The organism is Asticcacaulis sp. (assembly GCF_047605585.1).
In the GTDB taxonomy this organism is placed as follows: domain Bacteria; phylum Pseudomonadota; class Alphaproteobacteria; order Caulobacterales; family Caulobacteraceae; genus Asticcacaulis.
Map to the genome: position 1 here is coordinate 456,863 of NZ_JASGFK010000002.1, position 57,671 is coordinate 514,533.

Here is a 57,671-nt window from a genome sequence, read left to right on the forward strand (position 1 = left end):
AGTTTGGCGATCTCGATACGGCCATTTTTGACCGTGTGGAGGCCATCCGGGGCGCGACCGGCATGATGACCGGCACTGGCAATCCGTCGGCGACCATCAACTATATCCGCAAGCGTCCGACGCCCATATTCCAGAGTGAATTGACCGCCTCTTACGGTACCTGGGATGACAAGCGCCTGACCGCCGATGTCTCCGGTCCTCTGAACCAGAGCGGGACAGTCGAGGGACGGCTAGTCTATGGCTATGAGGACAAGGATTCCTGGCTCGACTTCAATCATGTCAACCGCAACGTCTACTATGGGATTGTGTCCTGGGATATTACGCCAAAGCTGAAGCTGACGGGAGGCTATTCGCAGCAGGATAATCAGGCCGATGGCGTGACCTGGGGCGGGTTGCCACTGACCTATTCAGATGGGACACCGATTACCAGCTATGAGGTTTCGGACACGTCTTCGGCGCCATGGACCTATTGGAACAACCAAGACAAAACGGCTTTTGGCGAGCTCAGCTATGCCTTCGACAACGGCTGGACTGCCAAGGTGACCGCCACACACCGTGAGCTCGACTATTCAGCCAAGCTGCTTTACGCGTGGGGCAATCCGGACGCCACGACCGGCGAGGACGTGCTGGCCTATGCGGGCAAATACGATGCCTATGCAAAGGAGAGTATGGTGGATGCGCAGGCGAGTGGGCCATTCAGCCTCTTCGGGCGCGAGCATCAGTTGGTGTTTGGTATCAATACCGCCCAAATGGAGACCGTGGAATGGGAATCTCTGGCGAATAGTTATGACTATTACGCTCCTCTATCTGAATGGCGCAACACCTATCCAGCCGACCCCGGTTATGAAGATCCATATCTGGCCGAGGATACCTTCACTAATACCACCCGGGTTTACGGCGCGGCGCATCTCAACCTCGCCGACCGCCTGAAAGGCATTGTCGGCTTCAATGCCTTTCAGTTGAAGGGGACCGGCGATTCCTATGAGGTGAGCACCGATCGGTCCGATGCAGCCATCAGCCCCTATTTTGGCGCGGTTTACGACGTGACTAAACAGATCTCCGCCTATGCCAGCTATTCCGATCTTCACAACCCGCAATACGAAACCGACGAAGATCACAAGACCCTGCCGGCCGCGGTTGGCAAGGCCTATGAAGCCGGGTTGAAATCGGAATGGTTCGACAAACGTCTCTATGCCACGGTGGCGGTTTTCAAATCGGACCAGCACGACCTGGCGGAGGCCATCGGTACCGATCCCGAAACGCTTCAAACCTATTATGCGGCCACCGAAGCCTATTCGAAGGGTTATGAACTTGAGGTTGCCGGGCGGATCACGACGCAATGGAGCCTGAACGGCGGCTGGACCGACCTGTCGATCAAGGACGGGGAGGGCAATGACTCGCGCCTCTATACACCGCGGCGAACGCTGAAGGTCTCGAGCACGTACCGGATACCTCAGTGGCGTGACCTCAAGTTAGGTACGGCGGTACGCTGGCAAAGCAAAACCTCGGTCGTGGATAGCAATACCGAAGGAACCGTAGTCCAGAAGGCTTATGCTGTGACCGATCTAATGGCGAGCTTCCGGGTGACGAGCCAGATCTACGCCTCGCTGAACGTCAACAATGTGTTCGATAAGCAGTACTGGGCGAGCCTGTCCCAAGGTCAGGCCTATTACGCCGCGCCTCGTAGTGCAAGTGTCAGCCTGAGTTATCATTATTGACGAGTCCGGAGGCGCATTGTCGTTGCGCCAGCCCTGGATTGGTTCCGGGGCTGGCGCTTTTGCGCCTGGGAAAGTCGGAACTTGACCAAGATCAACAGCCTTCGGCTGAAAGGCTAAAACGCCTGAGGCAGCTCAGGCGTTTTCGAAAAGACTAATGATAGCAGATATTCATGTGTTCTTCCGCTTTAATCCAATCGCTTGGCGTCGTGGCTGCCGCCGACCAGATGAGTGCGCAGAAACCGCGCGCCATCCTCAATGGCTTCGATGGCCAGGGCGGAAATCGACATGGCTTCGATAAAGCTGTGCGTGGCGCCACGAAACACCTTCTGCGTTACCTCCACGCCCTGCCTGACGAGTTCGCGACCGAACAACAGACTGCTCTCCGCGACAACGTCAATCTCGGCAATAATCAGGAAAACTGGTGGCAAGCCATGCAGGTCGGCATGCAGGGGGCAGGCATAGGGATCTTTGGCGTCACCCGGTCCATTCAAGTAGTTGGCCCAATAGGTAAGGGCTTCCGCGCGATTTATAATCGCATCGGGACCGCCGTACATCGCTTCGAATTCATCCGAAATATGGCTGGAAAATCCGCCATAGTTGGAAAGAACGCAGGTCACTATGTCGAGGCGCCCGATGTCTCTCAGGCGCAGGCATGTGGCGATGGAAAGATTACCGCCCGCCGAATCTCCCGCCAGAGCAATCCGCTCCCTGTCGATGCCAATTTCACGGCCATTATCTGCCAGCCACAGGGTGAAGGCGGTGATCAAATCGAGCGCAACGGGAAACTTTGCTTCTGGCGAGAGCGGATAGTCCAGGCCGATGACGATCAGACCTGCGCGCGCGGCGTATTCGCGCATCAACCGGTCATGGGTATCGAGGCTGAACAGGGTAAAACCGCCACCATGGAGGTAAACCAGGGCTGGAGCCTCGAGGCCGATGCCATGCGGCCGGTGAATACGGATACGAATAGGGCCGGCGGCCGTGCGGATATCCCGTTCGATTGTCTCGGCCATGTCCGGTCCGCCCTTAGACCAGCGGGCACGCACCTGTTCGACGGCGCTGCGAGCTTCGTTGAGCGGCAGGCTATCGAAATCGGGAAAGGCCTGCCAGTCCTGCTTCATGATAGCCAGAAAGCGGCGAATATCGGGATCCAAACGGGCCAGGTCGCCAGTCATGATCAGTCTCCATCTAATATAGTGATCCTTTCCTTGGCAGATGCAGGCAAGCAAGTGATAATGCGACCGGGCGAAATATATCGCGGGTCGGGCCATCGGGCGAAATTCCCCACGTATGGATTTGTAATCATGGAACAATTGACATGAAGCGTACAGCCGACCTGCCGCGGAAATCTCCACCTGTCGTCGGTTTCGAAGACCGTTACACGGCGGGCTTTGTCGATGAAGCGCATGCGCACGACCGAACCCAGCTGTCGATCGTCTTGTCCGGTTCTCTGACGGTCAATACGGACGAGGCGAGCTTCGTGCTGAATCCCGGCCAGGGCATGTGGATACCTGCGGGACTGGTCCATAGGGCGATCTGTCGAGCTGAAAGCGCGTTTCAGGTGCTTTACTTCGATCCCGAGTTTTCAGAAGTCGATATTCCCTGCCGCATGTTCGAGGTGTCGGCCTTGCTACGGGGCCTCATCGACGAGATCGTGGCGATGCGCTATGAATTCGTCATGGATGAGCGCATGCTCACGATCGCCAAGCTGCTGGTTGGCGAAATTGAGCGCGCACCGCGCGTGGCAAACCGGACTCCCTTTCCCTCGGACTATCGGTTGAGGCGCGTCTGCGAGGCGATTATCACAAGCCCGGGCGACAGCCGCGATATCGATCATTGGGCGCGGGAAGCGGGCATGTCACGGCGCACATTTACCCGCGTTTTCCAGACCGAGTTAGGGATGGGATTTGCCGCATGGCGCCGGCGCGTGCGGGTGATCGAAGGGACGGCACGCATCAATGCTGGCCAATCTATCGCCGAAGTCGCCTTCGATCTGGGATACGATAATCCTGGAAGTTTCAGCACCATGTTCCGCCGGGTTTTTGGCGTGCCACCTCATGCCCTGAGGTCCGGTCGGGCCGGCCCGTTATCACTCGATCCCTGACATATCCGTTTCGCGATCGCTCTGCCGCAGATGTGAATGGCGCACGCCGTAAAAAGCATAGATGGCGAACCCGCACAGCAGATAGAGGCCGAGGACAGCCGCCGGGATCCACTGACCCGCCTGTGCCTTTGTGACGATGTCGATCAAGACGGGGGTCGCCATCAGCAAACAGGAGAGAAGGGCCAGTATAGGGACGGTCCCAATCCAGACGCCTCGCACGCGCCATCCACCCAATGGCACCCGAAAGGGGCGTTCCAGTTCGGGCGCGCTGGTGCGCAAGGACATTACGGAAATGGCTACGACGGAGAAAATACAGATTGTGCCCAGGCTGACAAGGTCCGCCAGCACGCTGATCGGCAGCAGAGCCGCACCGAGTGCCGAGGCCAAGGCCACGGTGCAGGTGGCGAGGACGGGGGTTTTGAAACGTGCATGGAGGCGGACAAATACCTGTGGCAGCAGGCCGTCGCGGGCAATGGCGTGGAAGACGCGCGATTGGGCGTATGTGTTGACCAGCAGGACCGAGCCCAGCCCGGCCAGGGCGCCGATTTTTATCAGAACCGAGAAAAGCGGCATGCCGATTGCCGAGACAGCGACAGCAATGGGGTCCGGTACGCCCAACTGACGGAAAGGAACCAGGCCGGTCATGACCAGGGCGACGGCGGCATAGAGGATCGTGCTGGCTCCGAGAGAGCCTAGTATTCCGATCGGTACGTCCCTTTGGGGAGACTTCGCTTCGCTGGCGGCCGTCGCGACTGCCTCAAAACCTAGATAGGCAAAAAATAGAATTGAGGCGGCGCGCAGGATTCCAGGTGCACCGAAGTGGAAGCCCCCCTCGTTCGCCGGCACGAATGGAGTCCAGTTATGTGTATCGATATGGCCCGCGCCTGCGAGAATGAAGGCGACGAGGACCCCGGCCTTGATCAAAACAAGGAGCGCATTGATCGCAGCAGATTGCTTTATGCCGCGCACCAGCACGGCCACGGCGACCAGCAGCGCCGCGACCGCGACAAGATCATAATGCCCCGTCGTGATCAGATTTAGTCCGCTGCCGTTTTCGCTCTGGACGGCGACGAGGTGCGACCGTGAGATCGCCTCCGGAACAAAAACTCCAAAATCGCGCAATAGGCTGACGAGATAGCCGCTGAACCCGGAGGCGAGGGCCGAGCCGGCCAGGGTAAACTCAAACATGAGCATCCAGCCGGCGAGCCACGCTGCGCCTTCGCCCAGAACGGCATAGGCGTAGGTGTAGGAAGCACCTGAGGCGGGCAGCACCGAGGCGAGCTCGGCATAGCACAGGCAGACCATAGCGCAGGCGAAAGCCGCCACAAAAAATGAAAGGATGACGGCCGGCCCGGCATAATTAGCTGCCGCCGTTCCGACCATGACGTAGATACCCGCGCCAACGATGCAGCCGATACCGATAAGCGTCAGTTGGAACGCATTCAGTGTGCGATGGAGCCCGCTTGTCTGATGGTGTCGGCGAACCGCATCTATCGATTTTTTCATAAGGTAGGGCGGTGGAGTATCGCGCATATCGAGCCTGTCCTGAAGTGTGCGCCACCGCGGCAAATGGATGTAATTCAGTCGAATACAGGTGGCCGATGCTGAGATGATAGCAAACTTGCATGGGCGGGATGGGGCGCGCGGGCAAAAAAAGCTCAAAACCGGGCCAAACAGACAGGAAGGCCGACTGATCGGCCGGATTGAGTGAGGTCGCATGTCCATGTTGGGGCGCAAGGAAGATGCGCATGGCCCTGCGCTCAATGTACCGGTCAGCTCTTCTTCGAAATCCGATGCAGAAGATAGACGAGCACCACAGCCAGCCCGATCACCCAGTGGATCAATGAGGCCTTCTCGCGTATGCTCTCGTCTCCGGCATAATAGAGCAAATAACCACTGACAATCAGTGCTGCGAACACCAGCAAAAGAATCGTACCGGTCCAGCGTCTACGTTTCTGGCTCCAGGCCTTAAGCATGTGTGTACCCCACATCATGCCGCCAAACCACAAGGCAAGGAAGGCAAAGGCGCCATGTGCCTTGATGCTGAGCGCCTCGTACGGGCTGTGCTCAGGTCCGAATTCGCCTTGCACCAGCACAAAATAATGCAGGACTAGCCAGGTGATGCCAGAGGCTATGAGGCCCAGCCAGACCAGGTGGAGCGACCATTTTCGCCCCTCCCCAAGGCGTACGGAATTGGAATTGTACAGGCTTGGCTTATCCATTCTGTTCCCCATAAATCTGCCATCCGCCCACTGTGTCATAGCAGACAGCCTGAGCGCTGTATTTTGTCAAAAGACCGAGGTTTACAGGTACGCCTGCCAGGGCCATTTTCGTCAAAGCGTCAGCCGCCAGGCAGCTTGGCGCCAGGACGGATGCAAATCGATCGGGACTGATAGGTGCTCGATTACGCCCGTCAAAGTGCCGGGTTTTGACGCGGCCCGGTGCCCCGCCGGACGAAGCGATCGCCCCGTTTTCAAGTTCGATCGTCGGCGATACCGGTGCTCCGTCCGCACGCAGCAGGACAGTCTCTGGCGTCGTGCCGAAGACGGCGAGGTCACCGCCAATATTAACCGCGCCCTGGTCCGCGCCGCTGATTTTCAGTGCGGATACGGCCTGATCAACGGCAAATCCTTTGGCAATGCCTGCCAGATCCAGCCATAAGGGCCGGTTCAAACACAGGCCGTCGTCACGCAGGTCAATGTCGCGCCAGGTCGCGCCCTGTACGCTTTCCAGCGCGTAGCAGGGATAAAGCGGCTGCGGCGCGCTGCCATGAGCAAAGGCCTCGCCCCCCAAGGCAATATCGAATAAGCCGTCGCTTTCTGCCGCCAATTTCAGGCCAAAAGAGATCACCTGACGTGTCAGCGGCCGAATGGCCACGGAGGTACCGCACGGGGCGGCGTGCACGCGTGTCAGATCGCTGTCCACTTCGAAAGCGCTCATGGCATCCCCCACCGCACCAATAGCGACGAACGCAGCCTCAATGACGCGGGAGGGGGCATCTGCCCGCACACGCGCAATAGTGCCAAGCAGAGGGCGTGCGCGTTCGATCACTTGCCCGCCAAGGCGATGGCATAGGTCGAAAGCAGGCGTCGCACGCCATCGGTCACGTGCTTGGATGATAAGGTGGCGCCTGAAATATTGCGGATGTCCTTGCCCAGCTTTAGGCTATCACCATGGCGCTTGCCATTGAACTGCGAACGCCAGCCGGCTTCGCGCACCTGACCGCCAAAGGTCTCGCGATAATCCAGGATCTCGATGTCCTTGACCGCACCGGCATGATCGAGCGCTACCGCGTAAGTTATAAACTCATGCTTGCCTACGACCTGATCGAGGATGAACCACGAACCATCCGTCGCCTTCCACGCCTTAAGGTCGCGGCTCAGCGGCTTTTCCCCGCTATCCTTGACGATGGCGCCGATTTGCGCGTCCGTGAGGGTGATCGTTATGGGGGTCAGGTGCTGGCCGGGCAGCATCTGTCCTTGCGCCTGCTCCAGGGTCAGATAGACGGTGGCGTGAGCGACAGCCGGAGCTGTCGCCAGTAAAGCCAGAGTCGCGAAACGGATGGAACTTTTCATCGTCGTACTCTGCTTAGAAGTAGAAACCGGCTTTCAGGCGAAGGCGGTAGTTTTCAAAGTCATCAGCATTACTGATACCCTTGATCACTGCCGACTCTTCTGGGGTTTCAGCGGCATAATCCTTCGCGCCCTTGAGTTGTTTGAGGAAGGTAGCGGTCACGAAGAACTTCTCGCCGCCGTAGTGGATGGTCGGTCCGAAATAATAGGCGACATTGGTGCGCTGGCTGTTGTCGAATGGATCGAAACCGGCCCATTCTCGTTCATTGAGCCATTCGCCCCCGGCATACCAGTTGGCGGCAAAACGGTAGGTGGCTGCTAAGCCGAAATTGACATCGGTTTCCTTGTCCCAATGCGCCACGTAGTCTTCGCTGTCGGGATCAGCGGTGGTGTCACCGTGGAGGTAACGCTTTTCCTGACCAATGGTGATGTTGCCGGCAATGACCAGCTTGTCGTCTATGAAGTTCTTCTGGCCAATGATGCGCGTTTCCAGCTCATAGGTGCGCGGACCGATCGACGGTTCAATGTAAGCCGCGAGGCCGAAACCATCGGTATAAGGGCTGAGGAAGCGGTAAATACCTTCAACGGAAATACTCTCCAGACGCGTCGCCTTGAAACGGGCGTCCGGATCGGCATTATAGTCGGCGAACACTTCGGCCGGCAGAGTCGTGCCATCCGGAGCATTATGATAGACGTTTGTATCTGCGAGATTGAGATAGGTCGAAACCTGAAAACGATCGGTCACGCCGTAAGAGAACTCGGTCCGGGTCTGCAGGACATGGAAGTCACCGTTCGCCCGGCCTTCGCGGAAGGTTGCCCATTGCTCCAGTTCCTTCTTGCCTTTGGGCAAGAGATCGGTCGTGTAAACGTAGCCGAACAGAGGCTCGTCGGCGTGTGCGTTAAATGCACATAGTGACAAAAGGCCGGCAGAGGCGGCCAACAGGGTGCGGAGAGAGGGCATGATCAAACACCGTTATGATTGAAATTCATTCGCAGGTAGTCCGACCGCTCTCTTTCGTCAATGAGAATAGATTGCAAGGGGGTGCATCTTTGCTTTGTGTTGCAAAGTTGCATCAGGTTGTTGAATGTAAAAGGATTTTCAGGCGCAAAAAATCGAGCGTACGCACCGAAAGTGGCCGCCTTGATCGAATCCGAGAAAAATCGGGTCGCTATACATGACAGATGAAACTGAAGCCAAACTGAAGGGGAGGTGCAAAAGCGGCATCAAAGCGCTAGAAAGGAAATGCCCACTCAAAAAGACTACCGGCAAGGTCTCAGGCTTTTAACAGTCAGGGTTATGGTCTCGGTTGCGTTCCATCGTCTTTGAGACGTGGCTGCGGTGAGGTTCGGGCAGAGGGATGACCGTCCATTCGCTTGTGATGATGTTCTGGTCCATATCCGGACGACCAAACAATGCGGCCATGCATCATGGTCCATTCAGGCCGCAAATTTGCGATTTCGGCGGGCGTCAAGTCGCGTAAGTCATGCCTTAATAAGATGAGGTCTGCTTCCTTGCCCACCGCGATCGACCCAATCTGATCTTCCCGGCGCAAAGCGTGTGCGGCGTTCAAGGTATAGGCCTGAAGCATGGCTTCGAGGGGCATCCGCTGGTCGGAGCCCAGAACGCCATAGGGCCCTTCGCGCGTCATGGCCTGTGCGATCGCCGCCCACGGGCTGCCGGTGCTGACCGGCCAGTCGCTGCCTCCTGCCACTGTGCCACCGGCCTTGAAGACTGAGTAAGCGGCGTACTGTTCGTTCCAGACATCGGGAGAGAGATAAGGCTTGATGCCTTCGAATTCACTTTTGTCGACGGCGGCCCAGAAGAGTTGGAACGAGGCTATGGCGCCGAGTGACTGGAAGCGCGGCACGTCTTTCGGGGCGATCAGGTGGAGATGGGCAAGCGTATGAGGGATATGGCTGTTCGGGTCGGCGCTCCGCGCCGCGGCGATGCCGTCCAGCGCTTCTTCGACGGCGCGGTCACCGATCGCATGCACGTGGACCAGCATATCATGCTTATCGGCATCGACAAAAATACGGTCCATCTCGTCCGGTGCGATTTTCAGATCGCCGCGCAATCCGGAATTCAGGTACGGCTTCAGCGTGGCCGCCGTCTGCGCGGGGTAGTCGACTATGCCATCGGCGAACAGCTTGACGCCAACAATACGGAAGTCGGGAGTGTTCGAATACTTGGCACGCAGGCGATAGATTTCAGGAAGTTCCGCCGTCGAACGCGCTTCAAGCAAGGCTGATACGTGCAGGGTCAATTGCTTCGTTTTCGCCAGCCCGGAATAGAGTTTCAGAAGAGCTTCGCCATCTTCCGGAACATAACCCGCATTGGCATCGAGCACGGCGGTGACGCCAAAAGAGTTGTAATATCTGACGGCGATCCTGCCCCATTGAGGCAAATAGGCGCCATCGCGGCCGGGAAGCGCACGGAAGAGGCGTGACGCGCCCGTTTCGACCGCGAAACCGGTCGGATTACCGTCTGCATCGGTGCGATAGTAGTTTCGCTCCGTTTCCGGCATCGCGGTGAGCGCGGCCTTGTCGATCCCCAGGCGTCTGAGAAGCGTCTGACTGGCCCAGCCCGTGTGTGCGTCAGCGCCGGCGAACAAAATGGCCTTGCCGGCATAGGGCGGCGCATTGAAGACTGACAGGTCTTCCGACCAGATCATGGGGGGGACGCCGACAATAACGAACCTGTCGCCCTGCAAGGCCTTGCGGCTGAAAATGGCATGATCGACAAACGCTCTGAAATCGCGAAAGCTTATGGGCGCGCCGTCGAGATTGACCAGGGACATCTGACGCCCGCCGGCAATCGGATGCGCATGGCTGTCGATCAGGCCGGGCATAAGCATCGCCCCATGCAGATCCGTCAGCCGCGTGCCCGGACCAATCTGACCCGCTACAGCCTCACGCGCCCCAACGGCCGAGATGCGGCCATCGGTAATCGCGAGCGCGCTGGCCCAGGGTCTGGCGGTGTCAGCGGTGTATATCCGGGCGTTAACGAAGACCTGATCAGCCGGCGCCGCATCGGCCATGGTCGTGCAGAAGAAGGCGGCTAATAGGGGAACGGCAAGAAGACGGCGCATAGGTTTATGTCTCGAATAGGGGCGCCCGGCCATGGAGGAGCGGACCACCATGACCGGGCGTCACACTGTGCCTGCGAGGCTAGAAAGCCTTGCTCAGTGTGAGCTGGAATGTGCGCGGGTGACCCGGCAACACATAAAGGGTATTATAGGAACCTGTATAGTAGGTCTCATCCGTCAGGTTGCGTACGTTGAACTGGATCTTGTAGGAGCCGAATTTGTAGGCGACATTGGCGTTGATGAGGGTATAGGCGGGCAGGCTGAAGGTATCCGGAATGTCGCCCGCCTGATCGGAATAGTGACTGCCGCCGAGGCTGAGGGCCAGTCCGTTCAGGGCGCCGTCCGTGAAGCGGTAACGTATCCAGGTGCTCAGGCTGTCGGCGGGTACATTTTGCAGGCGGCTGCCTTTTGTCATCACATCGCCATCGACGATCTGATCCTTCGCATTTTCCGCTTTCACATGTGAATAGGCGAGGATGAGTTCCAGATTGTCGGTGACTTCAAGCTGACTGTCCAGTTCCAGGCCACGGGCGCGCTGGCTACCGGCATTGATGTAGGAACCGGAGGAATCCGGATCGTCGATGGCGACGTTTGATCGCTTGAGATCGTAGATCGAGACCGTGCTGTTTAAGCGGCCGTGCATCAGGGTGGACTTCAGGCCCAGCTCGGCCATCTTGCCGCGTTCCGGGGAGAGTTGTTCTCCGGTGGCCCCGTCATAGCCAACCTGAGGTGTGAAGGATTCCGAGTAGCTCGTATAGGCGTAAAGATTGGGGCGGAATTCCCACGTCAGGCCGAAACGCGGTGTGAAGGCGTTGTCCTTGCTGCTGACACCGTTCGATCGGCTGGAGCTGCTGTCCTGACGGCCGCCGACCGTGATCGTGAAGGTATCGTAGAGCTTGATCGCGTCCTGGAAATAGAGGCCGGCCGTGGTCACGCCCGAAGTCCGCGACCGTACGCGGGCATATTGAGGTGTAAAGTCGCTATATTGCGGATCGAAGAGATCGAGGTAGTAATAGCTTGAGGAGTCCGAATAGTTGATCTGCTGGCTTTGGGACTGGGAACCGTTCCAGCGATAATCCACACCGACCGTGATTGCCTGCTTGACCGGGCCGTTCTCGAAGTGGGCGTCGACCGCGGTATCGACAGCGATGTTGGATTCGCGGCTGCGCAAGGAATAGGGGTACATTTTCAGTGTGCGGTCATCGCTTTCAAGCGCGCTGGGATACAGAAGATCCTTCCACTTCTGCTGACCTTGAGTGGCACGGAAATTCTGCCGGATTTTGAAGGTTTCATTGAAGCGGTGGGTGAATTCATAACCCGCGTGCGCGCGCCACTGATCGATGGTGCCAGGGTCATTGGCGTTACCGGCATAGGTGGATTGGTCGATTTCACCGTTCGCGTTGTCGAGTACCGTTCCGGCGGCAGGTAGCGGCATGGCCAGTTCGGAGTGATCGTTCTGATACTTGAACAGCAAGGTCAGAGTCGTGTCCTTGTCGATCTTCCAGGTCGCGGACGGCGCGATATAGACACGGCGGTTGCCGTCGGCATAATCGACGTAAGATCCGGTATGGCGGTAGATGGTGTCGATGCGGCCGAGCCACTTGCCATCGGCGGTCAGGGGGTGATTGATGTCGAGTTCAGCGTCGTAGAAATCGTGGGTGCCGCCGGTGATTTCGAGATTGCCGAAGGGCTGGCTGGTCGGGCGCTTGCTGACCAGATTGACGATGCCGCCGAGCGATGCCTGGCCATAGAGCGAGGAGGGCGGCCCCTTGGCGACTTCGACGCGATCCAGGCCTGAAATCTCGGTGCTCTGGCTGATGCCGTTGAAGAACAGCAGGCCATCGAGATAGGTGGAGGTGGAGGAGTCAAAGCCGCGTATCCGGTAATAGTCGTAACCGTTGTAGTAGCCACCGGGCATGACGCCGGCGACATTGCGCAGGGCATCATCGAGAATGACCGCGCCCTGATCTTTGAGCAGCGCGCCAGAGAGTACCTGGATGTTCTGGGGAACTTCCTCGATGGGCACACCGGTCTTGCCCGAAATAATGTGGCGGCGCGCCGTCACGACAATGGTGTCATGCTCCGCATCGCTGCCTGACTGCGCCTTGTCGTCAGCCGGTGACGCAAATGACGCGCCGGCGACACTCATGAGCGCGATTGTGGAAATCGCCAGTTTTAAACCGAATTTGTATCCAGACATGTATATCCCCTTGATAGAATGAAAAGCCCCAGTCCAACCCATTCTTCCGCCTTGTCCTAATGCTGCGGACCTATGCGACACGTCTTGTGTTGAATGGCAGCGAAATCCGCCTGAGGCAGGTGACGATGTCGGCTTTCCCTCCCCGGAAACCCTGAAGCGGTGGCGGAAGATGGTGGTCCGTCCGCTGTTAAAATAACGGACGCTGCATGCGCTTTGCCTTCGGACTGTCTCTTTTCGGCAATGCAACAGTAATGTGACGGTGCCTCACGATTTTGACGAACACAATGCAATCCAACCTAAATGACGGATTAAGTTAGGCCTTACTTCCGGTATGCTGTTGAGGGCGGCATCCTATGTCCTGGCCGGTGGTCGTCGTACACTCGCCAAATCTAAAAATTATGATATTATTTAGGAAAAACAATGATTAAATCGGTTTTGACGTCGAATGCGCCGCCACCGGCCGGGCACTATACGCAAGCTCTGATCGGGGGAGGGCATATCTACATATCCGGTCAGCTGCCTGTCAGGATTGACGGCGTGCATCAGCCGAATGTGGCATTTGAAACACAGGCACGTCAGGCGCTGGGCAACCTGCTGGCCATACTCGAAGCCGCAGGCGGCACACCGGACGACCTTCTAAAGGTCACGGTATATATAGCCGGGATTGAGCACTGGCCGGAGTTCAATCGTATATACGCACAGATGCTCGGCGGCGCCAAACCGGCACGGTCGGTGGTGCCCGTGCCTGAGCTGCACTACGGCTATCTTGTCGAAATTGATGCGGTCGCGCTCAAGCGCTAATAAGAAACAGGCGGCACACCATGAGGGTGCGCCGCCTGCTTTTCAGGGCCGCAGAGGAGTGTCCGCGCCCTACCAGCCGGAAAAGCGTGGCCAGACTTCGGAAACAGCGGTGCCGCCCGTCCGTATGACAGCGTATTCTGCGTGCTGGCTGCCGGTTGCGCATGCGTGATTGGGTAATATGCGAACGCGGTCGCCAATCTTCAGAGGTGGCAGGGCCGCGTTTGCGTTTGTCCTGAGTTCCAGGACGCCATGCTCCTGGTTGGTCGCCTGAACAATGAGGTCGGGATAAGGTACCCCCTGAAGATCGCAGACAAGGCCATAGCCCTGATCGACCTTTTGGTCAGCCGTGCCTCGGTCGCGCGAAAGCGCGGTCCACCCGGAATCGACCGTAATCCGCCCCTTGCTGTCCTGCCGGCTGATCACAGTGGCCAGTACGCTGAGCGCGATATCGTCGACAGTACACACATTTATGCCGGCCATGACCAGATCGAAGAACATGAACACGCCAGCGCGGACTTCTGTTACGCCATCATAATTCTGTCCGAAAAGCGCGGTGGGCGTGGAACCGACGCTGACTACCGGGCAAGGCAAACCTGCCGCCCGAAGGGCTTCTGCGCCGTCTACAGCCCCTTTACGTTCGATTTCGGCGATGGCCTCGATTTCGGCCAAGCTGCCGCCGTTATAGGAGGAGCCGGCGTGAGTCATAACGCCTCTAAGCCGTGCGCCATCCTCAAGCACCCGACCGATGGCCACGAGTTCATCAAAGGCGCCGGCGGCGACACCGGCCCGATGACCGTCGCAATCGATCTCGATCAGGACGGGAATGGCGTCGCCACTCGCCCTGGAGGCCGAAGCGATCGCCTTGGCGGCTTCGAGGCCGTCGATAATGACTGTAAGATCAACGCCGGAGCGGCGCAAGGCCGTGACGCGTTCGATCTTTGCGGGCGTCAGGCCGACAGCGTAGAGAATGTCCCTCACGCCCCATTTGGCGAAGGCTTCGGCTTCAGCCAGGGTTGAGACGGTGGCGGGGCCTTGCGCTGAAGACATGACGCGGCGTGCGACATCTATGGATTTAACCGTCTTGAGATGTGGCCTGAGCACGACATTGAATGGCGCGAGATGGGCTTTCATGCGGGCGATATTTGCGTCAAGCTTGTCCCGGTCCAGGAGCAGGCAGGGCGTATTCAGATCGATTAATGAGGTGCCCGGAAGTGTTTGTACCAAGTGAAGACTCCGGCGACCGGGCATTGCGGCTTCGGTTCGCCTTTAAATGAAATGCTGCGAAGACGGCCCCCGCCGCGTGAGCCGAAACTTGACACGCTTGAGTAGCTGATGGCAATTAGGTGTTGCTTAGTTCAGCTTTAAGGTCAGGCTAAATGCTATCCGGGGAAGACCTGCGCTTTTTTGATACTCTGGCGAAGTCGGCATCGCTGGCGGCGGCGTCTCGTACATTGGATGTCACGGCATCGGCTGTCACCCAGCGCCTGCGCCAGATCGAAGCGCGCCTGGGTATCCGGCTGATAGATCGCTCAGGGCGCGGCCTGAAATTGACAGATGAAGGGGCCTTGCTGAGCCAGCGCAGTCGCGAAATTCTCGACGACATCAATGCGCTCGAAACCGAACTGACCACGCGAAGAGATATCGTTTCCGGTCAGTTGAGGGTTGTGGCACCACTCGGATTCGGGCGGAGTTATGTGGCGGATATCGCCGCCCGGTTCAGGATGGCCTTTCCCTCTGTAGCGCTGAACCTAACCCTGTCGGATAGACCAGGTCGGGATGAAAGCCAGCCATGGGATATTCTGATTAATATTGGGGAACTGCGTGATTCCTCTCTGGTGGCACAACGCCTGGCGCCGAACGACCGGATCGTCTGCGCGTCACCGGACTATATTGCCCGCAAAGGGATGGTTGAGGCACCGGATGATCTGCGTCATCACGATTGCATCGCCCTGCGGGAAAACGAGGAAGATGTCACTCTGTGGCGTTTCCAGCATGTGCGCGATGGCCGCAAGGTCAGCCAACGCATCGATGCGACCATCGCCAGCAATGACGGGGATGTGGTCAAGGCCTGGGGGCTGGCGGGACTGGGCATCATCAGCCGTTCCGAATGGCATGTGGCCGATGACATCAAGGCGGGCCGCCTCGTGCCGATCATGCCGGAATGGCAGGCGCCGCCCGCACCGGTCATGGCGCTGGTACGTGACCGGCATGGTCGTTCGGCACGGACGGCGCGCTTTATCGAGCATCTGCGGGAGGGCTTCAGGCCGGTGCCTTGGCGGTCATAAGCCTGCGTGCGCTCGCGCATTAAGTTCTGTCTTAATGACCCATTTATCGTGGGTTTATTGTGCGGCGCGATTTCTTGATGCAGTCTCGGTTCCCGGGATCTTCCGCCACCGGACATTTTTGCGGCGTGGCCGATCCAGAAGGGGATAGCATGAAAGCGCTTGTAAGGGCGGCCTTTGTCTTGCCATGGATCTTGTTCGCGGACTCCGCGGCGGCGGGTGTAACGGCCATTAAGGCAGGTCATCTGATCGATCCGGAAACCGGAATCGTGACGACGAATAAGATTATTCTGATCGATGGCAAAAAGATCGTTGATGTCGTCGATGCCTTGCCATCGACTCCTCCAGAGACGGTAATCGACCTGTCCGACCAATGGGTATTACCCGGTTTGATGGATCTGCATACGCATCTGACTTTCGACTACGAAGTTGGGCTTGCTGAAGCCTATGCGAAGGATGGGACCGGATATCGCGCCCTGGTTGGCGTCCATAATGGCGAAGACATGCTGCAAGCCGGATTTACCCTGGTGCGGGACGTCGGGAATGCCGGCAATTACGCCGACACCGATATGCGCAGGGCTTTTGAGGCCGGCCTTTTCAACGGGCCAACCGTTTATAACTCGGGCAAGATCATCGCCGCCTTTGGTGGCCAGGCCGATCAGGTCACGCCGGAAGCCGGTGAAATCTGGCACTTTGAATATATCGATGCCGATGGCCCTGAGGAGATGCGCAAGGCTGTTCGCGAAAACCTGTTTTATGGCGCGAAGCTGATCAAGATCGTCAATGACGTCCGCTTCGGCAATCACGCCATCTATACACAGGAAGAAATCCAGGTCGCGGCGGATGAAGCCCACAGGGCGGGCGTCACATTGGCCGTTCACGCAAAGGACGACGCCACCGCCATACCGGCGATTCTCGCAGGTGCCGACAGCATCGAGCACGGTTACGAGCTGAGTGACACGGCTCTCAAACTGATGAAGCAGAAGGGCACGTATCTGGTGGGGACAGACATGCCGCTCCTGGGGGCCGGGCCTTTTAGCGACAAGCAAAAGAAACGCGTCGATATGAAGCTGGACCGGCTAAAGCGTGCATGGAAAATCGGCGTGCCCATGGCGTTTGGAACCGATACTACCGCGAACCTGCCGGGCGAAACGCGGGGCCAGTCCGAATTTGACTATCTGGAAATGTGGACGCGGGCCGGTATTCCCAATGCCTACATCATCAAGGCCATGACCTTCAATGGCGCCAAATTGCTGCATATTGCCGACCAGCGCGGCCTTATCGCCAAGGATCATTTCGCCGATATTGTGGCGGTGCCCGCCGACCCGCTGGCAGACATCCAGGCGCTTCGCAAAATCGATTTCGTTATGAAAGAGGGGAAAGTCATTCCCTTGAAACCCTGATTGCCGGAATAGTCCATGTTCAAGAAAAATCTGCTGATGGCGGTTGCCGTCCTGGCGATCGCTGGATCACCGCTGTTCACGTCCTCCGTCGTTGCGGGCCCCCAAAAAACGGAGGCATCGGATATAAAGGCCTTCCTGTACGGATTGCGTCCGTCCGTCCAGTATGCCGGTGAAAAGCCGGTACGGTGGACACTCGAAGAGCGTATGAAATATTATGGTGTGCCGGGGGTGAGCATTGCGGTCATTCGCGATGGTAAGATCGCCTGGGCCCGCGGGTTCGGTGTCCGGGCCGCCGGGACCACCGACAAGGTGGATGCTGATACCGTATTTTCGGTGGGCTCGCTCAGCAAGGTGCCGAGCGCGGCTATCTCGCTCAGGCTCGTCAATGCGGGACGGCTTGATCTCGATACGGACATCTCCCCCTACCTGAAGCGCTGGAAGCTTCCGCAAAACCCTTATACCGGGATCGCGCCGGTGACACTGCGTGGCCTGCTGTCGCATTCGGCCGGTATGAACCTGAACAACTTTCCGGATTTCCTGCCCGGAGAACCGACGCCTACCATTGTCGATACGCTGAATGGCACGGGGCCCGTCAAGACGGGACCGCTGACGATCTCCTATGCCCCCGGACACACCTGGCGGTATTCGGGGGGCGGGGTCGAGGTCGAGCAATTGCTGATCGAAGACGTCACCGGCCTGAGCTTTCCACAGGCGGCCCAAACCTATGTGCTGGGACCACTGGGCATGACGCGCTCGACATTTGTAAACCCTCTGCCTGAAAACTACGGCGATATCGCCTATGCGCACGATGCATCTGGAAAGCGCGTAGCTCTGCCGCGCGGATACGAAACTTTCCCCGAAATGGCGGCGTCCGGCCTATGGACGACACCGACTGACTATGCGCGTTTTGTCATCGCTCTGATGGACGCCTATCACGCTAAGCCCGGCGCTTTCCTTAATCCGGAACTGGGCCGGGAGACCATGACCGAGACTGGCGTATCACCTGCCGGGCTTGGGCCATTTCTCAGCGGGGCAGGGATGGACCGGCGCTTTTTCCATACCGGCGCCAATGATCATTACCGGGCCTGGATGGAGGGCAATCTGGCGACCGGCAACGGCATGATGATTTTCACCAATGGGGCCAACGGGTCAAAACTCTATGCCGAAATCCGGCGAGCAATCGAAGATGCCGAAGGCTGGACCAAGACCGAGGAAATAACACTGCCCAGGATTCAGTTGGGGGAAGATGAACTCAAGGCGCTGGCCGGGGTATATGCCATCAAGCCCATGCCGGACGTCATCAACCAGCGCACAAACATGGCGACCGCGCCGGTGACATTCAACATCGCAGTCGCTGACGGAGGCCTGACTCTGACAGAGGATGATGAGGGCGAGCCCTCGATACTGATACCCGAGGATCACGTGCATTTCGTCTATGACGGTAACATCAGTTACGGCGTCGAATTCGTTTATGGCTATGACGGCAAACCTTCTGGGCTGATCTTCCGCCGCGGGCCCTATTCCTATGAAGCCACCCGCGTAAAATAATCCGGAGACTTGCGATGAAATGGTTCCTTTCTGCAGCGATGCTGCTCATGATCACGCCGGCTCTGGCCTATGGACAGACGACCGCGCCTGCAGCACCGATGGCTAAGAAAACAGTCGAGATTTACCGCATTGCGCCGGCCAAGCACGAGGCCTTCCTCGAATTCATCGCCAAGTGCGATAAGGTCAATGCCGCGGTCGGTCTGCCGCCACGCGAGCTATATGTGCATAGCGATGGCGCGGACTGGGATTTCCTGATCATTCAGGGAGAAGAAACGGATTTGCCGGCTGACAAGGCAGCGGCCTTCGATGCGGCGTGGGACCGCGAAGGCCTGCCCTCAGGCGCCAATTTCTTCTTTGCCATTCGGGAATATGTCGCGGAACATACGGATAGTTTCGTCAAAGGGCCGACGACGGCCGCCGATTATCTGGCGTCGCGGCCGCAATAGGTGGCGTTGCGATGAAGATTGCCCATTTTCCGTCTTGAATCTCGTTCGAGGTTGCCCCCTGGTATGAAGTCACCACTGGCCTTTTTCGTTCTCCTGGCCATGTGCCTTGGAATCACAGCCGGTTGGCTATGTCATGATTACCTGCCACCTACGCTGGCGGGGCAGGCCGTGGCAGGTTTCGATCTGCTGACGGCCATCTTCCTCCATCTGATTAAGATGATCGTGGCGCCGCTCGTTCTGACCACCCTGATCGTGGGCGTGGGACACATGGAGAGCGCGGCTGCGGTCGGCCGGGTCGGGGGCAAGACTCTGCTCTGGTTTCTGACTGCCTCTGTCGTCTCGCTCGGCCTTGGCCTCTTAATGGTGCAGTGGCTGCAGCCGGGCGCGCATTTTGCTGACATGTCGCCTGATGCCGCAGCGGGGGTAGCCCTGTCATCGAGAAACTTTACGCTTGAGGGCTTTATAGATCATCTCCTGCCGACCTCAATCGTTGCGGCGCTGGCCGAAAACAATATCCTTCAGATCGTCGTGTTTTCCGTATTCGTCGGCACGGCCGTGACCATGGTCGCGGACCGAGCGCCGCAGGTCATGCGCCTGATGGAACAGACAAGCGACATTATGCTCAAGGTCACCGGACTGGTCATGGCCTTTGCGCCTGTCGCCATTTTCGGTGCCCTGGCTTCGGCAGTCGCGAAGGAGGGCCTCGGCGTTCTCCTGACCTATATGCGTTTTGTCGGTGGATTTTATCTGTCCCTGGGCCTGTTGTGGGGGCTGTTGATCGCCGTGGCGGCTCTGATTCTCCGCGGCAGGCTGGCTGTCTGGTTCGCAGCGATCTGGGAAGCCATTCTTCTGACCTTTTCCACGGCCTCCAGCGAGGCCTCCTATCCCAAACTGCTCGACGCCCTGCCGCGTGCGGGAGTGCCGCGGCGCATCGCGGCCTTCGTGCTGCCGCTTGGCTATTCGTTCAATCTTGACGGCTCGATGATGTATTGCGTCTTCGCTATTCTGTTCATCGCGCAGGCGCACCATATCGCCTTCACCACACCCCAACTCGTCCTGGTTCTGTTCATGCTGCTCGTCACCTCCAAGGGCATCGCCGGCGTGCCGCGCGCTTCACTGGTTGTGGTGATGGCTACACTGACCTATCTGGGCCTGCCAGAGGCGTGGATTGGGCTTGTCCTCGCGGTCGATCACGTGCTGGATATGGGGCGCTCGGCGACCAATGTCATTGGCAATTCCGTGGCGGCCGCGATCATTGCCCGATGGGAAGGCGTATTGGCAAAGCCGGGTAAATGAGCCTGTGATACTCACCGAAGCGGGGGCGTAAAAACGAAAGGTCGCGGCGTAGGCGCCGCGACCCGTGCTTTCGGTTGCGACCGGTCAGGGGACGTTAGGCCGGTCACGATCCCTTATACTCCTCATCGCTGACGCAAGCCTGACAGATGGCGTGCCGGCGCTTTTTTTACAGGCGTGGCTGTGGGCGCCGGAAACGCCAGATCAGGGCCGGCAGCACGAACAGGCTCATCAGGGTGGAGGTAATCAGGCCGCCCAGGATGACGATGGCCATGGGGCCCTGAATCTCCCGGCCGGACTGACCTGTCGCCATGGCGAGCGGCAGGAGGCCGAGGGCGGTGACCAGCGCGGTCATCAGGATGGGCGTCACGCGCTCCTGGGTGGCGCGGGTGACCGTGGCGATCGACCATTCATGCCCTTCTTCGGCCAGTTGCTCTGTGTGTGCCAGGAGCAGGATCGCGTTGCGGGCGGCGACGCCGAGCAGGGTGACGAAGCCCACCAGCGAGCCAAGCGACAGGCTGGCGCCGGTCACGGCCACGGCGACAACGCCGCCAACCAGGGCGAACGGCGCCGATGCCACGATGAGCCCGACGGCGCGGGCATCGCCGAAAGCCAGCACCAGCAGGGCGACGATCCCCACAAGCGCCATGCCGGTATTGAGCAGCAGCTCATTACGGGCCTTGGCGGCTTCATCCGCCAGGCTGACATATTGCACATAGACGCCCTTTGGCAGCTTGACCTTTTGCGCGATCGCCATCTGAGCGGCCTTGGTGACCGTATTCACCCTTGCCGGCGCTGGGTTCGCAGTGACCGTTTCGACCAGGCGCCCGCCGATATGGGACACGATCGTGCGGCTGTCGGAAGGCTGGACGTGGGCAATATCGCCGAGCCGGGCCATCGATCCATCCGGAGCGCGTATCAACAACTCGCTCACGGCTTCGGGACTTTGGCGCAGCGCATTGGGCAGGGTCACTGCAACTTCATAGGACCTGTCATTACGATAGATTTGTGCGGCCGTAGCGCCTTGATAGGCGCTCTGAACGGCGCTCAGGATATCTGCCGGAGCGATACCGCGCTGGGCCGCAGCGGATCGATCGATGTCGACGCGCACGCTTGGGGTTTTGGGGGGCGTCTGGACCTGCACGTCACCCGCATCAGGTATGCCTTCAAGAACGGTTTTGACCTCCTGTGCGGAAGCTTCGAGCGTATCGGCATCCGCGCCGTAGAGGTTCACGGCAATGGCCGCTGTCTCACCGGTCAGGGACTCGCCAATGCGGTCGCCCAGAAAGGTCAGGACCTCGGTCTGCAGACCGGGATAGCTGTCCAGGACCTTGTGGATCTGTTCTTCGATATCATCCTGCCGGGCACCCGAGAGGTGCGGTTTCAGTTCGACGTGAAATTCACTTTGCTCGGTGCCGAACGCATCCTCGCCGCCTTCGGAACGGCCGATTTGCTGTTCAACGGTGGCAATACCCTCGATTTTGAGCAAATCCTGAGAAATGGATTGTCCGTAACGGCGCATGACAGCGATAGATGTGCCGGGTTGAGCCGAGACGCCGAGAACGAAGTGGCCTTCCTTGAAGGCGGGCAACAGTTCCGCGTTGAAGAAGAGCAGGGCGGCCACAGCCAGAAGGCTGATGGCGCTGGCGCCAATGAATATCGGTGCCGGACGGTTTGATACGGCTTCGAGAACGCGTTGGTGCCATTGCTTCAGGCCACGCAGAAAACCGGGTTCGGCGGTCGGCCGGCTATTGCGCAGCATCAGGAGGCTGAGGGCCGGGGTGACGATAATTGCCACGGCCAGCGAGATCAGGGTCGACAGGATGAAGGCGAGTGCCAGGGGCGCAAAGAAGGCGCCCTGCAGGCCGTTCATCATGAGAACCGGCACCAGGACCAAGGCGATGACCAGAGTGGCGTAGATAACTGGAGAGCGGACCTCCAGCGAGGCCTTCAGGATCACGTCGGCTGCGGAGACGCCCTCGGGACGCTCCCGCAGACGATGGACGATATTTTCGACGTCGATGACCGCGTCGTCGACCACCACACCCAGCGCAACGGCGAGGCCACCCAGTGTCATGGTGTTGATGCTCATGCCAAAGCGATCCATGACCATGATCGCCGCGAGCAGGGAGAGCGGAATGCTGACAAAAGAAATCAGCACCGTGCGGATGTCGCGCATGAACAGGAACAGGATGACGGCAATCAGAACGGCGCCAATCAGCAGGTCGTCGAAAATACCATGCAGGGCTGTTTCGATGAAGTTGGCCGGGCGGTGCAGGTTGGGCACGAAGTTGATACCCTGCGCCTGCATGGCGGGTTTCATTTCTTCAAGGGCGGCCTCGACATCCCGGGTGACTTTCAGGGTGTTCGCGCCGTACTGACTCGACAGGCTGATCAGAACGCCGGGTTGCCCCATGATGACGGCATCGCCGACTTCTGGGGTCTGTGCGTCGACCACCTCGGCGACGTCGCCTATATGGACGATGGCGCCAGAAGGTCCGGTGCCGCCGACAGAAGGAATGGGGGTGGCTGCGATATCACCTACGGTCGCAGCCTGTGCATTCGGCTCGACCAGAATACGTTGCTCCGCGGTATCGATGAAGCCGCCACCGCTCATGGCTGTCGAGGTTTGCGTCGCCTTCAGCACGTCGTCGAGGCTGAGGCCACGTGCCGCCAGAGCTTCGGGATTGACGCGCACCTCTATCCGGTGAATTTGTCCGCCATAGACTGTAGCGCGGGCCACGCCCGGCACCGACATCACGCGGGGACGGACGGTCCACTGGACGAAGTCGCGCAAGGCCTGGGGGGACAGCTTCTGACTGACGAAGCCCACCTTTAGCAGGTCCATCGTCGAGGAGGTGAGGGGGGCGACCTTGGGAGCCCCCACACCGGGTGGCAGGGCGCTGGCCGCCTCTGACAAGGCTTCGGCGACGATCTGACGTGCGCGATAAGGCTCGGATCCCTGCTTGAAGGTGACTGAAACCGTACTGAGGCCTTGCGTGGATTCTGAACGCACTTGTTCAACACCGGCGGCGCCGTTAACAGCCTGTTCCACAGGGCGTGTGACAAGCTGTTCGACCTGATCAGCCGCAAGCCCCGGGGCTTCCGTTTGCACCTCGGCCTGCGCCGGGACGAAATCCGGAAAAACATCGTAATTTGCACGCATGGCCGTCACGCCGCCGGCGATCAGCAACAAGGTGGCTGCAAGTGCGATCAGACGGGGGTGCTTGAGGCTGAGCTGTACGAGGGAGGCGAGCATGCTATTCCTCCGCCGCAACCGGGGTTTCGGCCGCCAGCAGGGCGGAAGCGCCTTGGATCACCACCTGCTCACCCGCCCGGAAATTCTGATTGACGATCAACCCATCTGCAGTGACCCGCCCATAGGTCACAGAGCGCTTATCGAAGGTCTGGACATTGGTCCTGACATAGGCATAGACGCGGCCCCCCTGCCGCAACAGGGCGCTGTTGGGGATTAGCAAGCCATTTGTGCCGCCCCCGCCATAGAGTTTGGCAGGCAGGGTAAGGCCGTTGCCGAGATAGGCAGCCTGACTACCGGAGGCCAGCGCGATAACACCCGCCGACTGCAACCTTTGGTCCGCCGTGCGGGCAATTCCCACCACCCGAACCTGAATGGCCCCGATGGTACCCATGTCGATTGTCGCGGCGGTCGCGCCCTTCAGCCCTTGTCCGGATGGAGTGTCGATACGAACGATCGACGCCTGCGCCATGGACACATCGCGTGCCAGCTGATGTAGGGCGTTATCTGACAGACCCGCAAAATAGGGCCCCCATTCGAAACCAAGTCTTTGTTTGAAAAGGGTAACCCTGGACTGATCGGCCTGAGCCTGAGCGCGCGCCGTCTCAGCCGCTTTGCTCGACATCGTGTTGTCTTTGGCCAGGCTGGCGGAACGTTCCGCTTCGGCCGCAGATGCCGCAAGCGCGGCTTTTGCGGCGTCATAATCGCTGATCAGCTGGAGAAGCGGTGTGGCATCCACGACTGTCGCGAAGCCGGACACGCTGTCACTGCTGTGGGCCGCTTCGATGGCGGCGGTGCGGATTTGCAGCCGTGTCTGTGTGCGCGCATCGAGCTTCAGCTGGGGGGATTCCGCCCGGGCCGGGGGCGACATGGTGGGAACGCTTAGGCCAAGCATGGCGGCACTGGCGGCAAGGAGGAATATGGGTTTCACTTTTTCACCTCTTGGGGCTGAACAGCGGCCCTCAAAATCTCGTTTTCTGCCGGGTCAAGGGATTGATGCAGGGTGTCTTCCAGGTTCAGGCGATCGTCCAGGGTCGCTTGCTCCGCAAGAAAGAGTGTCAGCCGGGTCTGCGCCGCGGCAATCTGCACGGCCAGGTTTTCGGTCTGGTCAGTTTCTCCAGCCTGAGTCAGCCGGGAACTGCGTGACGCCAAATCTTCCGCCAGGGGCATATCAGTTTTTCGAACCTTATCTGCGATGGCGCGATCCGACTCATAGGTCAGAGCGACCTGCTGAATGGCGGCAAGCGTGCTCTTGACCTGGTCTTCCAGGGCCTTCCCGGCGGCCGTGCGGGCCGCTTCAGCCTGGTGAATGTTGGCGCGGTTGCCATCGAGCGGAGGCAGGGTGAAACTAGCGGTAAGCGGCAATTTGACGGCGCCACGCTCCCAGGTGTAGCCAGGTCCGATATTGATGTCGGGATACTGGTTGGCGACCGCGTTGCGCAAATCGTTTTCTGCGACGTCATAGTCAACAACGGCATTCAGCACGTCGGCGCGCGTATAAAGGGCCTGGTTGGAAAGCCCCGTGAGGCGTGCCGCTGACAAGGGATCGACCGGCGGCGGGTTAAGGTCGATATCCAACTCCATATCGGTGACCGGCACATCCAGAGTGCGGGCCAGGCTGGCCTGGGCCTGAGCGTGTTTCGCGCGGGCCTGCAGCAAGCCATCGATCAGTCCTGAAGCATCGAGTTGAGCGAGCAGACCTTGACTATGCGCATCCTCTCCCGCCGCCAGGCGTTTGTTGATGAGCGCGGCCAGGTGGTTGCGCTGATCGAGCAGCCCTTGTATCGCATCGATCTGTTGCCGGGACGTATGCAGATCAGAAAGCGCCTGCATCACGGTCTGCCTAACCTTCCAGGCGGCTTCGCCCACATCGTAGCGGGCCCTGAGTACGGCCAGTTCCGCACTGGTGACGCGGGCGTCGCGACGGCCACCGAGATCAAGCGGAATGCCGATAGAACCGCCATACAGCCATGGGCGTTGCGCATCGGCATCCCTCGAATATTCAGCCGTCAGATTCAGACTGAGGGGAGGCAGATTTTTTGAAGATCGTACGGCGGCTTCGGCGGCAATCAGGCGGGCGCGTGCTGCTTGAAGCGCCGGATCATGCGCCAGGGCAGTCTCAAGCAATCCGTGGCTATCTGAAGGCAGCGCAATCGCCCTGTGGGCTGAGACCGACAACTGCCCGATATCGATGGGGGCAGGCTGATAGGCGACACAGCCCGACACACTTGCTGACAGCAAGGTCAGGCTCGCGACAAGCGAAAACCGGGGGAAGGCGACTTTCACGCAGGCTCCTCACGCTGGATACATAGCAAGTCTCTGATCGACTGTATCACCGTCAGGACAATTGACCCTACACAATGAAACTGATGTGAACCTGAAGGGGCGAGATGGCGCGGACATTTTGCGCCACATGTTTCGGCCCATATGGGCGCAGCTCTAAAGATACGCGCGCAACCACCTTGCCGCGTCGTCAAAAGCCTGGCCGGCCACTTGGGAGATCGATACGGCCTCGAGAAAGCTGTGCGACGCACCCGGATAGATAATGGCTTGCGTCGGCACACCAGTCGCGGCCAGGCGCTGTTCGAGCTGCAGGCTCTGTCCGGTGAGAACATCGCATTCAGGGATACACAGAAAGATCGGGGGCAAGTCGGTCAGATCGGCCCTGAGGGGCGTGGCCAGTGGATTGGCCCGATCTTCGGGGGTTCGCAGGTATTGCTGCCAGAAGTAATCCATTTCACTGGCCGTCAGCATAAAGTCCGGCCCACCATAGCGGCTTACGTCTTCTGGACGAAGGTCTGTTGAAAAGGCACCGTAGTTAAGGAGCAGGCCTTTGAGAATGCCACCCCGGCCCTGGTCGCGCAATGCGATGGCCGCAGCCAGGGACAGGTTGGCCCCCGCCGAATCTCCGCCCATGAACAGGTGATCGGGATCAAGGCCGAAATCGGCGGCGTTGTCGAACAGATGGGCTAAGACCGAGACGCTCTGTTCCAGCGCGACCGGGAACCGCGCCTCAGGCGCCAGGGCATAGTCGATGCCTATGACCGTGATCCCCGTGCGCCCCGCATATTCCCGCATGATGCGATCATGCGTGTCGAGGCTGAACATCACCCAGCCACCGCCGTGCAAGTAGACCAATCCAGGCTGACGTGCTTCGTCGGTGGGGCGATAGATGCGGATGCGTACGTTTCCGTGCGGCGTCGGCACCATCGATTCGACCGTGTTTGCCATAACCGGGCCACCGGCGACCCAGGGCGCACGTACCTTTTCGGCAACCTGGCGCGCCGTGGCAGGTGTCTTTTCAACGCCCTGGCCGTGCGAGGCATAGGCTTCGCCGGTAATGCGGATGAAGTCACGGATATCGGCGTCGAGGGCCGAAGCCGTGGCGGGAGAGTTTGTGTTCAGCACGAAACAGATCCTGTCAATTGGGCAGGCAATGTAACGCGCATTCTAATGCCGGCTAACGGTAGCGGATCGGAATGTGCCTTAAATGGGCCAAGGTCAATGTGTGACCGTGGCGAGATAATCCGCTGCGGTTGTGGGGCCCTTGGCCGACGTGTCCGTATGCTCGGCTATATATTTTCGGATTTCGAGAAAGAAGTTCGAGCCTGAGGGGAGGCCGAGCTTGTCCCACGCCGCATCAAGTGCCGCCGCCTTGTCAGGCGGGGTCTGTGCCGGTTGGATCAGCAGGAAATCCCAATCGGCGCCGTCACTATGGATATAGAGCTGACGCGGTGGCAAGCCAGCCAGCTTATTGGCTTCGTCGCATTTGGCGATGAATTCCAGGAACGCTTCATGCTGTCCAGGCGCGATGCGGTATATCTCGATCTGAGTCATCGGAACCGAAGCGGCCGGCGCAGGCGCGGGCGGAGCGATCGGCGCGGTGGCGACAGGCTTGGGAGGTGTCTTCGGTTTTGCCAAAGCCGGCGCGGCCACCGACAGCAAACTCGCGGCGAGAAGAATGGATTTCATCATTGGAGGGCTCCACTATTGGGGTATTCATTGGCGAACCAGGGTGACGTGGCTGGCGCGGGATCCGGCCAAACCTGGCTGAGATCCTTGGCCAGGTAGAGGCGGCCGTTTTTCATGACCTGGTTGATTTTCCAGGCATTGGTGATGTCGGTGCGCGGATCGGCATCAAGGATGATCAGGTCGGCGAACTTGCCGGGCGTCAGACTGCCGATTTCCCCGAGGCGGCCGATCGTCTCGGCCGAGCCGAGCGTACCGGCGTGCAAGGCCTCTTCCGGCGTCATGCCCCCCATGACGTGGGCTTCAAGTTCCCAGTGGAAACCGACGCCTGGCGTATTGCCGTGCGCGCCGATGCCAACCAGGCCGCCGGCGCGCTGGATATCGGCTGCACCCTTGGCCACGGTGGGGAAGGCGTATTCCGACAATGGCAGCCACTGATCGAGGCGCGCCGTCATCTGGGCCAGGGCGAAATGCGGCGTGAAATAGCGGTATTTTTCGCTCGATGACGGATTGTCGCGCGCAATGAAGTAATCCTGGCCGGTGGCGCCGCCATTGGTGATCTGCAAGGTCGTCGTATAGCTGGTCCGGCTCTGCGCCAGTAGCTGAATGACGTCCTTATAGATCGGCAGGGCGACGAGGGCGTGCTCGTTGCCGGAATAGCCGTCCATGATCTGGCTGAGGTCGAGTTTGAGCGATAAAGCGCCTTCGGTCGTCGGTTGCAGCTTTTCATTGAGCGCTGCCATCTGCACCCATTCGCGCACCTTGCGCGAGCCAACGCGGTAGGACTTGATATTGCTCAGGCCGTAATCGGCGTGGAAGCGGCTGAGGACCTTTTCGGTATCTTCCAGCGACGAGAACCGGTTGAAGCTGAACAGCGCCATGCCTGTGGAAGGCAGGCGCGGGCCGGTCATCAGGCCGGCGTCGAGCATGTCCTTGTAGGCGATCTCGTCGATGGTCAGGGTCGAGGGATCGAAACTTGTGGTGACGCCATAGGCCAGGCGCTCGCGCAAAGCCCAGTCCTCGTTGTCGAGAATCTCGCGGCGGACCGTGCCGATGTGGTCGTGCGTGTCGATGAAGCCCGGCATGATGGTCTTGCCGGTGACATCGCGGATCGTCGCATTGGTCGGGACATCGAAGCTGCCACGTGGGCCGATTTTGGCGATGCGGTTGCCATCGATCAGGATATCGGCATCGGCGATGGCGGGCGCATCCATGGGCAGGGCCGTGGCGCCGCGCAGGAGCAGCAGGCCCTTCGGTTCATCTCGAGGGACGACGACATCGGCATGGAAGCGATCCGGCTTGCCGGGATCGGGCGTCCAGTTCGGCTTGTCGTCGAAGCTGATGCTATCGAGCGAGCGCGTGTAGAAAGTCGAACCCAGGGCGTAGGTCAGGGTCTTGCCATCCGCCGACCATTCCATGAAATCGGCGCCCACGTCAGTGATGCGGCGATGCCTGATCTTTGGGTCGGACAGGTCGATGACTTTGACGTCGGCGGCGGGGCGCTCGACCACGTGCAGTTGCTGGCCGATTATGGCGGCGATCCACTTGCCGTCGGGTGACAGGCGCAGGGCATCGACCGCCACCGGGCCATCCTGGAAATACCAGCCCGGACCATTGACCGAGACGATGTCGCTGACGGCACCGTTCTTCAGGTCGACACGCGAAAGCCCGCCGCCGGTTTGCAGATAGGCCGTGTCAGGCTCGTTGGTGAAGGTTGGACGTTGGCCCATATAGGTCGTGGCGATATCGCGCGAAGCGCTGCCATTGACCGGCAGGCTGACCAGGGTGGCGTCACGGGTGGCGCCATATTCCATATAGAGGCGCAGGCGGTCGCGCTGGGCGGAGCGCTCGGTAAGCACTTGGGTGCCATCGGGCGTGAAGACCGGCCAGGTGTAGTAATCAGTGCGTGGGCTGATCTTCTTCGGCGCGGAACCATCGAGCGCCACCGTCCAGACATCGCCGGCATCGCGTGCCGACCAGGTAACGAAGGTCAGCGCCTTGCCGTCCGGCGACCATGACGGCTGCCAGCCATCAGCGATCAGACGGGGCTTGGCGTCGGCAGTCAGCGCCATGACATAGACCTTGCCGAGCGCCGAGAAGGCCAGTTGCGACCCATCCGGCGACATCTGCGGTGCCTGGATGATGTGGGCGTGGACCGGGCCTGTATTCTCGGTGATCTTTTGCCGGCTGAGGGCACCCAGAGCCAGTTGTACATGGGCGGTGAAGGGGATCGGCGTGGCCGTACCATCGAGCGCGATGCGCTGGAACTTGCCGCCGACCGTAATCAGGATCGACCGGCTGTCCGGCGCGAAACTATAGCGCGGCAACAGGTCCAGCCAGCTGTTAGCCTGTATCTGATCATGCGTCACCGGGAAGGCCAGCCACTTGTCCTCGCCGGTTTGCAGGTCGCGCAGGCGCAGGCCGGTCTGGTTGTCGAACCGCGTGGCGTAGGCGAGGTAGCGGCCGTCCGGCGAAATCGACGGACGGAAATAGGCGCCGGGATTGCGGCTGTGGCCGGAACCGGAAGGCTCAGCGATCAGCGTGGTTTCGACACCTGAAACGAGATCACGCTTGACGATGGTCCATTCGTCGCGCTGATCGGCATCACCAGAGCCAACGTGGCGCGCCATGTAGAGCGACTTGCCGTCGGGTGAGGGCGTGGCGCCCAGTGTGCTCAGCCAGGCGTCGCGGCCCTGGTCGGCGTTGGCCTTGGTGGGGACGACCAGGGTTTCGCTGCCATCCAGCCCGTATTGCCATAGTTCATAGGCATTGTAGCTCGGGCGATAGCGGCTGAGATAGACGGACTTGCCATCCGGCGTCCATTCGGGCGACACCAGCACGGTATCGTCATCGCCGAAACTGACCTGGCGGGCGCCGGTGCCATCGGCTTTCATGACCCAGAGATTGTCGGCGCCGGAGGCATCGCTGATAAAGGCGATTTGCCTGCCGTCCGGCGAAAACACCGGCTGGGACTCGAACGGCAGGCCGGTGCGCAAGGGCCTGGCCACGCCGCCCTTTGTATCCAGCGCGTAGATATCGCCCAGCATGTCGAAGACCATTGTCTTGCCATCGGGCGAGACACTCAACGACATCCAGGTGCCTTCGTCGGTATCGAACCGGATAGTCCGCGAAGGCTTTAGAGGCAGCACCTGATTGCTGGCCTGGCGAGGTCTGACATTATCGACCGCACCGGCGCCGTCCTTGATCCAGCCCACAGCATTGCCGAACGGCACGGGAAGGTCGTCATCGTGGGCATGGGCGGTCGAGGCGGCGAGGAGCGCCAGAAGGATGGCGAGGGGCAGATTTCTCATTTCTGGTAAACCGGAGGCAGGCCGGTGGGCCTGATATAGCGGTCGCGCAAGAGGGTTTGCCGAGTTTCCAGAGAGGCCTCTTGGCCTTGCACAAATACCTTCCATGGATAGGTCCCGGGTTCAAGCGGATCGCCGTCCCAAATGACGATGTCGGCATCCTGATCCTTAGCCAGAGTGCCATAGTGGTCACTCAGGCCGAAAATAGCTGCCGGGCCAATCGTCATGGCGGCTAGGCCATCCGCGTAAGGTAGGCCATTGGCGACTGCCATCCCGGCCACTTCGCGCATGGCTTCGCCGGCATCGTAGCTCAGATAGATGGTATTGCCGGACGCATAGAACGACATGGTCACACCGGCCTTGCCGAGAAGAGCAGCATTATCGAGACGCGCGCCAATCTGGTCAAAGCTGATCGGCAGATTATCCATCGGATCGAGAATGACTGGTATCTTCGCCGCCGCCAGAGCGTCGGCACACCGCCAGGCCTCGTCAGCCCCCATGACGGCCACACGCAGCCTGAAATCCTTGGCCAGAGCGATGGCCTGACGGATGTCGGACTCGCGCTGGGTCAATATGACCAGAAGCTGACCCTTGAGCACCTTCTGCAATGCTTCGGCATCAAGACGGCTGATGGGTTCATCTGGCAGGCCTGGCTTGTAGCGACCAGCTTCGGTCAAAGCATTACGCAGGAGCTGCCACTGAGCGCTGCGTGAACCGCCGGCGGCCGAAAGCGTGGCACTGCCGATCTGGACGTACAGTGCGGCTTGCGGCTTTTCCAGAATGTCGCCGGTCTCCGTCAGGTGAATGGTTGCTGCCTGTCCCATAAACGGGGCGATTCCAGCGGCGCCTGGGTAGGAAACCGCTCGCGTCAGGCCATCCGCGCGGGCAACGGGCAGGAGCACGCTATTGTTGTTCAGGGCGTATTGGATGTCAAAAGAGGCGCCCAACGTCGTATTGGTGCTCGTCTTGTCGTTGGTTTCTTGCGCCGCGCCGGTCTCGACAAGACCTAGCTGTGTCGCGCCATTCATCAGTCCGGGCGTCACCATACGCCCTGCGGCGTCAATGACCGTTGCGCCCTGGGGCACGGCACCGGCAGCCGTAACCGAAACAATCCGTCCATTGCGAACAATGACGGTAGCGTCCGAAATCTTGCCGCCGTCGGCGCCAGCCATCGTCCAGGCCTCGGCGTGGGTGATGGCCAGGTCTTGCGCGAGAGAAGTCAAAGGCAGGAAGGCCAGAAGGGCGGCAAGCGTAGTGGTAAACGCGGTCTTCCTCATTGAACACCTCCCGCCTTGCGGCCAAGTTGGAAGTCGCTGAGCGGCTGGTAGGTTGGATCGTTGCGATCATAGGCGATGGCCCCATCGATCATGACCGTATCCGCTTTGCTGTAGATACTGAACGGATCGCCGGACCAGATGACGATGTCCGCATTGTAGCCAGGGGCGAGGGTGCCGATCCGGTCTTCGAGACCGAGAACCTTTGCCGGATTACTGGTGATCCATTTGATGATGTGCTCGGGCGGTTCTGGCAGGCCCATATGCCGTCCGGCGGCAGCGGCTTTCGCCGCTTCAATGTTCAGTCTTTGGCCTATGACCGGAGAGTCCGAGTGGACCGTGACGCAGGCACCGGCAGCATCGAGTATGGCGGCGTTTTCGCGAATGCCGTCATTGGCCTCCATCTTGAAGCCCCACCAGTCCGGCCACACGATGGCGCAAGTGCCGGTTTTGGTGAAAAGGTCAGGATTTTTGTAGCCTTCAACGGTGTGATGGAACGCCACGATCTTGAAGTCGAATTCCGTCGCCAGTGCCTGCATTTCGGCCATGTCGTCGGCACGATAACAGTGAATATTGACGCGCAGATCGCCGTTGAGCACGGCGGCGAGGGTGTCCAGCTTCAAATCACGCGACGGGGGCGGGCCATGAGGATCCTGCTCATAATGGTTCCACTGATCCCGATAGCCGGCCGCCTGGCTGAAGATGTCGCGGAAGTTCGCCATTTCCCCTTGCCGGCTGGTCGGACGCATGCCTTTGCCACCAAAATAGCCCTTGGCGTTCTCTCCACAGGCCATTTTCAGACCTTGAGGCGCATTGGGGAATTTCATGGCGGCGACATTGGTCGCGGGAATCGGATGGAGTGTCACAGCCCGGCCACCGATCTGCGGCGTCGATCCTGGCAAGACCTGGAGAGTGGTCACACCGCCCTGCAGCGCGTAGATAAAACTCGCGTCCTGGGTATTGATCGCATGCTCGATCCAGGTGTCGGCGGCGATGGGCGAACTGATTTCCGAGACATCCGACGATTCATCGTCGATCGAGGTCAGCGGCATGGAATAGGTACCGTCATGACTGTGCGGATCGATCAGGCCGGGCGTTACCCACCGGCCGCTGGCGTCGATCACGCGGGCATTCCCCCCCTCCAGATGCGTGCCGATGGCGATGATCTTGCCGTCACGGCTGAGCACGTCCGCATCATCGAACCGATGTCCGGCGCCATCAAGGACGGTGGCATGTGTGATCAGCACATCCTGTCGCGGCAGGGGCTTATAGGTGCTGGGTACCGTGCCCAGCATGAACGGAATTGGGTGCTGTTGCGCTTTTTCGGCCTTGAAAGCCTCAGTGACCGGGGCGTTTGCGGTGGGCGGATGATGAGGCCCAGGGCGTTTCGGAGCGCTGGCGACCGTCGTGACGCACACCAGGGAGAGGATCAGGGGCGGAAGCAAGGCCGTAGACAGTAAACCCTTCATAGCAATCCCAACCCAGGCCTAGTGCAGTTAATTGAAATGTAGGAGAAAGGCCCGCTTCCGGCTAACGGAAACGGGCCTAAAATACGCTAGAATTTGCGCGTCAGCGTCGCGATCCAGTTCTGGCCGGCGCCGTAGGTACAGCCGACTGAACCGGAGCAACGTGCGACGTACTTGACGTCGGTGATGTTGCTGCCGTTCAGCGCGATGCGCCAGTCCGGCGTGTCATAGTGGATGGCGGCATCGAACAGGGTGGATTGATCGCTCCAGATGCCGGTCCCGTTAGAGCCCAGGCTCTTGGAGTTATAGCGTACGCCCAGACCGAAGCCGAGGCCGCCAAGGCTGCCGGATTTCAGCGTGTAGTCCGCGAAGAGTGACGCCTTGTCCTTTGGCGTGGTCGCCATCGGGCCACCGATTTCTGCAGAGACGTTGCTGGCGAGCACTTCGCTGTCCGTATAGGTGTAGGAGCCGTTGATCGAGAACTGCTCATTGATGCGGGCCACGAACTCGGTTTCGAAACCCTTGACCTCGACTTCACCGACCTGAGTGCTCTTGTATGCTGGCGAATAGGTCGTCGACACGACATTGGTCTGCTTGATGTCGTAGATGGCCGCCGTGGCAAAGATCTTGATGCCATTGTCCAGCTTGCGCCCGTCATATTTCACGCCCAGTTCCGACTGTTCGCCTTCAGAGGGCTTGAACGGCACACCGTCCGTACCGGTGCCCAGAACCGGCTCGAACGAGGTCGAGTAGCTGGCATAGGGGGCGACGCCATTGTCGAACAAGTAGTTGGCGCCAACGCGGTAGGTGAACTTGCTGTCCTTGGTGGTGGTCGCCGGCAGATAGGCCTTGCTGACAATCTTGTCCTCGTCGTAACGGCCGCCCAAGGTAATGAACAGCTTGTCGATACCGATCTGATCTTGGGCATAAAGGCCGGTCTGCTTCAGTTCCTGGTCTGTATAGGGGTTCCATGCCGGCGTGGAAATCGTCGAGGCATCGCTATACACCGGATCATACAGGTCAATGGACGAGGCTACCGAGAAGCCGTACTGGGCAAAGTTCTTGACGTCGCGATAGTCGACGCCGGCCAGAACCTTGTGCGTTACGCTGCCCGATGTGAAAGTGCCGTCGATACGGTTGTCGGTCGCGAAGCTTTCGACGTTTTCCATATAGGGGAAATTGTAGCGGTCGACCGTACGGTTATCGGACTCCAGGCTTGCCCCGTAGATGACCTTGCTGTTTTCCCGGTACTTGCTGTACTTGGTGTTCGATTCAAAGCTCAAGCTATCACTGAAGCGATGCTTGTAATCGTAGCCGACCGCCCACTGGTTGCGCTTGTAGGTGTTGTAGTCCGGTTCACCGAGATTTGTGGATTCGCTGACCTGGCCGTTCGGGTTGCTCAGCAGGGTGCCGACTTCCGGCAAGAAGCCGTTTGTGTCGCCATCGACCTCGTCATCCTGCAGATAGGCCAGGCCGGTCAGGGTATCGGCATCGGTAATTTTCCAGGTGAAGGTCGGCGCAATCAGGTCGCGCTTAGCGGTAACGCCATTGCGCTCCGCGCCGCGATCGAGATAGAGGCCGGTCAGACGTGCCGACAGATTGCTCGTCAGTGCCCCTGTGACGGTGCCGGCGAGCGACTTATAGTCATAGCTACCGAGCTTGGCCTGGATTTCGCCACCAAAGGCGCTGCTGGCACGGCGGCTGGTCTCGTTGTAGAGGCCGCCCGGAGGCGAATTGCCGTAAAGGGTTGCCGCCGGTCCCTTGATGATGCTGGCCGAGTCGAAGGCATAAAGATCGACGCCCGTGCTGTAGATGGTGGAGGTCACCGGGGCGGCGAGGCCGTCGATATATTGCTTTGGCGTGAAGCCGCGCATGGTCACGAAATCGTAGCGCAGGTCCGGGCCGTAATTTTCACCGAAGGCACCGGCCGTGTAACGGACAGCTTGCTGCAGGTCTGTGAAACCCAGCAGGTCGATCTGGTCGCGGTTGATGACCGACACCGATTGTGGCGTCTTGATCAGGGGAATATCCGTCTTGTTGGCGGACATCGCACCGGCCGGCACGAACCGCTTTGACTTAACGATAACAACGGTTGCCCCATTCACGTTTTCCTTGGTCGTCTTGACGGCATCCGTCTCTTCCTGTGCCATGGCCGCACCGGTCAGACAAATGCCCGCCGCTGTAGCCAAAAGCAGAGATCGCTTTAGTGTCTTCGATAGATGGTGGGTACGCATATTGATCCGCTCCTTTGTGTCCCCGATGCGAAAGGTTCGCATTAGATCGACAAAAACTCTAACGCCTGTTTCTCATCTTCAGATGCATTGCGAAGGACAGTTATTATTGAAATCAGGCCGCGCCCTGCGGATCGCTGATCGCATGTTGCCAAACTGTCGCACTATCTTCATAGAAACGTCGAAAATGCGGTCTTGACGCCGTACATTTTTGTGCAGCGCAAGGGTTCGCTTAAAGCTTGCGGAAGGGGCATTTAAACACTTACCGGGACAGGCGTCTGCGTTTCCACCATAAGGTGAGGCCCAGGCCAATCATGGCTAGAAGCCAAAGCCCGATGAGCAGTTGCACAATGCGGCCAAAAAAACCGCCAATTTGACCGGTATGCAGGGGATAGATTACGTCCAGCAAAAGCCGAGGCGCACTGTGCAGGCGGCGTGCATCGTAGACACTCAATATCCGGCCATCGGTCGCGCTCACGAAAACAGTCGTCATGCCCCAAATGCGCGGCATTTCGCCGGGTGCGTGCAGGCGAATCTTGTAGAACGGTTGGTCATCAGCCGCCATTGAAAAGCCGGAAAGCGTGGCGCCCGGATAGGCCGATAGCGCGGCATTCAAGGCTTGCGACGGCGCGATATGAGAGGACGTCTGGGCCGGAAGACCTTGGGGCGGTGCGATATCCACTTTGAAACCCGTTTCGATGGCATCATCGAACGCCAGGAGGACCCCGGCCGCAACGGTTATCAGGGCAGGCACCGACAGCCATAAACCCAGGGTTCTGTGCCAGCCATACAGAAATGGTACGCCAGCCTTGGTTTTCGGTTTGCGCAAAGCCTTCAACCACTGTCCGGCACGGGGCCAGGCCAGCTTTAGGCCCAGGCCGAGATTGGTAAGAAGGAGAAGGCCGCTGATCCCGATGAAGGTTCGCCCGATGTCGCCTAACATCAGTGCCATGTGCAGATCACTCAGGCGGTCGTAAATGTTACCGTTAGACAGGCCGGAGTTGTCACGATCACGTACAGCGTGGCCTGTGCCATCGACACGCAAGGTACGATCAACGCCGCCTTTGCTGTAATAGATGTCAAACCGGTCGCCACGACCCGTTGCGGCCCAGACGGATGAGACCTCCGTTCCGGCCTGAGCGACAAGGGTATCGAGATGTGCGCCAAAGGTCTGTGCCTCGAAACTCGCTCGAGGGCCGCGGGTTGTCGCGTCATCCAGGTCCCACCGGAAAACGATCAAACAGCCGGTTACAGCCTGAAACGCCCAGAGGGCTGCGAAGACAAGGCTGACATAGCGGTGTAGAAGTTTAATTTGCATAGAGCAGTGTGCGCATGAGATTGCGCCTTGGGCTGTCAAATTTGGGTCAACTGCTGCTTCTCGAAGGACAGATGGTCACGGGACACTTGCCTCGAAGTCCGTTTTGTGTCGCTCTAGGTTTGGCATATTAGAGCAAATTATGAGCTTATTGTCAAAAATGGGCCTAAGTCGTAATGAGAAGCACTCACAGCAAAGATTATCAGCAAGTCAACCGGCCGATCGGTGTATTGTTCGACGAATACGCACCGGGCTTTGTCGATCCATGGCATAGCCACGAACGCGCACAGCTTGTTTATGCAACGGCCGGCGTCATGTCGGTCATTACCGATCAGGTCAGCTTTACGGTCCCACCGCAACGTGGAATTTGGATCCCGGCCGGCGTCAGACATGAAGCCCTGTGCCGTGGCCGCGTCTCCTTGAAGACCCTATATGTTGAGCCGGGAACCGATGAACGGCTGCCTCGAAAATGCATGAGCCTCAAGGTTTCGCCCTTGCTTCGGGAGCTCATAATCGAAGCCGGCAAGCTGCCAGTGGAATACAGTCTTAACGGCCGCGAAGCCCGAATTATGGATTTGATCCTGGATGAGATCATCGACGCGGTGGAGCATCCAACGCACGCCCTGAACCTGCCCATGCCCACGGATGAGCGTATCCTGCGCATTTGTCGCGCTATTATGGATGATCCGGCGAGCGAAGATGATCTGGACCGGTGGGCCAATGTGGCCTGCATGGGGAGACGCACCTTCACCCGTGCTTTTCGTCGTGAAACAGGCGTGACCTTCTCTGAATGGCGCCAGCAGGTTCGATTGTCGCAGGCCGTTTCGATGCTGGCGTCTGGCAAATCCGTGACAACTGTCGCTTACGATGTCGGATATAATAGCCCCAGCGCCTTTGGCGCCGTCTTTCAAAAGGCTTTTGGCGCGACGCCCAGTCAGTATTTCAGTCACCTGCGTAAATCTGCGAGCGCCTAACCAAGGCGGCGGAGCCAGTGAGCAGAGGCCAGGTGAGAACTTCGCCTGACTGCACCTCTAAACGAAGGCGCCTGTGAGGATATAACCGACAACTAGTCCGGCGGGCGGCAGGTCGCCGCGACGCGCTTGGGATGATGTCGGTGATGACGGGCACAATAAGATGGCGAGCAGTAGGTACGGGCCGATCCACACGCCGGCAACGCGGAGTCCGCCCAGTGGCACCCTAAATGGACGTTGAAGCGCCTGGCGTTTTCCGAAGCCGGATCAGGCTCAAGCCGGCTGCGGAATAGGCGAAAGGGCGCGCAAAATCTCAAAATCAGGCCATCTGGCACCGATGGCAGCGACGACAGTTGAATTGGGTCAAGTTGCCGCTGACACGGGCCAAATTGGGGGAGGGTGGCCTTGTCTGTCAGCCCCGCGTCAGCAACTCTCTTCTACGCCGTACGCACTAGGTTCCGATCTCCGGAACGCTTATGATTTCAAAGGGAAATGCTTATGCGTATAGCGTCTATGTGCTTCATCTTCAGTGCGGGAGCAGGGTTCGCTGCCTCTGTTCAGGCAGAAGAGGCAAAACCTTATTTTACGGTCTCTGGTCAAGTGACTGTAGCCACAGATGGCATGAGTAAAAATACGTCGGAGACCGATAACAAGCCTCAGGCAACCGCCTATATTCAGGCCGCTCATGGCCCCATCTTCGTCGGTGTAAAGGTGAAAAATGTCAAAGGCTCGGACGGCAGCGATTCTCAGCAGGAATACGCGCTCGGCGTCAAAGGCTTCAAAGGGGGATTTCAACTAGGGCTTCAGGCTGCCTACAAGATCAAGGTCGGCGCCAAAAATAGTGACAGCCACTACGTGGAATGGAAAGGCGACGTGGCACGAACCTTTGGAAGAACCACAGCCAAACTTGAGGCGGAATATGCGGCCGATTCATCAGGCAGTACGGAAGAGGCCCTATTCGTCGAAGCCAGCGTGATACAGAAGCTCAGCACAAGATGGGCTGTATCCGGTGGCGTGGCCACGCGTCAGGTGGACCCGAAAAAAAATTACAATTCAGCCCATTTCGGTGTGATTTATAATCTGCTGCCGAAGACCAGTCTGGACCTGCGTTTCTACGACACCGACAAGCATGAATACGGCAATCGGTATCAGGAACACGTCGTCCTCAAACTAATCCAGAAGCTCTAAGGGAGATATCTATGAAATACTTTGCTATTGCCTCGATCAGTTGCCTGGCCCTAGCGACTGCCCTGTCAGCGTGTTCGCCGAAATCGCCCTCGACGCCGGCAACAGAAACGGGTGTGGCGCCTCAATGGAAAGTGGTCAACACGATTAAGGCCCAGGATGGGGGTTATGACTACGCGTCAATCGACGCGCCGGCGAGACAATTGTTTATCGGTCGCCAATACGGCGTCATGACTGTCGATCTTAAAACCAATGCTGTTGGCACACTGATCGAGCGGGATGACGTTGCGTCTGTCCTCCTGATCCCTGAGACAGACCTGATGCTGACGACAAACAATGGTGCCGATACCGCCACATTGCTCAATCGAAAATCCGGACAAGTGTTTGCGGATATCAAGACGGGAAAGGGGCCGGATGGAGCGATGTACGAGCCGGCCTCCGGGCTTGCCTTTGTGATGAACGGGGATAGCGAGGACATCACTTTGATCGATATCAAAGCTGCGAAGGTGGTTGGCCGGATCAAGGCGGACGGCGCGCCTGAAGCCGCAACGACAGACGGAAAAGGTTCGGTCTTTATAAATCTGGAGGACAAGAATCAGATCATGGTTGTCGATGTCGCCAGCCGAAAAGTAAAAGGCCATTACGATCTGCCAGGATGCAATGAACCCACAGGCATCACCTATGACTCTGTAACCGGTCTGTTGATACCGGTTTGTCACAACAATGTTGCCAAGCTGATCGATGCCGCGACCGGGGCGGACAAGGGGAGTATCCCAATTGGCGCTGGTGCTGACGGATCGCTTTTCGATCCGAAAACCCGGACAGGTTATGTCTCCTGCATCGACGGGACCTTGACCCTGTATCACTTGGATGAAAAAGGGCAGGCCAAGGTCCTGCAAACCGTGAAAACGTCCGATGGCGCCCGCACCGCCGCTTTTGATCCGGTCACACAACTGGTCTATTTGCCGGCGGCGACCGTCGAACGGGACGACAAAGGCGAGTATGTGCGTGCGGAGAAGAATTTTAGCGTTGTGGTGGTTGGAAAATAACTAGGCCTCTGGCGTCCACGTCAAGGTGACGCTGAGGCCACCTAAATCGGAATGACCGAAGGCGATATCGCCTTCGGTCGCTTCGATCAGATCGCGTACGATGGATAGGCCAAGCCCGTGACCCGTTCCGGCTTCGTCCAGACGCTGCCCTCGCTTTACCGCCCGTTCCATGCGCTCCAGTGCGACGCCCGGGCCATCGTCTTCTATACGCAAACCCAGGGGTTCGCTGACCAGGCGCACGCGCCTTCGGGCATGTCGGGCGGCATTTTCGGTTAAGGCACCTATCATCTCAGCCAGATCCTCCGCTGCCACGGGCAGAACGAGGTCTGGTGGAACATCTGTATCGAAGATAATGTTCTCTCCCCGGTCAGTTCGCTCAATGACCGAAATAACGCGTTCTACAACGGTCGCTGCGTTGGTCTGGGCAACTGACTCAATGGCGGCTCTGGCAGCAGCGCTCCGTGCACGCGTCAGTTCGGTCTCAAGCGCGGCTCCAACGACCGATATGGCTCTGTCTAATCCGTCCGCGGCGAGGACCGCGCCTGATGTCCTGGCTTTGCGACTTTGGGCGGACAAAACGGCGAGAGGGGTTTTCAGGCTATGTGCCAAATCGGCGGCCCGTCTCCTCGCCCGTGCCAGGTCGCCCTCGCGGGCCTCTGCCAGGGCATTAATCGCTGTGATCAATGGCAGGATTTCGACAGGGTAGCGCGTGGTCAAACGCGCCGCCGGACTTTTGCGCAATCGCTCCATCTCGCTCCGCAGCCGAACGAGGGGACGGAGTCCCAATGTCACCTGAACGTAGGCGGCGATGGCCAGAACCACCCAAAGCACAAAAAGTGAAATCGCGAGCTGTAATCCAAACTCTATATTCGACTGGGCGATATCGGTGTCGGGTTCAGCCAGTTGAATAATGAGGATCGGGCCGTCTGTACCGATCTGTACGCGACGTGAGATGACCAGAAGGCGATCGGAGAAGGGCCCTTTTATGATCCGATGTGTCCACCGCGTGGGGGCTGCGTCTGTCGGTGCCGGCAAGCTCTGGTCCCAAAGGGAAGGGGAGTGCAGGGTCGCCTTCGGCGCAGATATCTGCCAGTAGAGGCCGCCGGCGATTTCTGTGAAGCGCGGGTCAGCCTGGTCACTGTGAACCTGCGGCGTGCCTGAGGTGTCAATCGTGACATCGGCGACAAGCCGTTCGGCATGGCGCACGAGGACACGGACTTCTCGTTCGACCGCGTGGTTGCGAAACAGCACAATCAGGCCTGCCCAAGCGAGCGTCAACGCCAAAAAAATTGCGAGCATCGCACCCGCCAGAAGCCGCAATCTTAGAGACGCCGTCACCCGTGGGCTCCAATCAGCCTGTAACCCAGGCCGCGTCTCGTTTCGATTTTCTCGGCGCCGATCTTACGTCGAACACGGGCGATCAAGGCTTCGATGGTATTGGCATCGGTTCGATCTCCAGAGCCGTACAGGTGCTCGGCAATTTCGGTCGCTGAAACGACGCGGTCGACCTGATGCACGAGGTAGTCGAGGAGACGATATTCAAGTGAAGACAGACGGATGGCCTTGCCCTGTATCTTGACCGCCATCCGATTGGTATCCAGCGCCATGTGCCCGAGCGAGATAACAGGAGACGCAAGGCCAGCCGAGCGCCGGATCAGGGCGCGCATACGCGCGATCAGTTCGCCGAGTTGAAACGGCTTGGCGAGATAATCGTCAGCGCCAGCTTCGATACCCTCGACCTTTTCTGTCCAGTCGCTGCGGGCTGTGAGAATCAGTACCGGAAAAGCCCGGCCTTCCGAACGCCATCTTCTGAGGATCGACAAACCGTCAAGCTTTGGCAATCCGAGATCGAGAATGGCAATGTCATAATCCTCGACATCTCCATAATACCACGCCTGCTCACCGTCCGTCGCAAGATCGGCAATGAACCCGGCGGCCGCGAATTGGCATTTCAGATCATCGGCCAATTCCGGATCATCTTCGACAAGCAGGACGCGCATCAGTCGGTTCGTACATTCACGACGACGCCGGTCTTCGCATTGACATCGACCTTGCGCACGACACCAGATGGCGTGAGGATTTTAAGTTCGTAGTTCAGCCCCCAGCTTTCCTGCTCTAACTCGACTTCAAGGATGTCGCCTTCAACGGCCTTTTGTCCGATCTTGAGTATTTTAGGCAAGGAAATGACCTCGCCGCGCCGAACCGCTTCTCTGATGGCCTCCTGCTCGAAATCACGGGGCCTGTCGTGATCGTGAGGGGGGCGGCCATGGGGGCGGGGCTCCCAAGCGATCGCATAGGAACCGACCATGAAGCCGCAGCCAGCCACAAGGGCGGTCAGCGCAATGGCATTGATCAAGAAGATTCTTTTCATGCAAGAGCTATATATGAAGGCGGCTGACACGAAGCTGACGAACGCTGGTCAGGCCTTGACGCTTTCATATGGGCGATACCGCAGATCATCCGTTTACGGCCCCACGCGCCCAATTATCCTGCGACAGCGCATAAAAGATAACGATCAAGCCGATGAATATACAGCCCGTCAAGAGTGTCGCTTGAGGCAAACCAACCCAATGCGCCAGCGCGTCGCCGCCACCTGTGCCCGCCGTGCGAACGACGGCCAGGCAAAGCCAGTAATACAACGCATGCGTCCACAGTTTGTAGCCGGCGACGATCAGCCCGAGCGCAAGAAAGCCGAACAGCAGGGCGGTTCCAGGGGGCATAAGGTGCAGACCGAAGGATGCGAAATCACCGCCGATTGTGCCTAAGATACCAGCCAGAATCATGCACACCCAGTAAAGGGGAGAGACATTCAACGGACCGGACGCGTATGCTGTCCGATTGCGCTGGTAGGCGTAGAGGCCGACACAGGCAGCATAAATTGCTGCTGTGATCGGCAAGGAAAGGCTGAAGCCTATGTTGAAATCGCCGAATGCATCGCCAATGTTGGTCGCCGCAGTGCGGATGACGATTATAACCGCCCAAAAAAAGAGGGGGCTTCCCTTTGTCGATCGCTTTTCCACCAGGAAAATCAACAACAAGGCGCTCATCAACCACGGCAATCCGTCCAGATGCCCGAGCTTCAATTCTTCTGCGAAGTAGTCACCGGTATTCGTACCGAATACACTCGCGGCGATCAGACATATCCAATAGGCGGCATTGATTTTCGGTATTGTTTTCAACGTGGATCCCCTGATGCGGCTTGAGCATATAACCTGCCCGCCTCTTATCAGGTGAGGCTGACGTGAAACTGAACGGCAGTTATTCGAAGGAGAGACGAACCAGAAGACCTGGTCCTGTCTGCGGTGACAAGAGGGTCACGGCACAATTCAATTGTGCAGCGGCCATTCTAACGATTGCGAGCCCCAGACCGCTGCCGGAGGCCCGCGTGCCTTTAATCCGATAGAAGCGCGCGAACACCTTGACGCGCTCGTCCTCCGGTATGCCAGGCCCACGGTCCCGGATGTCAAGGTGGACAGTTTTGCCCTCAATGAAGGTCGTCAGGTCGATGTCAGCGTCCGCCGGGGAGTACTTGATCGCGTTATCGATCAGGTTCCGCAGAATGATCCCAAGCAGCTGCGGATTGGCGACTACGGACGCATCTTGGGTATTGTCGATATTGAAGCCGATACGTTTTCGTTCAGCTTCCGGATAGAGATCGAGCAGAGCTTCCGTTACCACCTCAGACAGGCGGATTGAGCTTGGAGACAGGTTTGCGTATCGCAATCTCGCAATGGTCAGCAGCTTATCCATCAGGTTGGCGGCGCGATCGACGCCCTTGGTTAGTTCAGCCAGGGCCAGTCTTCTTTCGCGGGCATTGCGGGCCCCCGATACAACTTCCGTCTGGGCGCGAACGGCGGCGAGAGGCGTCCGCAACTCATGTGCCGCGTTGTCCGTGAAAAGACGCTCCTGTTCGAGCGAATTCGAAATAGTTTCCAGTAAGCCATTGATCGAAAGGGATAAGGTTTGAAGCTCCTCAGGTGCGCTCACGGTGTCAATGGGCGTCAGTTTGTCTGCTGAGCGCTCGCGAACCGAATCCGCGAACCGCCGCAGATCTTTCAATCCCCAGACGATGCCACGCCAGACCGTGAATGTGATGATCGGTATAGCGAGCGTTAGCGGCAGGATCAGGCCCCAAAAAACCCGCGCGATCAATTCATTCCGCGCTTTGATGTTTTCTGCCGCCTCTATGACTTCCTTGCTCTCTGGCAGATAGAGAGTGAAGTAACGCCAGTGTCCCGCCTGGTCCCGGCTCTCCGAGTAACCGGCGGGATGCGGTGTCTGGTCAATCGGTGCGTTTCGACTGGCGAACACCAGATCACCATCACGCCAGATCCGAAAACGCCGCCAGCGCGTGTACTCCCTAAACCCCGCACGCGAGCTGTGATCAAGCGTCTCAATTTGCCGTTGGAAGTCAGGCGCCTCAGGCCCGCTGGGCTGAGCGCGATAATAGTGTAAAAAATTCACTGCAGTCGCCAATTGGGCGTCGTAAACTTCACCGATCTCAAATCGCGCCCCCATGTACCCCGCAAAGCCGACCAAGCACAGGATGGGCAGCAATGGCAGCAGTACGCCCAGCAACAGTTGACGCGTAATCGACGGCTTTTTCACCTGTGACCTTCTAACCCACTTGCATGACTGTGACGCGGCTAATCCGGGATGACATAGCCAACCCCCCGTACATTGCTGATCAGGTCTTTACCGAGTTTCTTGCGTATAGTGTAGACAGCCGCTTCGATGGTGTTGCTTTCGACATCACCATCCCAGCCATAGACATGGTCTTCGATTTCCCTCTTGCTGAGGATGCGTCCCACCCGTGTCATCAACAATTCGAGGATACGATATTCCCGGCCAGTCATCTTTATCCACTTGCCGCCTTTACGGACAGTGTGGGCTCCAATATCGAGCTCGATATCCTGATAGACGATGAGGGATTGTGCGTGCCCTTGCGTCCGTCGCACGACAGCACGAATACGCGCCAGAAGTTCGACCAGTTTGAACGGTTTGACGAGATAATCGTCAGCTCCCAGGTCAAGACCTTCGATGCGTTGTTCAAGGGCATCTCTTGCTGTCATGATGATAACCGGCATCTTGGATTTCTGTCTGAGGGTTTTCAATACCTCAATTCCCGAAATGCCCGGCAGGTTCAGATCAAGAGCTACGGCTGTGAAGGCAGTGCTCCGCACCGCGTCAAGGGCGGTTTCGCCATCTGTAACCCACTCGGGGCTATAGCCGGCCTGTTCGAGACCCGTATACAGGGCCCGCCCCAGTAGCTCGTCGTCTTCAACCAGCAAGATGCGCATAGCCGTTCACACCCAAAATCTACGACATCTGTCGCGTTAGCATTTGTTTATGAAGGGAAACTGAAGGGATGAATGACATCGCGGCAACACAGAAAATGGAACTCCGTTTCAACGACTATTTGCGTTGCGACCAGGGCTGGATGCTGGAACACGATTGCAGACATTCCTTCGATCGAGTCAATAGAAATGCCTCTCTGGCTTGGCAAAAGACTTTCAAGTTTCGACATGCGGGGCACCGCGCAAAGGGATGAACTCCAAAGCCTGGCTCATGTCGGCGAACCCAGAGCGCAGAGGTGGCTATGAGCCTGCGCATCGAACGTCTGTCGACACTACTCGTGTCCAAACATATCCGGCCAACTCTGCAGCGCCGGATCATTGCTATGGTTCTGCTTGATATCTCGACCGCTTCGAGCGTGGAGAGTATCCACGCACGCGCTAATAAAATCGATTCAACCCTGTCGCTGAGCACAAGCTATCGAACGCTAAAACTGTTCGAGCGTGCAGGCCTGGTGGCGAGGACAGAAGCCATGCGAGGCAATTGGTTTTATGAGCCGACGTTTCGGGATCTCATTGAGCACAATGGCGAGGATTTTGCCGTTACCGGCCATTCACAGCTGGAGCAACGCTGCCAGGACGCGGGGGTGCGGCTCAGCAGCCAAAGGCGTCTTCTTCTCAAACTCCTGTCCGAGGCCGAAGACCACCCCGACGCAGAGGAGTTATGCGGGCGTGCGTGCGTATTGGATCCGAACCTGTCCATTTCCACGGTGTACCGATCACTGAAGGCTTTTGAGGAAGCGCGTATCGTCCAACGTCACGATTTTGGAGATGGCCGCAACCGATACGAGGTCTTTGCCGATGAACATCACGACCATCTCGTTGATAGCGTGACCGGAGAGATTACGGAATTCCACGACGCGTCGCTTGAAGACCTGAAGCAAGCCTTGGCCCAGAAGTTAGGCTATCGCTTATGTTATAATCGGCTGGTACTTTATGGTCATCGGGTTACGTCAACGAAGGCGCAGCCTTGAAACGGGGAGCACGTCACAGGCTTAGTGAATTGAAATAATCATTTTAATTCATCCCAGGGGAGTGAGGCTGGGGTGCAGTGTCTGTTCTTAAGGCTGGATAATAAATACCGTATAATAAAGTCACACCGGGAAGATAATTACAACATTAACAAAAAGCCACTTGACGCCTTTAAATGGCGCATGAAACTCTTCCAGTTTCGCAGTGCGGTATGGCCTTGCCTGTCGTTCTGCGGCTCATATGTTCGCCTGGATGCGAACCTCAACCTGTGGAGAGACGCTTTGTACAGACGTAATTTCCTGGCCATGATGGGCCTCAGCGCGGGTGGGGTGCTGGTACCTTCCCTGTATGGACGGGCGATCGCTGCCGAAGCGCTTCTGACGGTTATGGATGTCGGGTTTAAAAAGACCCTCGCGGACGCCGCGCTCAATGCCGCCACGAGTGCCGGCGCCACCTATTGTGATGTCCGGGTCGGGCGCTATCTCAATCAGTTTGTCATCACGCGTGAAGCCAATGTCGAAAACGTCGTCAACACGGAATCGACCGGTTGCGGCATCCGCGTGATCGCCGGCGGCGCCTGGGGTTTTGCTGCCACCAACGAGCTGACGCCGGAAGGCGTGGCCAAGGCCGCAAAACAGGCGGTCGCCATTGCCAGGGCCAATTCGACAATCCAGACGGTGCCGGTCCAGCTGGCCCCGGTCAAGGGCGCGGGCACAGTCTCATGGAAGACGCCGATCAAGAAGAATGCCATGGAAGTACCGCTCAAGGAAAAGGCGGACATGTTGCTGGACGTCAATGCCGCGGCGCTGGCGGCGGGTGCCGATTACGTCAATTCCATCCTCTTCCTGGTCAATGAGCAGAAGTATTTCGCCTCGACAGATGGTTCCTATATCGACCAGGATGTACACCGCATCTGGGCGCCCCTGACCGTGACCGCCGTCGACAAGGCCAGTGGCAAGTTCCGCGAACGCGAAGGCCTGTCGGCGCCGATGGGACTCGGTTACGAGTATCTCGATGGCGATGCCAGCCAGAAGTTCGTTTCGCCCAACGGCGTCGTGAATTACGGTCTTAGCTACGACATGAAGGAAGACGCCATCGCCGCCGCCAAACAGGCGCGCGAAAAACTGAAGGCGCCTTCGGTAAAACCCGGCAAGTACGACCTGATCCTCGATCCGTCGCACACCTGGCTGACCATCCACGAATCCGTCGGCCACCCGCTCGAACTCGACCGGGTCCTGGGCTATGAAGCCAACTATGCCGGTACCTCCTTCGCCACGCTCGATAAGCGCGAGGCGCACTTCCAGTATGGCAGTGAAAACGTCAACATCGTCGCCGACAAGACCCAATACGGCAGTCTGGGCGCCGTGGGCTATGACGACGAGGGTGTCAAAACCAAGAAGTGGGACCTGATCAAGGACGGCAAGCTGGTCGATTACCAGGTCATTCGCGATCAGGCGCACATCATCGGCAAGACTGAATCCGATGGCTGCTGCTATGCCGACTCGTGGTCGAGCGTACAGTTTCAGCGCATGGCCAACGTGTCGCTGCAACCTGGCAAGACCAAGCTCGCCGTGGCCGACATGATCAGCAAGGTCGAAAACGGCATCTATATCATTGGTGACGGCTCCTTCTCCATCGACCAGCAGCGCTACAACGCCCAGTTCGGCGGCCAGCTGTTCTATGAGATCAAGGACGGCAAGATCACCCAGATGATCGAGGATGTGGCCTACCAGATCCGTACGCCGGAATTCTGGAACGCCTGCGTCGCCGTCTGCGACGATAGTGACTACCGCATGGGGGGCTCCTTCTTCGACGGCAAGGGCCAGCCCGGTCAGGTGTCGACGGTTTCGCACGGGTCTTCGACCGCGCGGTTCAACGGCATCAATGTCATCAACACCGCGAGATCCCTCGGTTAATCGGCGCCAGGCGAATTAGGAGAATATAAAATGAGCATCCTTACAGAAGCGCAAGCCAAGGCCATTCTCGACAAGGTCATCAAGCTGTCCACGGCCGATGAGTGCGATGTGCAACTGACCGGTTCGATCGACGGCAATATCCGCTTTGCCCTGAACAATGTTTCGACCAGCGGCATTGTCACCGACACCTCGCTGGCCGTGCAGGTCTCCTTCGGCAAGCGCGTGGGTACCGCCACGATCAACGCCTTCGACGACGCTTCCCTGGAACGCGTTGTCCGCCGCGCCGAAGATCTGGCGAAGCTGGCGCCCGAAAACCCGGAATTCGTGCCCCTCGTCGACAAGCAGATCTACAAGCCCACCGACACCTTCAGCCCGGCTACCGCCGCCATCACGCCGGAAGATCGGGCCAAAACGGCAGCGGCCTCGATCAAGCCATGCAAGGACGCGAAACTGATCGCCGCCGGTTTCCAGACCGATAGCCAGGGGTTCACCGCCATCGCCAATTCCAAGGGCAATTTCGGCTACCAGACCTATACCAGCCTCGACTACACCTGCACCGTCCGCACTGAAGATGGACGTGGTTCGGGCTGGGTTGGCCACAATGTCCAGGATTCGACCGAGTTCAATCCGTCCGACGATATCGAAATCGCCAAACAGAAGGCCCTGGCCTCCGTCGATGCCAAGGCGCTGGAACCGGGCAAGTATACCGTCATTCTGGAGCCGGTGGCGGCCTCGGGTCTGATCTCCTTCATGATGAACTTTTTTGGCGCGCGCTCGGCCGATGAGGGCCGCAGCTTCCTGTCCAAGAAGGGCGGCGGCAACAAGCTGGGCGAACTGGTCTACGACCCGCGTGTCACCATCATTGCCGACCCGTGGCATCCGGGTGCCGCCGTCCTGCCATGGGATGGCGACAGCCTGCCACGCGAGACTATGCCCCTGATCCAGGACGGCAAGATTGCCAATCTGGAATATAGCCGTTTCTGGGCGCAGAAGCAGGGCAAGGTCGCCAAGGGGCGCTCCGGTAACCTGATCATGTCCGGCGGCACCAAGTCGATATCGGAACTGGTCAAGGGGACGCAAAAGGGCATACTGGTGACCCGCACCTGGTATATCCGCATGGTCGATCCGCAGACCGTGCTGCTCACCGGCCTGACCCGCGACGGCACCTTCTATATCGAGAACGGCGAGATCAAGTATCCGGTGAAGAACTTCCGTTTCAACGAGTCGCCGGTTATCATGCTCAACAATATCGAGGAACTGGGCAAGCCGGTGCGCGTGGCGGGCGATGAGTCCAGCTACGTCATGATGATCCCGCCGATGAAGCTGCGTGACTTCACGTTCACCTCACTGTCGGATGCCGTCTGATCCATGAAGCGATGTGCGCGTACCGCCGGTCCGGTTCCTGAAAATCCCTCAAGGGACAAGGGACAGGCGATGCGCCGCAACGATTTCCTGCGCCTTCTGGTCTGTGGACTGGGGGGCGCATTATTGCCTGTCTCACCGGCCTCGGCAGATGCGGGACCTTATGACTTCTGGTTCACACGCCTGAAGTATGAGTCCGGCGACTGGGATGTCGACCAGCGCATGCCGGCCAACCTGATCACCTCGTTGATCGACTACACCACCCTGCGGGTCGATCCGAAGGAACATGTGCTGGACCTGGCCGATCCGAAGATGCTGACCGCGCCGTTCTGCTACATGGCCGGCCACAAGCTGGTGGAATTCAATCCAGCCGAACGGCGCAATTTCGAGCGCTATGTGCGCAACGGCGGCTTTGTCCTCGTCGATGATTGCAACCACGATATCGACGGCCTGTTCGCCAAGTCGTTCGAGGCGCAGATGGCGTCGATCTTTGGGCGCACGGCACTGAAGAAGCTGCCCAAGACCCATCCAGTCTATACAAGCTTCTTCACCTTCGACGGACCGCCCAATACGAGTTTCGAACTGAATGGCTGGGGCGACGACATCGTCCATGATTACCTTCAGGGAATCGAAATCGACGGCCGCCTGGGCCTGCTCTACAGCAACAAGGATTATGGCTGCGAGTGGGACTACGACTGGCGCAACAAGCGTTTCCTGGCCGAAGACAATACCAAGTTCGGCGTCAATATCGTCATTTATGCCCTTACGTCTTAACGGAGTTCACCGATGGCCATTTCCGAGACTGACATTCAGACATTGCTCGGCCGCCTGGGCCACCTGCGCAAGGCCATAGCCCAGGCCATTGTCGGCCAGGAAGATGTGGTCGAACAGTTGCTGATCGGCCTCCTGGCCGGCGGGCATTGCCTGCTGGAAGGCGTGCCGGGACTGGGCAAGACCCTGCTGGTCCGTTCGCTGGGCGAGGCGCTGGAACTGCAGTTTCGTCGCGTCCAGTTCACGCCCGACCTGATGCCCTCCGATATTCTCGGCACCGAACTGCTGGAAGAGGATCATGGCACCGGCAAGCGTCAGTTCCGTTTCCAGCCGGGCCCGGTTTTCACCAACCTCCTGCTGGCCGACGAACTGAACCGCACGCCGCCCAAGACCCAGGCCGCCCTGCTGGAAGCCATGCAGGAAAAGACGGTCTCCTATGCAGGGGTTACGCACAAGCTGCCTAAACCCTTTTTCGTTCTGGCCACGCAGAACCCCCTTGAGCAGGCAGGCACCTATCCCTTGCCCGAAGCCCAGCTCGATCGCTTCCTGCTGCACATCCGTGTCGGCTATCCGAGCGAAAGCGAGGAACAGGCCATACTGCTGCAGACCACCGGCAATGCCGGTAACAGCGTGCCGAAGGTGATGAATGGCGAAGACGCCCTGATCCTGCAGGGGCTGGTGCGCGATGTGCATCTGGGGCCGGACCTGCTGGCCTGGATCAACCGTCTGGTGCGCGCAAGCCGGCCGGGTGAGGGCGCGCCCGAAGCGGTCAATAAATATGTGCGTTTCGGTGCCGGGCCGCGCGCGGGTCAGTCCCTCGTTCTGGCCGCCAAGGCGCGTGCCTTGTTGCAAGGCAGGCTGGCAGCCACGCGCGATGACGTTACGGCGCTGGCGCAGCCGGTCATGCGCCATCGCCTGCTGCTGTCCTTCGCCGCGGAAGCCGAACAGAAAACCGCCGACGAAGTCATAGCCGCCATCCTGCGCGCCGTGCCGCTGAGCTAAGACCGCCCATGTCCTACGATCCCATCCCGCCGCAGGTGCGCAGCCGGTTGAAAAACCTCCGGCTGACATCGCGCCGTGCCGCGGGCGGGAATGGCATCGGCCTGCATAACAGCCACAGCCGGGGTGCGGGACTCGAATTCGCCCAGTACCGGCCCTATGAGCCCGGCGACGAACTTCGCCAGATCGACTGGAAGCTGTTCGCGCGGTCGGATCGCTTCTTCGTGCGTGAAGCCGAGCGTGAAAGTCCGCTGGCAGCGTGGATTCTGCTCGATGCCAGTGCCTCGATGTCGCAAACAGACGCGGCAAGGCCCGGCTGGTCGCGGTTGGATGCCGCCAAGGGGCTGGCCGTCTGCATCGCCGAACTGGCCCTGCGCCAGGGGGACCGCTTCGGCTGGATGGGGCTGGGCAGCGGGCTTGGCAATGGCGGCTTGCGCGTCCTGCCGCCGGCGGGCGGCGGGCGACAGCGCGACCGACTGTTGCTGGACCTCTATCCGCTGGCAGCTTCTGGCCAGTTCCCGGAAACCACGCAACTGGCGCCCTTATGGGCCCGGATCGGTAAACAGGATCTGGTGGTGGTGCTGAGCGATTGCTTCGATCCGGCCTGTCTTGACCTGATGCAGCGTCTGGCCATAGCCGGCCGCGAAGTGCTTGCAATTCAGATACTGACCGCCGAGGAACGTGATTTTCCGTTCCAGGGTGGCTATCGCTTCCAGGATCCGGAGACGGGTAAGGAACTGCTCGGCGATGGACCGGCTTTGCGGGCTGATTTCCTGCGCCGCTTCGGAGAGGCGCAGCGCGCCCTCAATGCGCAACTGGATGCCGTGGGCATTCGCCACACCGATTATGTGCTGGATCAGGCACTGGATGCGCCCCTGCGCCGTCTGTTCGGTGCGCATGACGCGACGGAGTACGCCTGATGCCGGGCCTGCTGTTTCCCATTGCTCTGGCCGCCCTGACCGCGCTCGTCGTGCCCCTGATCCTGCATCTGGCGCGGCGGGACGAGCAGCGGCCCACGGTCTTTGCCGCCCTGGCGTGGTTGCGGCAAAAGCCCAAGCCGCAACAGCGCCTGCGTTTCGATGAATGGCCGCTACTGGCAACTCGCCTGCTGCTGCTGGCTCTACTGGCGCTTTTCCTGGCGCGGCCCGTGCTGTTCAATGGTGCCGACACGACACCCTATATCGCCGTGGTGCCGGGGGCCGATCCGGCGCAGGTGACCGAGATGCGGGGACGCCGCCACTGGCTGGTGCCGGGCTTCCCGGAGATGGATACGCCAGCGGTGAAAGGACTGGTCCCCGTGGCCTCGCTGTTGCGCCAGCTCGACGCCGAACTGCCGGCGAAGGTCAGGCTGATCGTCTATGTGCCTGCGCAGCTTCAGGGGGGGGATGCCGAGCGGCCGAAACTGTCACGCGCGGTGGATTGGCGAATTGTATCTGGGGGCCTGCCGGCCACCGCTCGCGCCGTCACCCCCCCACCGGCCTTGGTTGTGCGCTATGCGCCGGACCAGAAGCCGGGCGTGCGTTACTTCCGCGCGACGGCTGCTGCCTGGCAGGGCCAGTTCAGCGAAGGGCCGGCATCCGAACCAGTGCCTGCCAATGCCAGATATCTGATCTGGCTGGCGCCGGGAGCGTTGCCCGAAGCGGTCAAGGCCTGGGTGGCGCGCGGTGGCACCGTACTGACCGCCGCCGAGACGACAGCAGAGGCCGCCAGTGAGGGCAACCGAACCGCTTACTGGCGCGATGACTCCGGCGCCGTGCTGATCGAAGGGCAGGGGCGAACCCTGCGTTTCACCCGGCCTCTGAAACCCGCCAGCCTGCCGCAACTCCTCGATGCCCGTTTCCCGCAGCACCTGCGTGAGGTGCTGACCGGGCCGGCACCATCGCCATCGCGCGTCGATGCGCGCGATTACGCGCCGCTGGCCGGGGCAGCCAGCTACGTTCCTCCTGCAATGAACCTGCAGCCGTGGCTCGCCCTCCTGATCGCACTGGTGTTCGTGGCCGAGCGCTGGCTCGCGACCTCGCGCCGCCGGGGTGTGGCGCCATGAATGCTGTCCTCGCCCGTTTGCTGACTCGCGTCCGGCAGGCCGTCGCCGCCCATGCTGCCCTGACCTGGCTGCCCGTGGCCCTGGCGCCTGCCCTTTGCCTGGTATTGTTGAATAAACCGGTGCTGGCGCTGGCCGCAGCTATTGTGGCTGTATTGCTGGCAGGCTTGGGCAGTCTGTGGCGGGCAAAGGGTTTCGATCGCACCTGGCTGGTGCGCGAGCTCAATGCTCGCCGGCCGGACATGGAGGACAGCGCCGACCTGCTCTATGCCGGCGAGGGCGGGCTCAATCCCATCCAGCAGATGCAACGTGCCCGCCTGCAGGACCGTCTGGGCAAGGCGGAGACCGACCTGCGCCCGGTCTGGACCTGGCGGCCGATCGTTCTCGGCTGGTGTGGTCTGGCGGCCGTGGCCGTGTTGTTTGCCGTAACGCCGCTGCTCTTCAACCGGCCGGCCAGCCTCAGAGCGATCAAGGCATCTGGCGGCGCATCCGGCGCGCCGCAACTGGTCAGCCAGACCTTGGTCCTGACCCCACCGGCCTATACCGGCATTGCTGCCCGCAATCAGGCGACACTGGACGCCCGCGTACCACAGGGCACGCGTATCGACTGGCGTGTGCAGATCGCGCCCCAGGTCGCGGCGGCGGATCTGGTCTTCCATGACGGCAAGCACATCGCCCTGACCCGCAGCGGCGATGTCTGGACCGCCAGTCTGGTGCTGAACCAGTCGACCCTTTACCGCATCGACGCCAAAGGCATTAAATCGGGTGCCTTGCATCGGCTGGATATCATCGCGGATACCCCACCGCAGATCAAGGTGATCACGCCGGACCGGTCATTGAGCCTGGTCACGCCCGGCCAGACGGTGTGGCCGCTGGTTTTCGAGGTCAGTGACGACTATGGCGTGGCCTCCGTTGCACAACTGCATGTCACCCTGGCGCAGGGGGAGGGCGAGAATATCAAGTTTGTCGATCGCGACCTGACAATTGCCGGCAGCGGCAGCGCGAAGCAAAAACGCTTCGCCACTCAGCTGGATCTGGGTAAGCTGGGCTTCGCCACAGGAAATGACCTGGTGGCGCAACTGACCGTGAGCGATAACCGCAATCCGGCGCCGCAGAGCGTGCGCAGTCCCAGCCTTATCTTGCGCTGGCCGTCCGATCTCGGCAATGAAAGCACCGGCATCGAAGGCCTGGCCAAGAAGACCCTGCCAGCCTATTTCCGCAGCGAGCGCCAGATCATTATCGATGCCGAGGCCTTGCTGAAGGATAAAAAGAAGATATCGGCGGCGGAATTCCTCAAGCGCTCGGATGCCATCGGCGTCGACCAGCGCATCCTGCGCCTGCGCTACGGCCAATTCCTCGGTGAAGAAGCCGAGGGCGAAAAGAATGCCGATGGCACGCCTGCCGAACACCATGACGAGGCGTCTGAAAAATCATCGGAGGGCAGTTTCGGCGTCGATAACGGGCTGGAGGCTCTGTACGGCCACGTCCACGACGAGGCGGAAGCGGCGACTCTTCTCGATCCGGAGACGCGCGCGACCCTGAAGAAGGCACTCGACGAGATGTGGCAATCCGAGCTTCACCTGCGTCAGGGGCACCCGGAGCTGGCCCTGCCGCATGCTTACAAGGCGCTGGCTTTCATCAAGGAGGTCCAGCAGGCGACGCGCATTTACCTGTCGCGTGTCGGTCCTGAACTGCCGCCGATCGACGACAGCCGCCGCATGACCGGCAAGCGCGATGGCCTTGTCGACCGGACGACGGCCCTCGCCGAGCGCCCGGACGCGGACGGTGCGGTCATTACGGTGTGGATGGCTCTGGCGGATCCGAAGGCCCATCCGGACCTTGGGGCGCTTGAGGGCTGGATGCGTCTGAACGAAAACCGCCTGTTTGACCCACTGGCCGTCTATGCCGCGCTGGACGCCGTGCGGCAGGACCCCGACTGCCAGACGTGCCGTATAGGCCTGCGTAATGTGCTGTGGGCCGTGCTGTCGCGGCCGCCGGCCGGCGCCAGCCGCCAGCCGCGCAGTGATCCGGCAGGTAATCGCTATCTCGATGCCCTGCAGGGAGGGGCTCAATGACGCCAGCGCTGATCGTAGCCGTCCTGCTGGTCCTTGCCGTGGTGACAGCCTCCGTGCGCCTCATCCTGCGGCAGCGTCGTGCCGAAACGCGGTCGCCGGTATGGCGGCTGGCCGTCCTGCTGATCCTGCAGCCGGTCTGCGCCGGTTTGCTCTATCTCACCCTGTTCCCGCCGGTGGCCACGACTGGCACCGGCACGCTGGTGGTGGCGACCGGCAAGGCCCGCATCGCCGATACGATGGGCGGTCATGTCATCGCCTTGCCGGAAGCTCCGGCCTCCGGCGCCGAACGCATGCCCGACCTGGCCACGGCACTGCGCAAATATCCCGATGCGATGAACCTGCATATTGTCGGTGAAGGGCTTGAAGCGCGGGATCGCGAGGCGACGATCGGACGGACGGTGAGTTTCGAGGCGGCGCCGTTGCCGCAGGGCGTGGTGCGCCTGGATGTGCCACCGGCCGTGGCGCCGGGCACGACCTTCCACATCACGGGTCGGGTCAACGGCCTCACCGGTACGGCTGAACTGGTCGATCCGGCCGGCCACCGGGTTGATACGGTTGCCCTGCCGGACAAGGGATCGGGCGAGTTTTCCCTGAGCGGTGCCGCCCGGATGGCCGGCCCGGCCATTTTCAAGCTGCAGGTGCGCGATGCCCAGCGCCGGTTGCTGCAGGAAAGCGACGTCCCGGTCTGGACCTCGCAGGATCTGGCGCCGCGTGTCCTGATAGTGGCCGGAGCGCCGGGACCGGACGTCAAATACCTGCGCCGCTGGGCTGAGGACGCCGGCATGGCTGTGCATGTGCAATTTACCCTGGGCGGCGGCATCGACATCAACGACGCGTCTCTGCCGATTTCGGCGGCGACCCTGCATAATCTCGACCTTGTTATTCTGGATGAACGCAGTTGGGCCGCTTTGAGCGACGGCGAACGCGGCGCCCTGATAGTCGCCATGCGCGACGGGCTGGGCGTGCTGCTGCGGGTGACCGGGCCGGTACCTGACGCCACCCGGCGCCAGTGGGCCGATCTGGGGCTTGCCGTATCGCCTGTGAGTACCGACCTGCAACTTCCACTACAAACGGTGGACGATGATGCCGTGACGGCTCGGCGTGGCCCAGGCAGTCCCGGTCAGCCGTCCGTACTCAATGCCGGTGCCGATACGCCTGATCTGACCGCCCTGGCCAAGGTGGAGGGGGGCGATGCCGTGCCGTTGGCGCAGGATAAATCCGGCAAGGCCCTGGGCGTCTGGCGTCTCGAAGGTCGCGGCCGTATTGCGGTCTGGACAGTAAGCGATGCCTATGGACTGGTCCTTTCAGGGCAGGGCGACCGTTATGGCGACCTGTGGAGCCAGGTAGTGACGACCCTGGCGCGGCCGCGCCAAGCCGACCTGCCACAGACCGAGGGCTGGGCCCGGCAATTTCAGCGCGTGACGATGTGCGGTCTGGTCGACGGCGCGACGGTCCTGACACCGGAGGGAAATACTCTTGCCCTGCGCCTCGATCCCGCCAGCGGTGATCGGGCCTGCGCCGCCTTCTGGCCGGCACAATCGGGATGGCATGTGGTGCGTACGCCGACCGGGGCGGCGTGCCCGGTCTATGTCCTGCCACAGGACGCACTGGACGGCGTGCAGGCGATGGAGTCGCGTGAGGCAACGCAGCGCCTGGTTTCCGGTGGGCGGGTTTCATCAGGCAGCGGACTGGGGGCGACGCCCG

Annotated in this window: 45 protein-coding genes (2 of these 45 running past the window's edge); 20 read left to right on the forward strand and 25 right to left on the reverse strand. The window is 59.5% G+C overall.

Annotation, left to right across the window (positions count from 1 at the left end):
- Positions 1-1,718, forward strand: the 3' portion of a protein-coding gene (locus QM647_RS08030; protein ID WP_414994984.1) for a TonB-dependent siderophore receptor. Its footprint begins 250 nt before the window's first position; 1,718 of the gene's 1,968 nt are visible here — the last part of the coding sequence; the start codon falls outside the window, past its left edge; the stop codon is at positions 1,716-1,718.
- Positions 1,719-1,903: 185 nt separating this feature from the next.
- On the opposite strand, the gene QM647_RS08035 is transcribed toward QM647_RS08030, so the two are convergent.
- Positions 1,904-2,893, reverse strand: coding sequence for an alpha/beta hydrolase fold domain-containing protein (locus QM647_RS08035; protein WP_414994985.1), 990 nt, complete (start codon positions 2,891-2,893; stop codon positions 1,904-1,906).
- A 143-nt stretch (positions 2,894-3,036) separates the two neighbouring features.
- Here QM647_RS08035 and QM647_RS08040 point away from each other — a divergent pair, with 143 nt between their 5' ends.
- Positions 3,037-3,822 (forward strand): AraC family transcriptional regulator, encoded by a 786-nt coding sequence (locus QM647_RS08040; RefSeq protein WP_414994986.1) that lies wholly within the window; start codon positions 3,037-3,039, stop codon positions 3,820-3,822.
- On the opposite strand, the gene QM647_RS08045 is transcribed toward QM647_RS08040, so the two are convergent.
- The 7 genes from QM647_RS08045 to QM647_RS08075 all read right to left on the reverse strand — a co-directional run bounded on the left by QM647_RS08045 (position 3,808) and on the right by QM647_RS08075 (position 12,680).
- Positions 3,808-5,355, reverse strand: a complete 1,548-nt coding sequence (locus tag QM647_RS08045; protein ID WP_414994987.1) for an amino acid permease — start codon at positions 5,353-5,355, stop codon at positions 3,808-3,810. The two genes, QM647_RS08040 and QM647_RS08045, sit on opposite strands and share 15 nt — an antisense overlap.
- Positions 5,356-5,594: 239 nt before the next feature.
- A complete protein-coding gene (locus tag QM647_RS08050; protein WP_414994988.1) occupies positions 5,595-6,044 on the reverse strand; it encodes a hypothetical protein in 450 nt (149 codons plus the stop codon).
- Positions 6,037-6,873 carry an FAD:protein FMN transferase gene (locus QM647_RS08055; protein ID WP_414994989.1) on the reverse strand — a complete coding sequence of 279 codons (837 nt, stop codon included), beginning with the start codon at positions 6,871-6,873 and terminating at the stop codon, positions 6,037-6,039. The genes QM647_RS08050 and QM647_RS08055 overlap by 8 nt, the downstream gene beginning before the upstream one ends.
- Complete coding sequence (locus QM647_RS08060; protein ID WP_414994990.1) at positions 6,870-7,397, reverse strand: FMN-binding protein; 528 nt, start codon at positions 7,395-7,397, stop codon at positions 6,870-6,872. Before QM647_RS08060 ends, QM647_RS08055 begins: the two co-directional genes overlap by 4 nt.
- A gap of 13 nt (positions 7,398-7,410) precedes the next feature.
- Positions 7,411-8,355, reverse strand: coding sequence for a DUF6662 family protein (locus tag QM647_RS08065; RefSeq protein WP_414994991.1), 945 nt, complete (start codon positions 8,353-8,355; stop codon positions 7,411-7,413).
- Between the two features lie 334 nt (positions 8,356-8,689).
- Positions 8,690-10,483, reverse strand: coding sequence for an amidohydrolase (locus tag QM647_RS08070; protein WP_414994992.1), 1,794 nt, complete (start codon positions 10,481-10,483; stop codon positions 8,690-8,692).
- Positions 10,484-10,562: 79 nt separating this feature from the next.
- Positions 10,563-12,680: a TonB-dependent siderophore receptor gene (locus QM647_RS08075; RefSeq protein ID WP_414994993.1), complete on the reverse strand. Its 2,118-nt coding sequence runs from the start codon at positions 12,678-12,680 to the stop codon at positions 10,563-10,565.
- 420 nt (positions 12,681-13,100) lie between these two features.
- Between QM647_RS08075 and QM647_RS08080 the strand changes: the two genes are divergently transcribed.
- Complete coding sequence (locus QM647_RS08080; protein ID WP_414994994.1) at positions 13,101-13,481, forward strand: RidA family protein; 381 nt, start codon at positions 13,101-13,103, stop codon at positions 13,479-13,481.
- A gap of 69 nt (positions 13,482-13,550) precedes the next feature.
- On the opposite strand, the gene QM647_RS08085 is transcribed toward QM647_RS08080, so the two are convergent.
- Positions 13,551-14,705, reverse strand: coding sequence for an alanine racemase (locus tag QM647_RS08085; protein ID WP_414994995.1), 1,155 nt, complete (start codon positions 14,703-14,705; stop codon positions 13,551-13,553).
- Positions 14,706-14,857: 152 nt separating this feature from the next.
- Between QM647_RS08085 and QM647_RS08090 the strand changes: the two genes are divergently transcribed.
- The 5 genes from QM647_RS08090 (at position 14,858) to QM647_RS08110 (ending at position 20,456) form a co-directional block, all read left to right on the forward strand.
- On the forward strand, positions 14,858-15,766 hold the full coding sequence (locus QM647_RS08090) for a LysR family transcriptional regulator (RefSeq protein WP_414994996.1): 909 nt from the start codon (positions 14,858-14,860) through the stop codon (positions 15,764-15,766).
- Positions 15,767-15,915: 149 nt separating this feature from the next.
- Complete coding sequence (locus QM647_RS08095; protein ID WP_414994997.1) at positions 15,916-17,166, forward strand: amidohydrolase family protein; 1,251 nt, start codon at positions 15,916-15,918, stop codon at positions 17,164-17,166.
- Positions 17,167-17,181: 15 nt separating this feature from the next.
- A complete protein-coding gene (locus QM647_RS08100; protein WP_414994998.1) occupies positions 17,182-18,714 on the forward strand; it encodes a serine hydrolase domain-containing protein in 1,533 nt (510 codons plus the stop codon).
- Between the two features lie 14 nt (positions 18,715-18,728).
- Complete coding sequence (locus tag QM647_RS08105; protein WP_414994999.1) at positions 18,729-19,160, forward strand: hypothetical protein; 432 nt, start codon at positions 18,729-18,731, stop codon at positions 19,158-19,160.
- Positions 19,161-19,223: 63 nt separating this feature from the next.
- Positions 19,224-20,456: a dicarboxylate/amino acid:cation symporter gene (locus QM647_RS08110; protein WP_414995000.1), complete on the forward strand. Its 1,233-nt coding sequence runs from the start codon at positions 19,224-19,226 to the stop codon at positions 20,454-20,456.
- Positions 20,457-20,622: 166 nt separating this feature from the next.
- Here the strand turns inward: QM647_RS08110 and QM647_RS08115 are convergent, their stop codons facing one another.
- From QM647_RS08115 to QM647_RS08160, 10 genes are all read right to left on the reverse strand, one after another.
- Positions 20,623-23,712 (reverse strand): efflux RND transporter permease subunit, encoded by a 3,090-nt coding sequence (locus QM647_RS08115; RefSeq protein ID WP_414995001.1) that lies wholly within the window; start codon positions 23,710-23,712, stop codon positions 20,623-20,625.
- 1 nt (position 23,713) lies between these two features.
- Positions 23,714-24,640: a hypothetical protein gene (locus QM647_RS08120; RefSeq protein ID WP_414995002.1), complete on the reverse strand. Its 927-nt coding sequence runs from the start codon at positions 24,638-24,640 to the stop codon at positions 23,714-23,716.
- Complete coding sequence (locus QM647_RS08125; RefSeq protein WP_414995003.1) at positions 24,637-25,995, reverse strand: TolC family protein; 1,359 nt, start codon at positions 25,993-25,995, stop codon at positions 24,637-24,639. The genes QM647_RS08120 and QM647_RS08125 overlap by 4 nt, the downstream gene beginning before the upstream one ends.
- 153 nt (positions 25,996-26,148) lie before the next feature.
- Positions 26,149-27,117, reverse strand: a complete 969-nt coding sequence (locus QM647_RS08130) for an alpha/beta hydrolase fold domain-containing protein (protein ID WP_414995004.1) — start codon at positions 27,115-27,117, stop codon at positions 26,149-26,151.
- A 93-nt stretch (positions 27,118-27,210) separates the two neighbouring features.
- Positions 27,211-27,684 carry a hypothetical protein gene (locus tag QM647_RS08135; RefSeq protein ID WP_414995005.1) on the reverse strand — a complete coding sequence of 158 codons (474 nt, stop codon included), beginning with the start codon at positions 27,682-27,684 and terminating at the stop codon, positions 27,211-27,213.
- On the reverse strand, positions 27,681-30,989 hold the full coding sequence (locus QM647_RS08140) for an amidohydrolase family protein (protein ID WP_414995006.1): 3,309 nt from the start codon (positions 30,987-30,989) through the stop codon (positions 27,681-27,683). The genes QM647_RS08135 and QM647_RS08140 overlap by 4 nt, the downstream gene beginning before the upstream one ends.
- Positions 30,986-32,263, reverse strand: coding sequence for an amidohydrolase family protein (locus tag QM647_RS08145; protein WP_414995007.1), 1,278 nt, complete (start codon positions 32,261-32,263; stop codon positions 30,986-30,988). The genes QM647_RS08140 and QM647_RS08145 overlap by 4 nt, the downstream gene beginning before the upstream one ends.
- Positions 32,260-33,729: an amidohydrolase family protein gene (locus tag QM647_RS08150; RefSeq protein ID WP_414995008.1), complete on the reverse strand. Its 1,470-nt coding sequence runs from the start codon at positions 33,727-33,729 to the stop codon at positions 32,260-32,262. The genes QM647_RS08145 and QM647_RS08150 overlap by 4 nt, the downstream gene beginning before the upstream one ends.
- 86 nt (positions 33,730-33,815) lie before the next feature.
- Entirely contained in the window at positions 33,816-35,960 is a 2,145-nt protein-coding gene (locus tag QM647_RS08155) for a TonB-dependent siderophore receptor (protein WP_414995009.1), read from the reverse strand.
- 259 nt (positions 35,961-36,219) lie between these two features.
- The gene (locus QM647_RS08160; protein WP_414995010.1) at positions 36,220-37,275 is read right to left on the reverse strand and encodes a PepSY-associated TM helix domain-containing protein; all 1,056 of its coding nucleotides are present in this window, start codon (positions 37,273-37,275) and stop codon (positions 36,220-36,222) included.
- Positions 37,276-37,448: 173 nt separating this feature from the next.
- Here QM647_RS08160 and QM647_RS08165 point away from each other — a divergent pair, with 173 nt between their 5' ends.
- The 3 genes from QM647_RS08165 to QM647_RS08175 all read left to right on the forward strand — a co-directional run bounded on the left by QM647_RS08165 (position 37,449) and on the right by QM647_RS08175 (position 40,477).
- Positions 37,449-38,246, forward strand: a complete 798-nt coding sequence (locus tag QM647_RS08165; protein WP_414995011.1) for an AraC family transcriptional regulator — start codon at positions 37,449-37,451, stop codon at positions 38,244-38,246.
- 495 nt (positions 38,247-38,741) lie between these two features.
- On the forward strand, positions 38,742-39,431 hold the full coding sequence (locus QM647_RS08170; RefSeq protein ID WP_414995012.1) for a hypothetical protein: 690 nt from the start codon (positions 38,742-38,744) through the stop codon (positions 39,429-39,431).
- An 11-nt stretch (positions 39,432-39,442) separates the two neighbouring features.
- The gene (locus QM647_RS08175) at positions 39,443-40,477 is read left to right on the forward strand and encodes a YncE family protein (protein ID WP_414995013.1); all 1,035 of its coding nucleotides are present in this window, start codon (positions 39,443-39,445) and stop codon (positions 40,475-40,477) included.
- Here QM647_RS08175 and QM647_RS08180 read toward each other — a convergent pair whose 3' ends face one another.
- The 6 genes from QM647_RS08180 to QM647_RS08205 form a co-directional block, all read right to left on the reverse strand.
- Positions 40,478-41,776: a sensor histidine kinase gene (locus QM647_RS08180; RefSeq protein ID WP_414995014.1), complete on the reverse strand. Its 1,299-nt coding sequence runs from the start codon at positions 41,774-41,776 to the stop codon at positions 40,478-40,480.
- Between the two features lie 35 nt (positions 41,777-41,811).
- A complete protein-coding gene (locus tag QM647_RS08185) occupies positions 41,812-42,477 on the reverse strand; it encodes a response regulator transcription factor (RefSeq protein WP_414995015.1) in 666 nt (221 codons plus the stop codon).
- Positions 42,477-42,833, reverse strand: coding sequence for a PepSY domain-containing protein (locus QM647_RS08190; protein ID WP_414995016.1), 357 nt, complete (start codon positions 42,831-42,833; stop codon positions 42,477-42,479). The genes QM647_RS08185 and QM647_RS08190 overlap by 1 nt, the downstream gene beginning before the upstream one ends.
- Positions 42,834-42,933: 100 nt before the next feature.
- On the reverse strand, positions 42,934-43,656 hold the full coding sequence (locus QM647_RS08195) for a hypothetical protein (protein ID WP_414995017.1): 723 nt from the start codon (positions 43,654-43,656) through the stop codon (positions 42,934-42,936).
- A 79-nt stretch (positions 43,657-43,735) separates the two neighbouring features.
- A complete protein-coding gene (locus QM647_RS08200; protein ID WP_414995018.1) occupies positions 43,736-45,085 on the reverse strand; it encodes an ATP-binding protein in 1,350 nt (449 codons plus the stop codon).
- 38 nt (positions 45,086-45,123) lie between these two features.
- Entirely contained in the window at positions 45,124-45,777 is a 654-nt protein-coding gene (locus QM647_RS08205) for a response regulator transcription factor (protein ID WP_414995019.1), read from the reverse strand.
- 299 nt (positions 45,778-46,076) lie between these two features.
- Here QM647_RS08205 and QM647_RS08210 point away from each other — a divergent pair, with 299 nt between their 5' ends.
- The 9 genes from QM647_RS08210 to QM647_RS08250 all read left to right on the forward strand — a co-directional run.
- Entirely contained in the window at positions 46,077-46,805 is a 729-nt protein-coding gene (locus QM647_RS08210) for a Fur family transcriptional regulator (protein WP_414995020.1), read from the forward strand.
- A 279-nt stretch (positions 46,806-47,084) separates the two neighbouring features.
- Positions 47,085-48,719 (forward strand): TldD/PmbA family protein, encoded by a 1,635-nt coding sequence (locus QM647_RS08215; protein ID WP_414995021.1) that lies wholly within the window; start codon positions 47,085-47,087, stop codon positions 48,717-48,719.
- Between the two features lie 30 nt (positions 48,720-48,749).
- Positions 48,750-50,084, forward strand: a complete 1,335-nt coding sequence (locus QM647_RS08220; RefSeq protein ID WP_414995022.1) for a TldD/PmbA family protein — start codon at positions 48,750-48,752, stop codon at positions 50,082-50,084.
- A gap of 69 nt (positions 50,085-50,153) precedes the next feature.
- Positions 50,154-50,855, forward strand: coding sequence for a DUF4159 domain-containing protein (locus QM647_RS08225; RefSeq protein ID WP_414995023.1), 702 nt, complete (start codon positions 50,154-50,156; stop codon positions 50,853-50,855).
- Between the two features lie 12 nt (positions 50,856-50,867).
- Positions 50,868-51,854 (forward strand): AAA family ATPase, encoded by a 987-nt coding sequence (locus tag QM647_RS08230; RefSeq protein WP_414995024.1) that lies wholly within the window; start codon positions 50,868-50,870, stop codon positions 51,852-51,854.
- 8 nt (positions 51,855-51,862) lie between these two features.
- Positions 51,863-52,771 (forward strand): DUF58 domain-containing protein, encoded by a 909-nt coding sequence (locus QM647_RS08235; RefSeq protein WP_414995025.1) that lies wholly within the window; start codon positions 51,863-51,865, stop codon positions 52,769-52,771.
- Positions 52,771-53,895 carry a BatA domain-containing protein gene (locus QM647_RS08240; RefSeq protein ID WP_414995026.1) on the forward strand — a complete coding sequence of 375 codons (1,125 nt, stop codon included), beginning with the start codon at positions 52,771-52,773 and terminating at the stop codon, positions 53,893-53,895. Before QM647_RS08235 ends, QM647_RS08240 begins: the two co-directional genes overlap by 1 nt.
- Positions 53,892-55,967, forward strand: coding sequence for a DUF4175 family protein (locus QM647_RS08245; RefSeq protein WP_414995027.1), 2,076 nt, complete (start codon positions 53,892-53,894; stop codon positions 55,965-55,967). The genes QM647_RS08240 and QM647_RS08245 overlap by 4 nt, the downstream gene beginning before the upstream one ends.
- Positions 55,964-57,671, forward strand: the 5' portion of a protein-coding gene (locus tag QM647_RS08250; protein WP_414995028.1) for a hypothetical protein. Its footprint extends 101 nt past the window's final position; only the first 1,708 of its 1,809 coding nucleotides appear in the window; it begins with the start codon at positions 55,964-55,966; its stop codon lies beyond the right edge, outside the window. Before QM647_RS08245 ends, QM647_RS08250 begins: the two co-directional genes overlap by 4 nt.

Excerpts from the sequence above, each read along its gene's own strand:
- QM647_RS08035 (WP_414994985.1), bottom strand. The coding sequence starts at position 2,893 with ATGACTGGCGACCTGGCCCGTTTGGATCCCGATATTCGCCGCTTTCTG.
- QM647_RS08040 (WP_414994986.1), top strand. The coding sequence starts at position 3,037 with ATGAAGCGTACAGCCGACCTGCCGCGGAAATCTCCACCTGTCGTCGGT.
- QM647_RS08045 (WP_414994987.1), bottom strand. The coding sequence starts at position 5,355 with ATGCGCGATACTCCACCGCCCTACCTTATGAAAAAATCGATAGATGCG.
- QM647_RS08050 (WP_414994988.1), bottom strand. The coding sequence starts at position 6,044 with ATGGATAAGCCAAGCCTGTACAATTCCAATTCCGTACGCCTTGGGGAG.
- QM647_RS08060 (WP_414994990.1), bottom strand. The coding sequence starts at position 7,397 with ATGAAAAGTTCCATCCGTTTCGCGACTCTGGCTTTACTGGCGACAGCT.
- QM647_RS08065 (WP_414994991.1), bottom strand. The coding sequence starts at position 8,355 with ATGCCCTCTCTCCGCACCCTGTTGGCCGCCTCTGCCGGCCTTTTGTCA.
- QM647_RS08070 (WP_414994992.1), bottom strand. The coding sequence starts at position 10,483 with ATGCGCCGTCTTCTTGCCGTTCCCCTATTAGCCGCCTTCTTCTGCACG.
- QM647_RS08075 (WP_414994993.1), bottom strand. The coding sequence starts at position 12,680 with ATGTCTGGATACAAATTCGGTTTAAAACTGGCGATTTCCACAATCGCG.
- QM647_RS08080 (WP_414994994.1), top strand. The coding sequence starts at position 13,101 with ATGATTAAATCGGTTTTGACGTCGAATGCGCCGCCACCGGCCGGGCAC.
- QM647_RS08090 (WP_414994996.1), top strand. The coding sequence starts at position 14,858 with ATGCTATCCGGGGAAGACCTGCGCTTTTTTGATACTCTGGCGAAGTCG.
- QM647_RS08095 (WP_414994997.1), top strand. The coding sequence starts at position 15,916 with ATGAAAGCGCTTGTAAGGGCGGCCTTTGTCTTGCCATGGATCTTGTTC.
- QM647_RS08100 (WP_414994998.1), top strand. The coding sequence starts at position 17,182 with ATGTTCAAGAAAAATCTGCTGATGGCGGTTGCCGTCCTGGCGATCGCT.
- QM647_RS08105 (WP_414994999.1), top strand. The coding sequence starts at position 18,729 with ATGAAATGGTTCCTTTCTGCAGCGATGCTGCTCATGATCACGCCGGCT.
- QM647_RS08110 (WP_414995000.1), top strand. The coding sequence starts at position 19,224 with ATGAAGTCACCACTGGCCTTTTTCGTTCTCCTGGCCATGTGCCTTGGA.
- QM647_RS08115 (WP_414995001.1), bottom strand. The coding sequence starts at position 23,712 with ATGCTCGCCTCCCTCGTACAGCTCAGCCTCAAGCACCCCCGTCTGATC.
- QM647_RS08135 (WP_414995005.1), bottom strand. The coding sequence starts at position 27,684 with ATGATGAAATCCATTCTTCTCGCCGCGAGTTTGCTGTCGGTGGCCGCG.
- QM647_RS08140 (WP_414995006.1), bottom strand. The coding sequence starts at position 30,989 with ATGAGAAATCTGCCCCTCGCCATCCTTCTGGCGCTCCTCGCCGCCTCG.
- QM647_RS08145 (WP_414995007.1), bottom strand. The coding sequence starts at position 32,263 with ATGAGGAAGACCGCGTTTACCACTACGCTTGCCGCCCTTCTGGCCTTC.
- QM647_RS08150 (WP_414995008.1), bottom strand. The coding sequence starts at position 33,729 with ATGAAGGGTTTACTGTCTACGGCCTTGCTTCCGCCCCTGATCCTCTCC.
- QM647_RS08155 (WP_414995009.1), bottom strand. The coding sequence starts at position 35,960 with ATGCGTACCCACCATCTATCGAAGACACTAAAGCGATCTCTGCTTTTG.
- QM647_RS08160 (WP_414995010.1), bottom strand. The coding sequence starts at position 37,275 with ATGCAAATTAAACTTCTACACCGCTATGTCAGCCTTGTCTTCGCAGCC.
- QM647_RS08165 (WP_414995011.1), top strand. The coding sequence starts at position 37,449 with ATGAGAAGCACTCACAGCAAAGATTATCAGCAAGTCAACCGGCCGATC.
- QM647_RS08170 (WP_414995012.1), top strand. The coding sequence starts at position 38,742 with ATGCGTATAGCGTCTATGTGCTTCATCTTCAGTGCGGGAGCAGGGTTC.
- QM647_RS08175 (WP_414995013.1), top strand. The coding sequence starts at position 39,443 with ATGAAATACTTTGCTATTGCCTCGATCAGTTGCCTGGCCCTAGCGACT.
- QM647_RS08180 (WP_414995014.1), bottom strand. The coding sequence starts at position 41,776 with ATGCTCGCAATTTTTTTGGCGTTGACGCTCGCTTGGGCAGGCCTGATT.
- QM647_RS08185 (WP_414995015.1), bottom strand. The coding sequence starts at position 42,477 with ATGCGCGTCCTGCTTGTCGAAGATGATCCGGAATTGGCCGATGATCTG.
- QM647_RS08205 (WP_414995019.1), bottom strand. The coding sequence starts at position 45,777 with ATGCGCATCTTGCTGGTTGAAGACGACGAGCTACTGGGGCGGGCCCTG.
- QM647_RS08210 (WP_414995020.1), top strand. The coding sequence starts at position 46,077 with ATGAGCCTGCGCATCGAACGTCTGTCGACACTACTCGTGTCCAAACAT.
- QM647_RS08220 (WP_414995022.1), top strand. The coding sequence starts at position 48,750 with ATGAGCATCCTTACAGAAGCGCAAGCCAAGGCCATTCTCGACAAGGTC.
- QM647_RS08225 (WP_414995023.1), top strand. The coding sequence starts at position 50,154 with ATGCGCCGCAACGATTTCCTGCGCCTTCTGGTCTGTGGACTGGGGGGC.
- QM647_RS08230 (WP_414995024.1), top strand. The coding sequence starts at position 50,868 with ATGGCCATTTCCGAGACTGACATTCAGACATTGCTCGGCCGCCTGGGC.
- QM647_RS08235 (WP_414995025.1), top strand. The coding sequence starts at position 51,863 with ATGTCCTACGATCCCATCCCGCCGCAGGTGCGCAGCCGGTTGAAAAAC.
- QM647_RS08240 (WP_414995026.1), top strand. The coding sequence starts at position 52,771 with ATGCCGGGCCTGCTGTTTCCCATTGCTCTGGCCGCCCTGACCGCGCTC.
- QM647_RS08245 (WP_414995027.1), top strand. The coding sequence starts at position 53,892 with ATGAATGCTGTCCTCGCCCGTTTGCTGACTCGCGTCCGGCAGGCCGTC.